This window comes from Nonomuraea sp. NPDC049141, assembly GCF_040648415.1.
GTDB lineage: Bacteria > Actinomycetota > Actinomycetes > Streptosporangiales > Streptosporangiaceae > Nonomuraea.
Window position 1 is genome coordinate 1 of sequence record NZ_JBEZDR010000015.1, and the last position, 55,998, is coordinate 55,998.

Annotated in this window: 52 protein-coding genes (1 of these 52 only partly in view); 23 read left to right on the plus strand and 29 right to left on the minus strand. The window is 70.7% G+C overall.

What is annotated here, in order from left to right; translation table 11 throughout:
- Window positions 1-206: serine hydrolase (locus AB0B91_RS38490; RefSeq protein ID WP_358330668.1), on the minus strand; the 206-nt coding region annotated here is incomplete at its 3' end.
- A gap of 142 nt (window positions 207-348) precedes the next feature.
- Between AB0B91_RS38490 and AB0B91_RS38495 the strand changes: the two genes are divergently transcribed.
- Complete coding sequence (locus AB0B91_RS38495) at window positions 349-2,442, plus strand: LuxR family transcriptional regulator (RefSeq protein ID WP_358330671.1); 2,094 nt, start codon at window positions 349-351, stop codon at window positions 2,440-2,442.
- Here the strand turns inward: AB0B91_RS38495 and AB0B91_RS38500 are convergent.
- Window positions 2,420-2,989 carry an ATP-binding protein gene (locus AB0B91_RS38500; protein WP_358330674.1) on the minus strand — a complete coding sequence of 190 codons (570 nt, stop codon included), beginning with the start codon at window positions 2,987-2,989 and terminating at the stop codon, window positions 2,420-2,422. The two genes, AB0B91_RS38495 and AB0B91_RS38500, sit on opposite strands and share 23 nt — an antisense overlap.
- Window positions 2,986-3,180 (minus strand): DUF5999 family protein, encoded by a 195-nt coding sequence (locus AB0B91_RS38505; RefSeq protein ID WP_358330678.1) that lies wholly within the window; start codon window positions 3,178-3,180, stop codon window positions 2,986-2,988. Before AB0B91_RS38505 ends, AB0B91_RS38500 begins: the two co-directional genes overlap by 4 nt.
- A gap of 343 nt (window positions 3,181-3,523) precedes the next feature.
- Here AB0B91_RS38505 and AB0B91_RS38510 point away from each other — a divergent pair, with 343 nt between their 5' ends.
- The 5 genes from AB0B91_RS38510 to AB0B91_RS38530 are packed head-to-tail and all read left to right on the plus strand — an operon-like array spanning window position 3,524 to window position 9,695.
- Window positions 3,524-5,734 (plus strand): LuxR C-terminal-related transcriptional regulator, encoded by a 2,211-nt coding sequence (locus AB0B91_RS38510; RefSeq protein ID WP_358330680.1) that lies wholly within the window; start codon window positions 3,524-3,526, stop codon window positions 5,732-5,734.
- Between the two features lie 53 nt (window positions 5,735-5,787).
- Entirely contained in the window at window positions 5,788-7,257 is a 1,470-nt protein-coding gene (locus AB0B91_RS38515; protein ID WP_358330683.1) for a sugar ABC transporter ATP-binding protein, read from the plus strand.
- Window positions 7,254-8,357, plus strand: coding sequence for an ABC transporter permease (locus tag AB0B91_RS38520; RefSeq protein ID WP_358330686.1), 1,104 nt, complete (start codon window positions 7,254-7,256; stop codon window positions 8,355-8,357). Before AB0B91_RS38515 ends, AB0B91_RS38520 begins: the two co-directional genes overlap by 4 nt.
- 10 nt (window positions 8,358-8,367) lie before the next feature.
- The gene (locus AB0B91_RS38525; RefSeq protein ID WP_358330689.1) at window positions 8,368-9,516 is read left to right on the plus strand and encodes a substrate-binding domain-containing protein; all 1,149 of its coding nucleotides are present in this window, start codon (window positions 8,368-8,370) and stop codon (window positions 9,514-9,516) included.
- Window positions 9,517-9,545: 29 nt separating this feature from the next.
- Complete coding sequence (locus AB0B91_RS38530) at window positions 9,546-9,695, plus strand: hypothetical protein (protein WP_358330692.1); 150 nt, start codon at window positions 9,546-9,548, stop codon at window positions 9,693-9,695.
- Between the two features lie 7 nt (window positions 9,696-9,702).
- On the opposite strand, the gene AB0B91_RS38535 is transcribed toward AB0B91_RS38530, so the two are convergent.
- From AB0B91_RS38535 to AB0B91_RS38565, 7 genes are all read right to left on the minus strand, one after another.
- Complete coding sequence (locus AB0B91_RS38535; RefSeq protein WP_358330695.1) at window positions 9,703-11,403, minus strand: ABC transporter family substrate-binding protein; 1,701 nt, start codon at window positions 11,401-11,403, stop codon at window positions 9,703-9,705.
- Between the two features lie 17 nt (window positions 11,404-11,420).
- Complete coding sequence (locus AB0B91_RS38540; RefSeq protein WP_358330697.1) at window positions 11,421-13,445, minus strand: ABC transporter ATP-binding protein; 2,025 nt, start codon at window positions 13,443-13,445, stop codon at window positions 11,421-11,423.
- Complete coding sequence (locus AB0B91_RS38545) at window positions 13,442-14,317, minus strand: ABC transporter permease (protein WP_219532257.1); 876 nt, start codon at window positions 14,315-14,317, stop codon at window positions 13,442-13,444. Before AB0B91_RS38545 ends, AB0B91_RS38540 begins: the two co-directional genes overlap by 4 nt.
- Window positions 14,314-15,297 (minus strand): ABC transporter permease, encoded by a 984-nt coding sequence (locus tag AB0B91_RS38550; protein WP_358330698.1) that lies wholly within the window; start codon window positions 15,295-15,297, stop codon window positions 14,314-14,316. The genes AB0B91_RS38545 and AB0B91_RS38550 overlap by 4 nt, the downstream gene beginning before the upstream one ends.
- 89 nt (window positions 15,298-15,386) lie before the next feature.
- Window positions 15,387-17,729 (minus strand): AAA family ATPase, encoded by a 2,343-nt coding sequence (locus AB0B91_RS38555; RefSeq protein ID WP_358330700.1) that lies wholly within the window; start codon window positions 17,727-17,729, stop codon window positions 15,387-15,389.
- A gap of 64 nt (window positions 17,730-17,793) precedes the next feature.
- Entirely contained in the window at window positions 17,794-18,690 is an 897-nt protein-coding gene (locus AB0B91_RS38560) for a haloalkane dehalogenase (RefSeq protein ID WP_358330702.1), read from the minus strand.
- Window positions 18,691-18,705: 15 nt separating this feature from the next.
- Entirely contained in the window at window positions 18,706-20,460 is a 1,755-nt protein-coding gene (locus tag AB0B91_RS38565; RefSeq protein ID WP_358330704.1) for a hypothetical protein, read from the minus strand.
- Window positions 20,461-20,645: 185 nt separating this feature from the next.
- Here AB0B91_RS38565 and AB0B91_RS38570 point away from each other — a divergent pair, with 185 nt between their 5' ends.
- The gene (locus AB0B91_RS38570; RefSeq protein WP_358330706.1) at window positions 20,646-22,175 is read left to right on the plus strand and encodes an MFS transporter; all 1,530 of its coding nucleotides are present in this window, start codon (window positions 20,646-20,648) and stop codon (window positions 22,173-22,175) included.
- Window positions 22,176-22,210: 35 nt separating this feature from the next.
- The gene (locus AB0B91_RS38575; RefSeq protein WP_358330708.1) at window positions 22,211-22,999 is read left to right on the plus strand and encodes a DoxX family protein; all 789 of its coding nucleotides are present in this window, start codon (window positions 22,211-22,213) and stop codon (window positions 22,997-22,999) included.
- 58 nt (window positions 23,000-23,057) lie between these two features.
- Here the strand turns inward: AB0B91_RS38575 and sthA are convergent, their stop codons facing one another.
- From sthA to AB0B91_RS38595, 4 genes are all read right to left on the minus strand, one after another.
- Complete coding sequence (gene sthA / locus AB0B91_RS38580; protein ID WP_358330710.1) at window positions 23,058-24,470, minus strand: Si-specific NAD(P)(+) transhydrogenase; 1,413 nt, start codon at window positions 24,468-24,470, stop codon at window positions 23,058-23,060.
- A complete protein-coding gene (locus tag AB0B91_RS38585) occupies window positions 24,463-24,597 on the minus strand; it encodes an FAD-dependent oxidoreductase (RefSeq protein ID WP_358330713.1) in 135 nt (44 codons plus the stop codon). The genes sthA and AB0B91_RS38585 overlap by 8 nt, the downstream gene beginning before the upstream one ends.
- A 15-nt stretch (window positions 24,598-24,612) precedes the next feature.
- Complete coding sequence (locus AB0B91_RS38590) at window positions 24,613-24,864, minus strand: hypothetical protein (protein WP_358330716.1); 252 nt, start codon at window positions 24,862-24,864, stop codon at window positions 24,613-24,615.
- A gap of 92 nt (window positions 24,865-24,956) precedes the next feature.
- Window positions 24,957-26,072, minus strand: a complete 1,116-nt coding sequence (locus AB0B91_RS38595; RefSeq protein ID WP_358330719.1) for an MFS transporter — start codon at window positions 26,070-26,072, stop codon at window positions 24,957-24,959.
- Between the two features lie 80 nt (window positions 26,073-26,152).
- On the opposite strand from AB0B91_RS38595, the gene AB0B91_RS38600 reads away from it, so the two are divergent.
- Window positions 26,153-26,638 carry a hypothetical protein gene (locus AB0B91_RS38600; RefSeq protein ID WP_358330722.1) on the plus strand — a complete coding sequence of 162 codons (486 nt, stop codon included), beginning with the start codon at window positions 26,153-26,155 and terminating at the stop codon, window positions 26,636-26,638.
- Window positions 26,639-26,702: 64 nt separating this feature from the next.
- Here AB0B91_RS38600 and AB0B91_RS38605 read toward each other — a convergent pair whose 3' ends face one another.
- On the minus strand, window positions 26,703-30,200 hold the full coding sequence (locus tag AB0B91_RS38605; RefSeq protein WP_358330725.1) for a WD40 repeat domain-containing serine/threonine-protein kinase: 3,498 nt from the start codon (window positions 30,198-30,200) through the stop codon (window positions 26,703-26,705).
- Between the two features lie 361 nt (window positions 30,201-30,561).
- On the opposite strand from AB0B91_RS38605, the gene AB0B91_RS38610 reads away from it, so the two are divergent.
- A complete protein-coding gene (locus AB0B91_RS38610; RefSeq protein WP_358330727.1) occupies window positions 30,562-30,732 on the plus strand; it encodes a hypothetical protein in 171 nt (56 codons plus the stop codon).
- 11 nt (window positions 30,733-30,743) lie between these two features.
- Here AB0B91_RS38610 and AB0B91_RS38615 read toward each other — a convergent pair whose 3' ends face one another.
- Window positions 30,744-31,364: a pyridoxamine 5'-phosphate oxidase family protein gene (locus AB0B91_RS38615; protein WP_358330730.1), complete on the minus strand. Its 621-nt coding sequence runs from the start codon at window positions 31,362-31,364 to the stop codon at window positions 30,744-30,746.
- A 33-nt stretch (window positions 31,365-31,397) separates the two neighbouring features.
- Window positions 31,398-31,916 carry a helix-turn-helix domain-containing protein gene (locus AB0B91_RS38620; RefSeq protein WP_358330733.1) on the minus strand — a complete coding sequence of 173 codons (519 nt, stop codon included), beginning with the start codon at window positions 31,914-31,916 and terminating at the stop codon, window positions 31,398-31,400.
- Between the two features lie 46 nt (window positions 31,917-31,962).
- On the opposite strand from AB0B91_RS38620, the gene AB0B91_RS38625 reads away from it, so the two are divergent.
- Complete coding sequence (locus AB0B91_RS38625; protein ID WP_358330736.1) at window positions 31,963-33,315, plus strand: MFS transporter; 1,353 nt, start codon at window positions 31,963-31,965, stop codon at window positions 33,313-33,315.
- A 60-nt stretch (window positions 33,316-33,375) separates the two neighbouring features.
- Here AB0B91_RS38625 and AB0B91_RS38630 read toward each other — a convergent pair whose 3' ends face one another.
- A complete protein-coding gene (locus AB0B91_RS38630) occupies window positions 33,376-33,927 on the minus strand; it encodes an ABATE domain-containing protein (RefSeq protein ID WP_358330739.1) in 552 nt (183 codons plus the stop codon).
- A gap of 51 nt (window positions 33,928-33,978) precedes the next feature.
- Between AB0B91_RS38630 and AB0B91_RS38635 the strand changes: the two genes are divergently transcribed.
- A complete protein-coding gene (locus AB0B91_RS38635; RefSeq protein ID WP_358330742.1) occupies window positions 33,979-34,830 on the plus strand; it encodes an alpha/beta hydrolase in 852 nt (283 codons plus the stop codon).
- Between the two features lie 103 nt (window positions 34,831-34,933).
- Here the strand turns inward: AB0B91_RS38635 and AB0B91_RS38640 are convergent, their stop codons facing one another.
- Window positions 34,934-36,028, minus strand: a complete 1,095-nt coding sequence (locus tag AB0B91_RS38640; RefSeq protein ID WP_358330745.1) for a PrsW family intramembrane metalloprotease — start codon at window positions 36,026-36,028, stop codon at window positions 34,934-34,936.
- Between the two features lie 80 nt (window positions 36,029-36,108).
- Window positions 36,109-37,305, minus strand: coding sequence for an amidohydrolase (locus tag AB0B91_RS38645; protein ID WP_358330748.1), 1,197 nt, complete (start codon window positions 37,303-37,305; stop codon window positions 36,109-36,111).
- Window positions 37,306-37,411: 106 nt separating this feature from the next.
- On the opposite strand from AB0B91_RS38645, the gene AB0B91_RS38650 reads away from it, so the two are divergent.
- Window positions 37,412-37,906 (plus strand): TIGR03618 family F420-dependent PPOX class oxidoreductase, encoded by a 495-nt coding sequence (locus AB0B91_RS38650; protein ID WP_358330751.1) that lies wholly within the window; start codon window positions 37,412-37,414, stop codon window positions 37,904-37,906.
- Here AB0B91_RS38650 and AB0B91_RS38655 read toward each other — a convergent pair.
- Complete coding sequence (locus AB0B91_RS38655) at window positions 37,848-39,260, minus strand: MFS transporter (protein WP_358330754.1); 1,413 nt, start codon at window positions 39,258-39,260, stop codon at window positions 37,848-37,850. The genes AB0B91_RS38650 and AB0B91_RS38655 overlap by 59 nt on opposite strands.
- Before the next feature lie 60 nt (window positions 39,261-39,320).
- Between AB0B91_RS38655 and AB0B91_RS38660 the strand changes: the two genes are divergently transcribed.
- On the plus strand, window positions 39,321-40,169 hold the full coding sequence (locus AB0B91_RS38660; protein ID WP_358330756.1) for a maleylpyruvate isomerase family mycothiol-dependent enzyme: 849 nt from the start codon (window positions 39,321-39,323) through the stop codon (window positions 40,167-40,169).
- Between the two features lie 4 nt (window positions 40,170-40,173).
- On the opposite strand, the gene AB0B91_RS38665 is transcribed toward AB0B91_RS38660, so the two are convergent.
- Window positions 40,174-40,671, minus strand: coding sequence for a MarR family transcriptional regulator (locus AB0B91_RS38665; RefSeq protein WP_358330759.1), 498 nt, complete (start codon window positions 40,669-40,671; stop codon window positions 40,174-40,176).
- Window positions 40,672-40,745: 74 nt separating this feature from the next.
- On the opposite strand from AB0B91_RS38665, the gene AB0B91_RS38670 reads away from it, so the two are divergent.
- Window positions 40,746-41,633, plus strand: a complete 888-nt coding sequence (locus tag AB0B91_RS38670; RefSeq protein WP_358330762.1) for an EamA family transporter — start codon at window positions 40,746-40,748, stop codon at window positions 41,631-41,633.
- A gap of 25 nt (window positions 41,634-41,658) precedes the next feature.
- Window positions 41,659-42,300 carry an NAD(P)H-binding protein gene (locus AB0B91_RS38675; protein WP_358330765.1) on the plus strand — a complete coding sequence of 214 codons (642 nt, stop codon included), beginning with the start codon at window positions 41,659-41,661 and terminating at the stop codon, window positions 42,298-42,300.
- A 2-nt stretch (window positions 42,301-42,302) separates the two neighbouring features.
- On the opposite strand, the gene AB0B91_RS38680 is transcribed toward AB0B91_RS38675, so the two are convergent.
- The 4 genes from AB0B91_RS38680 to AB0B91_RS38695 form a co-directional block, all read right to left on the minus strand.
- Window positions 42,303-42,857: a dihydrofolate reductase family protein gene (locus AB0B91_RS38680; protein ID WP_358330768.1), complete on the minus strand. Its 555-nt coding sequence runs from the start codon at window positions 42,855-42,857 to the stop codon at window positions 42,303-42,305.
- A gap of 24 nt (window positions 42,858-42,881) precedes the next feature.
- Window positions 42,882-43,661 carry a helix-turn-helix transcriptional regulator gene (locus tag AB0B91_RS38685; RefSeq protein WP_358330770.1) on the minus strand — a complete coding sequence of 260 codons (780 nt, stop codon included), beginning with the start codon at window positions 43,659-43,661 and terminating at the stop codon, window positions 42,882-42,884.
- 65 nt (window positions 43,662-43,726) lie between these two features.
- On the minus strand, window positions 43,727-43,969 hold the full coding sequence (locus AB0B91_RS38690; RefSeq protein WP_358330773.1) for a LuxR C-terminal-related transcriptional regulator: 243 nt from the start codon (window positions 43,967-43,969) through the stop codon (window positions 43,727-43,729).
- A gap of 112 nt (window positions 43,970-44,081) precedes the next feature.
- Complete coding sequence (locus AB0B91_RS38695; protein ID WP_358330776.1) at window positions 44,082-45,935, minus strand: BTAD domain-containing putative transcriptional regulator; 1,854 nt, start codon at window positions 45,933-45,935, stop codon at window positions 44,082-44,084.
- Window positions 45,936-46,167: 232 nt separating this feature from the next.
- Between AB0B91_RS38695 and AB0B91_RS38700 the strand changes: the two genes are divergently transcribed.
- The 7 genes from AB0B91_RS38700 (at window position 46,168) to AB0B91_RS38730 (ending at window position 53,529) form a co-directional block, all read left to right on the plus strand.
- A complete protein-coding gene (locus tag AB0B91_RS38700; protein WP_358330779.1) occupies window positions 46,168-47,109 on the plus strand; it encodes an ABC transporter ATP-binding protein in 942 nt (313 codons plus the stop codon).
- 18 nt (window positions 47,110-47,127) lie between these two features.
- Entirely contained in the window at window positions 47,128-47,940 is an 813-nt protein-coding gene (locus AB0B91_RS38705) for an ABC transporter permease (RefSeq protein WP_358330782.1), read from the plus strand.
- A 21-nt stretch (window positions 47,941-47,961) separates the two neighbouring features.
- On the plus strand, window positions 47,962-49,110 hold the full coding sequence (locus AB0B91_RS38710; RefSeq protein WP_358330786.1) for a YcaO-like family protein: 1,149 nt from the start codon (window positions 47,962-47,964) through the stop codon (window positions 49,108-49,110).
- Window positions 49,110-50,423 carry a TfuA-like protein gene (locus AB0B91_RS38715; protein ID WP_358330789.1) on the plus strand — a complete coding sequence of 438 codons (1,314 nt, stop codon included), beginning with the start codon at window positions 49,110-49,112 and terminating at the stop codon, window positions 50,421-50,423. Before AB0B91_RS38710 ends, AB0B91_RS38715 begins: the two co-directional genes overlap by 1 nt.
- The gene (locus AB0B91_RS38720) at window positions 50,420-51,631 is read left to right on the plus strand and encodes a cytochrome P450 (protein ID WP_358330792.1); all 1,212 of its coding nucleotides are present in this window, start codon (window positions 50,420-50,422) and stop codon (window positions 51,629-51,631) included. The genes AB0B91_RS38715 and AB0B91_RS38720 overlap by 4 nt, the downstream gene beginning before the upstream one ends.
- Complete coding sequence (locus tag AB0B91_RS38725; RefSeq protein WP_358330795.1) at window positions 51,628-52,644, plus strand: methyltransferase; 1,017 nt, start codon at window positions 51,628-51,630, stop codon at window positions 52,642-52,644. The genes AB0B91_RS38720 and AB0B91_RS38725 overlap by 4 nt, the downstream gene beginning before the upstream one ends.
- 177 nt (window positions 52,645-52,821) lie before the next feature.
- Window positions 52,822-53,529 carry a response regulator transcription factor gene (locus AB0B91_RS38730; RefSeq protein WP_358330798.1) on the plus strand — a complete coding sequence of 236 codons (708 nt, stop codon included), beginning with the start codon at window positions 52,822-52,824 and terminating at the stop codon, window positions 53,527-53,529.
- Here the strand turns inward: AB0B91_RS38730 and AB0B91_RS38735 are convergent.
- The 3 genes in view from AB0B91_RS38735 to stsB are tightly spaced (at most 12 nt apart) and all read right to left on the minus strand, a layout consistent with a single transcriptional unit that may run on beyond the window.
- Window positions 53,489-54,880 carry an FAD-dependent monooxygenase gene (locus AB0B91_RS38735; RefSeq protein WP_358330801.1) on the minus strand — a complete coding sequence of 464 codons (1,392 nt, stop codon included), beginning with the start codon at window positions 54,878-54,880 and terminating at the stop codon, window positions 53,489-53,491. The two genes, AB0B91_RS38730 and AB0B91_RS38735, sit on opposite strands and share 41 nt — an antisense overlap.
- A 7-nt stretch (window positions 54,881-54,887) precedes the next feature.
- Entirely contained in the window at window positions 54,888-55,166 is a 279-nt protein-coding gene (locus AB0B91_RS38740) for a PqqD family protein (protein WP_358330804.1), read from the minus strand.
- Window positions 55,167-55,178: 12 nt separating this feature from the next.
- Window positions 55,179-55,998 carry the 3' portion of a StsB family radical SAM/SPASM domain sactipeptide maturase gene (gene stsB / locus AB0B91_RS38745; RefSeq protein WP_358330807.1) on the minus strand. 623 nt of this gene lie beyond the right edge of the window, so 820 of the gene's 1,443 nt are visible here — the last part of the coding sequence; its start codon lies off the right edge, out of view — the gene reads right to left on this strand; the stop codon is at window positions 55,179-55,181.

Genomic DNA, 55,998 nt, shown 5'->3' on the forward strand with positions numbered 1-55,998 from the left:
GTGGCGGTGTAGACCTTGGCGATCGACCCCGAATGGAAGATGGAGTCCGGCGTCACCTCCACCCCGGTCCCCCGGTGCAGCAGCCCGCTGGCCAGCTCGTGGACCTGCCCGTCGACCAGCACGGCCAGCGCCGCGCCCGGCACGTGGTGGACGGCGCGCAGCTCGTCCAGCCGGGCCTGCCAGCGGGCGGTCACGTTCGTCGACATCTGGATCCTCCTCGATAGTGCGTACACGGTGCCCTTGCTGCGAACACTGTACGCATAGAGGTTCGATGTACGCAACTGGGCCGGGATAGTGTGGTTACGTCGGCTCGGTTCTGCCTCGAGAGCCTGAGCCGGTGGAGCAGTCATGACTCGGGTGGCATCGCAGGCTTACGAGCGTTCCGTGAACCGGGCTCGTCCTCACCTGGACGGGTCCAGCTTCGTCGGGCGCAGGCACGAGCTGGCCGCGGCCAGGAGGGGACTGTCGCAGGCCCGGTTGCTGACCTTGACCGGCACGGGCGGTGTCGGCAAGAGCCGGCTGGCGCTCAGGATCGCGGAGGTCCTGCGGGACACCTACAAGGACGGCGTGGAGGTCATCGAACTGGCCACCCTTGAGGCCGGTGACCTGCTGGAACCGATCGTCGCCGGGGCGCTGGGCCTGCGCGAGGCGGGATCCGACCCCATGACCGTGCTGGTGGACCATCTGTCGGACAAGCGGATGCTGCTGGTCCTGGACAACTGCGAGCATCTGCTCGACGACTGCGCCCGTTTCGTGGACCAGCTCCTGCGCGGCGCTCCCCGGCTGCGGATCCTGGCCACCAGCAGACAGACGCTGGGGGTGTACGGCGAGCAGGTGCTGCCGGTTCCGTCGCTGTCCGTGCCGGACCCCGGCCATCCGCTCCGCCGCATCGCCCGGCACGATTCGGTGCGCCTGTTCGTGGAGCGGGCGGCGAGCGTGTCGCCCGGTTTCTCCCTGGACACGCGTAACGCGGCCTGCGTGGCGCGGCTGGCCCGGCGCCTGGAGGGGATCCCGCTGGCGATCGAGCTGGCCGCCGTGCAACTGCGGGCCCTGCCCTTGGAACAGCTGACGCGCGAGCTGGACGAGCGCTTCGAGGTGCTGGCGGCGGGGAGCCCCGCCGCGACGCCACGCCATCAGACGCTGCGCGCGACCATGGACTGGAGCTTCCGTCTGTGCTCACCGGCGGAGCAGCGGTTGTGGGCCCGGCTGTCGATGTTCTCCGGCGGGGTCGACCTGGACACCGCCGAGGCGGTGTGCTCCGGCGCGGGGATCGCCCCTGCCGAGATGATCGATCTGGTGACCGGGTTGGTGGACAAGTCGGTCCTGGTCGGCGAGCGGTGGGAGAGCGGGCTCAGGTATCGCATGCTGGAGAGCATCCGCGCGTACGGGTGCGAGCAGCTGACGCCCTCCGAAGAGCGGGCACTGCGCCGACGTTATGTCGACCACTACCGGGACCTGGTCGACCGGCACCGGATCGACGCGATCGTCCACGACCAGCTTGAGCGGTACCTGCTCCTGCAACGAGAACTTCCCAACCTCCGCGTCGCGCTCGAGCTGTGCCTGAGTGACCCGGCCCTGGCGCTCGTGGGGCTCGAGACGGCGTCGGCGATGTGGTCCTTCTGGCTCCTCGCCGGCGCCCTCACCGAGGGCCGCTACTGGCTGGAGCGCACCCTGAAGCCGGTACGGGCGGCGAGCGGCGCTCGGGCGACGGCGCTCTGGGTGGACAGCATGCTCGCCCTCCGGCAGGGCGACCTGGCGAAAGCCATGCCGAGACTTGAGGAATGCCGCCGCATCGCACAGCGGCCGGGGAACGAGGATGTCCTGCCGTTCGCCATCCGGACCTCCGGTGTCGCGGCGTGCTCCATCGGGGACGCCCGGCGTGGCCTCGCGCTCCTGGAGGAGTCGCTCGCCCTCTTCCGGGCCGCCGGAGACGTCGACGGTGTCATGTTCAGCCTGTACTACGCGGCCGTGTACGGTTCGATCGAGGATCCCGGCCGGGCCGCCCGATTCGGCGCGGAGGCCTTGGCGATCTGCGAGGCTCATCATGCGCAGGTGTCGCGCGGATACGCCCAGCTGGCGCTCGGCATGGCCGTGTGGAACCTGGGCGACTACCAGCGGGCCGACGCGCTGGTGAGGGAGGCCGCCGAGTTCACTGGGGAGATCAACGACCGGTGGTGCCTGACGCAGTGCCTGGAGGTGCTGGCGTGGATCGCCGGTGCGCGCCAGGAGCATGAGAAAGCCGCCCGCATGCTGGGGGCGGCGCACGCGTTGTGGCAGGCGGTGGACGCCTCACCCACGCGGCTGTCGTACCACGCGAGATGGCACGAGCGCTGCGTGGAACAGGCCCGCGACACCCTGGGGGATCGGGTGTTCGCGGCGAGCTTCCGAGACGGGGCGAGTCTCGGCCTCGAACGCGTGCTCACCTGTGAGATCGATGGCTGACCCCGGCCGTCCGCGTGGGGAGTTCGAACCAGACGATCTTTCCCTCAGGGGTGGATTCGCTGCCCCAGCAGCAGGCCAGCAGGTCGATCAGGTCCAGGCCGCGGCCTCGCTCGTCGCCCGGCTGGGCGTGGTGGACGTGGAGCGGCGCGGCGCCCGCGTCCTCGACCTCACCGCGCAGCAGGCCGTCGGTGGCATAGAGAGTCAGCCGGTACGGTCCTGGCGCATGGCGTAGCGCATTGGTGACGATCTCACTGACCAGCAGCTCGGCGACCTCGACCTGTTCGTCGAGGCCCCATGCGGCCAGCCGGGCACGGGTGAGACGTCGCACCCGCGGCACTGTGGACATAGTTGGCGATAGCCACCAAGAGACGACCTGCTCGCCGGGCACCTGGTCGGAGCCGGTGGCGTACCCTCCCAGGCGCCGGACGCCGGCCTTGAGCCGGGTCCAGAGCGAGGTGTGACCGTTCCAGGGCATGGCCGCGTCCCGCGAGTCGCTCTGCGGGGGCGCGCTCACGTCCATGACCGCGTATCCGGAGTAATGGTTCATGCCGCCCGCCCGTAGTAGTCGTGGTGGGCTGCGACGCAGCGCCCGTCGGGCAGGATCTCGCCGTTGTCCTCGAAGACCACGACGCCGTTGCACAGCAGGCCCCACCCTTGTTCCGGGTGGAACGCCACCAGGCGGGCTGCCTCATGGTCGAAGGCGTATGCGGATGGGCACCGGGGCTGGTGCTGGCACATGATCGTTCCTTTATATCCTCGCCGGTGTCCCGGCGTTTCTTTCTGACGGAACCATCATGCGCAGGCAAACGGCGGGTGCAGGACGGGATAAATGCCTATACGAACACCCACTTCTACCTACGTAGGTAGGTAGACGCAGCCTCCACCCCAGGTCAAGAGGGCATGAGGTGAGCGGCTGTCCACAAGGGCTCAGCGAACTCACCGGGCCGAGATGAGCTAGCCTGAAATTGTCATGGGGGCAATGACACGGCGGCATGCGGGGAACCTGCCAGCCGAATTGACGAGTTTCGTTGGTCGTCGGCATGAGCTGGCCGAGACCAAGCGTCTGCTTGCCGCTGGGCGGATGGTGACGCTGACCGGTGTCGGCGGAGTGGGCAAGACGCGGCTGGCGATGCGGGTCGCGGCGGAGATGTCCCGGGCCTTCCCTGACGGGATGTGGCTGATCGACCTGGCTTCGCTCACTGCCGAAGAGCTGCTCACGGAGACGATCTCCGAGACGATCGGCTGCCACCACCCGGATGTGGCCGCTCTCTCCGAACACCTGTCGGGCAAGCGGCTGCTCCTGGTCCTGGACAACTGCGAGCACCTGGTGATCGAGTGCGCCATCCTGACCGGCAAGCTGCTCTCCGCGGCGCCCGAGCTGCGCATTCTCGCGACCAGCCGGCAGTCGCTGCAGGTGCAGAGCGAACACCTGCTGGAGGTGCCGCCGTTGACGGTGCCCGGGGTGGACGAGACGGTGCTCGCGGATGCCGAAGCGCGCTACGAGGCGGTGCGACTGTTCGCGGACCGGGTGGCGGCCGTCGTACCGGGGTTCACCGTCAACGAGGCCAACAGCGTGGCGGTGACGCAACTGTGCCGGCGGCTGGACGGGATTCCGCTGGCCATCGAGCTCGCCGCGGTGCGCATGCGGGCCTTGTCCGTGGAACAGATCCTCGAGCGGCTGAACGACCGGTTCCAGTTGCTGTCGAGGGGACACATGGTCGCGGTGCCACGGCAGAGGACGTTGCAGACGCTGGTGGACTGGAGTCACCACCTGTGCTCCCCTGAGGAGCGGACGCTGTGGGAACGGTTGTCGGTCTTCTCCGGCGGTTGCGATCTCGAAGCGGTCGAAGAGGTGTGCTCGGGCGACGGGATCGCCCGCGAGGACATCCCCCATGTGCTGGCCGAACTGGTCGACAAGTCGATCCTGCGGCGGAAGGCGCAAGGCTCCGGGATGCGCTACGAGATGCTGGAGACGCTCCGCCAGTACGGCTGGGAACGGATCGCCGGCCCCCGGCAGAAGACGGCGCTTCGGCTGCGGCATCGCGACTGGTGCCGCGACCTGGCCGCGCGGGCGGAGGCCGAGTGGTTCGGCGAGCATCAGATGGAGTGGCTCGTCCGGATCCGCCAGGAGCAGGCCAACGTACGGGCGGCACTGGAGTTCTGCTCGAGCGAGCCGGGCCAGGCCTGGGCCGGCCTGGAGATCGCCGCCGCGATGTGGAGCCACCGGCTCTCGTGGAGCTCCCCCAGCGAAGGCCACCACTGGCTGGAGCGGGCACTGGCGCAGGAGCCCGGCCCCAGCGCCGAGCGGGCCAAGGCCCTGTGGGTCGATGCCTGGCTCGTCCTGCTGCAAGGCGACCCCAAGGCCGCGCGACCACTGTTGCAGGAGTCGCGCGCGCTGGCCGAGCGGCTGGGCGATGAGGCGCAACTCGCCGGCACGGTCCACATCACCGGCTTCGCCGCGCTGCTGGCCGGAGACTTCGCGCGAGCGTTCACCCTGCTGGAGGAGGCGGTGACCCGCCGCCGCGCCCTGGGCCACCCAGGCCACGCATGGGTCGCCCTCTTCCAGCTGAGCATCGCCGCCGTCCTCATGGGCGACGCCCGCTCAACGGCGCTCTGCCAGGAGACCTTGGAGATATCCCGGCGCGTGAACGCGGACTGGTCGGTCTCCTACGGGTTGTGGGTCACGGCCCTGGACCGGTGGCGGCGGGGCGATCCCGGCACCGCCCTCCCCATGATGCGCGACGCGCTGAGACTCAAGCTGCGGTGCAACGACCATCTCGGCATCGCCCAATGCCTTGAGGGACTCGCCTGGATCGTGGCCGATCAGCAGCGGGACAAACGCGCCGCCCAGTTGCTGGGCGCCGCGCAGATGGTCTGGCGGTCGATCGAGACGTCGCTGTCCGGACTCGGGCACCTGGCCGGTCTGCACAGCCGATGCGAGGCCCTGCTGCGGGAGAGCCTCAGGGACGAAGCGTTCACCGCGGCCTTCACATATGGCTCGGAGCTAACGCTCGACCAGGCCGTCGCCCTTGCGCTGGAGGAGAAGCCGTCGCGAGAGGCGGGAAGCGCCCAGCCGGAATCCGACGTCGCGTCCGTCCTGACCCGCAGGGAACGCGAGATCGCCGAGCTCGTCGCACAGGGGCTGAGCAACAAGCAAATCGCGGAGACCCTGGTGATCGCCCAGCGCACCGCCGAAGGCCATGTCGAGAACATCCTGCGCAAGCTGAGCTTCACCTCCAGGTCGCAGGTCGCCAAAGCCTGGAGCTCGCGACAGCGGGCCGGCAGACAGTGATTCCGAGCCAAGCATCGCCGACCACCTCCGAACCGCTTGTCCGCATCCGCGGAGTGAGCAAGCGGTTCGGCGGCACTTCCGCGCTGGAGGGGGTGGATCTCGACATCCACCGCGGAGGCGTCCTCGGTCTGCTCGGGCAGAACGGCGCCGGCAAGTCCACGCTGATCAAGGTCCTGGCCGGGATCTATCGCGCCGACGAGGGCGAGGTGGTGGTGGCCGGCCATCCGCTGGGCAGCCAGGCCGCCGCCCGCCGCATGTCCTTCATCCACCAGGACCTCGGCCTCGTCGAGTGGATGACCGTCGCCGAGAACATCGCCCTCGGCACCGGCTACCGCCGGCGTGGCGGTCTCATCTCCTGGCATCAGGTGCGCGACCGCTGCGCGGACGCCCTCCGGCTCCTCGCGATCCCCCTCGACCCCGGTGAGCGGATCTCCAACCTCACGCGCGCCGAGCGGTCACTCGTCGCCATCACCCGCGCGCTGGCCGCCGAGGCCGAGCTCATCGTGCTGGACGAGCCGACCGCGAGCCTGCCCACGCCCGACTGCGCCCGCCTGTTCGAGGTGCTGCGCGCGCTCCGCGACCGGGGTCACGGCATCGTGTACGTGAGCCACCGGCTCGACGAGGTGCGTGCGATCGCCGACAGGGTCGCGGTCCTGCGCAATGGGCGGCTCGTCAGCCAGGGACCCCTCACCGGCGGCTATCGCGCCCGCCTCGTGCGCGACATCGTCGGGCACGAACCGACGCCCCACGAGCGCCCGAGTCGCGACGCGGGACCGGTCGTGCTGAGCCTCGCCGACGTGCGGACCGAGCAGGCCGGCCCGATCAGCCTCGACCTGCGGGCCGGCGAGGCGATCGGTCTGGTCGGTCTCACGGGCGCCGGTCATGCGGATCTCGGCCGTGCTCTGGCCGGCTCGCACCCCATTCTCGCCGGCCGCGTACTGCTTGACGGGCGTCCGTATCAGCCCAGGTCGGTGTCCGCGGCTGTCGGCGCGGGGGTCGGTCTCGTGACGAGCGACCGGCAGGAGGACGGCATCGCCCCGGACCTCAGCGTCCGGGAGAACTTCCTGGCGAACGCCAAGGCGCACGGCCGGTCACCGCTGAGCTGGATCCGGCCGCACCGGGAGCGCGCCGAAGCGGCGGCGCTCGTCGCGTGCTTCGGCGTCCGCCCCGCGGACACCGAGGCGCCGCTCGCCACCCTGTCGGGCGGAAACCAGCAGAAGGTCGTCCTCGGCCGTTGGCTCGGGACCAACCGTCACCTCCTGATCCTGGAGGAGCCGACGGCCAGTGTCGACGTCGGCGCCAAACCCGAGATCTACCGGCTCCTCGACGACGCCGTGGCCGCCGGCCTGGCCCTGCTCCTCAGCTCCGCCGACTTCGAGGAGGTCGTGAACGTGTGTGATCGCGCCCTCGTCTTCGTCCGGGGGACGGTGACCGCCGAACTGGCCGGTGACGCCCTCACGGTCACCGCGCTCACCCGGGCCGCGTCGGCCGCGCCCGCCGCCACCGGGACGACCCGCCGATGACCACGGGGCTCCCGCACCGGCGACGGCCCACCGCCGGCCACCTCATCGGCAGCTACGGACTGCTCGCGCTGGCGATCGTCCTGTTCATCGTGTTCGCGCTCGTCCTGCCGGACACCTTTCCCACCATGGCCAACCTGAGGTCGATCCTGTCGACTCATTCGATCACCGCGATCCTGGCACTGGGCGCGATGATCCCCATCGTCACGGGGAAGTTCGACCTGTCCATCGGCTACGGCCTCGGGCTCTGGCACGTCCTGACCCTGCAACTCATCATCGCCGCCGGCTGGCCATGGCCGTTGGCCTGCCTCGGCGTGCTCGTCGGCGGAGCGCTCACCGGCGTGGTCAACGGTCTGCTCGTCGAGTTCGCGCGGATCGACTCGTTCATCGCCACCCTGGGCACCGGCAGCGTCATGTACGCCATCACGGGCTGGGTGACCAAGGGCGCCCGGATCGTTCCCGGCTCCGAAGGCCTGCCCACGGACTTCATCGGCATCTCCGACGCGAAGTTCCTGGGCCTGCCGGCGCCCGCGTTCTACGTCCTCCTCCTCGCCGCGGTGCTCTGGATCGTGCTCGAGCGCCTCCCCCTCGGCCGCTACCTCTACGTCATCGGCGCGAACCCGCGCGCCGCCGACCTGATCGGCATCCCGACCCGCCGGTACGTCGTCTACGCCTTCACGGGCTCCGGGCTGGTCACCGGCTCCGCGGGCGTCCTGCTCGCCGCGCAGCAGCAGATCGGCAATCCGAGCGTCGGGCTCGACTACCTGCTGCCGGCGTTCGTCGCCGCCCTGCTCGGCTCCACCGCGATCAGAGCCGGGCGGCCCAACCCGCTCGGTACCGTCGTCGCCGTCGCCATCCTCGCGATCGGCCTGTCGGGCATCAGCCAACTGGGGGCGGACTTCTGGGTGACGCCGCTGTTCAACGGCATCACCCTGCTCATCGCGGTCGGGCTGGTCGGCTACACGACCCGGCGCCGGCTGCGCAAGGGGCCGGGCGCGCCGCGCCGTACGCCACCACCTCCGTCAGGGGAGACCACGGCCGAGTCCACCGCCGCGGCGGCCGGCGGCCCGCCGCCGCCATGGACCGTTCCACCTGCCGAGTGAGGAGCCGAGCGTGAACCGCACCCGTAACCGCTTCTCGCGCACCGCGTCAGCGCTGGCGGTGGCCGCCGCGCTCGCCGGCGGCTGCTCACGCGCCTCGTCCAGCCCGGATCCCACCCCCGACCCCGTGCGGTCGGCGAGCACCTGCCCCGGTGTCCTGAACGCGGCCAAGCAGGCCGTCGCGCGGGCCGAGGGCATCGACGCCTGGGACGGCCCCACGAGCGGGCCCAGCGCGGTCCGGGGCAAGAGCATCGTGTTCGTCGCGGAGACCATGATCAATCCCGGTGTCGCAGGGGTGGCCAAAGGGGTGGAGGAAGCCGGGCGGTCCGTCGGCTGGAACGTCCGGGTGATCGACGGTCAGGGCACTCCCACCGGCGTACGGGCGGCCTTCGGCCAGGCCATCGCCCTGCGCCCTGCGGGGATCGTCATCGGCGGCTTCGACCCCAACTCCACGGCCGAGCAGGTCGAGCAGGCCAATGACGCGCGCATCCCGCTGATCGGGTGGCATGCGACGAGCCGGCCCGGGCCCAGCCGGAACCCGAAACTCTTCACCAACATCACCACCCGGGTGGAGGACGTGGCGCGGATCAGCGCGTACTGGATCATCGCCCGGTCGAACGGGACCGCCGGAGTCGTCATCTTCACCGACTCCTCGATCCCCTTCGCGGAGAACAAGTCACAACTGATCAAGAAGACTCTGCTGAGCTGTTCCAGTGTCAAGCTGCTCTCGTACCAGAACATCCCGCTTCCTGACACGGGCAGCCGCACGCCTCAGGCGGTCTCCGCGCTCGTGTCGCGCTTGGGTGATCGATGGACCTACTCGGCCGCCATCAACGACCTCTATTTCGCCGACGCGGCGGCGGCCCTGCGCGCCGCGGGCAAGGCGGGCGACGGGGCCCCCTTCTCGATCGGCGCGGGTGACGGCGACCCGTCGGCGTTCCAGCGCATCCGGGACCGGCAGTTCCAGGCGGCGACCGTTCCCGAGCCGTTGAACGCGCAGGGCAGCCAGATCGTCGACGAGTTCAACCGCGCGTTCGCCGGTCAGCCCCCGAGCGGCTACGTCGCGCCCGTGCACCTGACCACGACACAGAACGTCGACGACACCGCGTCGTGGGACCCCCCGGGCTATCGCGCCGCCTACGAACGGATCTGGAACGGCTGAGGCCGGCCTGCCTGGGTAGGGGAACGCGCATGGCAACCCTCATGGATCGGGTGCGCGCGTACCTGCGCAGCCCCAAAGGCCGGCAGAACATCGAGAAGGCCAAGCGCATGGCCAGTGACCCGAACAACCAGCGCAAGGCCCGCCAGTTCCTGGACCGGTTGCGCTCGAAGCGGCACTGAGGCCCGGTCAGCGGGTGAAGCCGATGTCCTGGTAGCGGAGGTCGTAGAAGCCGCGGGCCCCCACGTTGGCCAGCGTCGCCCGAGCCGCCACGTTCTGCGGCCGCTGGTACAACGGCAGCACGTTGACCTCCTGCCAGATCAGCTTGTCGGCCGCGTTCGTGTCCGCGTGGGCCTGCTTCAGGTCCAGGTTCTGGCCGGCTCTGTTCATCGCCGCGTCGATCTCGGGCGACCCCACGCGGCCGAAATTGGCGTTCCAGGTCTGCCCGTTCGGCGAATTCGCGTAGATCCCATAACTACTCGAAACTGGAAAAGGCGTGCCAATGTACGCGAACGGGGTGATGTCAAAGTTCCCCGGGATGACGTACTTGGTGAAGAAGTCGTCGCTGGGCACGGCCTGAATGGTGAGCTTGACGCCGATCTGCGTGAGCATGTTCTGGGCCAGTTCGCCCTCCGACTTGCTGATCTGTATGCCCGACGGGACCACGAAGCGCAGGTCGAGCGGCTTGCCGTCCTTCTGGCGGATGCCGCCGGCCGCCACCCGCCAGCCCGCCGCGTCGAGCAGTCGCTTGGCCTGGGCGGGGTCGTAGGCGCCCGCGGCGCCGGCGTTGTCCTGGTAGCCCTCCTGGGTGTTCATGAAGAAGTGGTTGTTCAGCAGCGTGATCGGCCAGTCGAGGCCCTGCAGGTCGGACTGGGCGATCGCCTGGCGGTTGATGCCGAGCTGGATGGCCTGCCTGACCCGCTGGTCCTTCAGCAGGTCGCTGGAGCCGTTGAAGGTGAAGTGGCGGAAGTCGGGGCCCGCCGCCTGGCGTACGGCCGCGCCCGGGGTGGACTTGGCGCGCGCGTAGTCGGGCGCCGACGGGCCGACGTCGGTGATGTCGAGTTCGCCGTTGCTGAACGCGCCGACCAGCGAGTCCTGCTCGGAGGCGCGGTAGATGATCTGGTCGAGCTTGGGCCGGTCGCCCCACCAGCTGTCGTCGCGGACGATCGTGATCGTCTTCGCCGTCTGGTCGAAGGCCTTGAACTTGAACGGCCCCGCGGTCACCGGGATCTTGTTCAGCCAGGCGGTGTTGTAGGCCTCGGGCGTCCCGTTGGTGGAGGCCGGCAGCAGCGGGCCGAACAGCGACTTCCAGTCGCCGAAGGGCCGGGAGAAGGTCACCACGACCGAATAGTCGTCGCGGCCCCGCCGTACGTCGGAGATGTCCTGGTAGCCGGTGGACGAGACGATGTGGAAGGCGGGATTCGTCCCGTTGAGCGCCTTCCACTGGGCCTGGTAGTCGACCCAGGTGATCGGCTTGCCGTCGGACCACTTGGCCTTGGGGTTGAGCGTGTAGGTGACGACCTGCTGCGGGTCGCGATCGGTGACCTCGGCGCCGAGCAGGTAGTTGGGGTCGGGGGTGATGTCCGCCTTCTCGTCGGACCTGAACGGCGCGGGCAGCAGCGCGTTGCTGACCAGCGCGGCCACCGCGAGGTTGCCGTCGACGTGGTTGCGGTTCCACTGGGTGGGGAACTCGTTGATGCCCCAGCGCAGCGTGCCGCCGTCCTTGACCTTGTCACGCGGTTGCGGGTTGATGTCGTACGCCTTGAAGCCCATCTCGTCCCCCCGCGAGCCGCCGGCGCCGCCGCCGTAGCCCCCGGGACCGCCGCCGCAGCCCGCCACGCACAGCGACCCGGCCAGGGCGGCGGCCGTGATCAGACGTGATGCTTTCATCGAGCGAATCCTCCCGCTTAAGTGACTTCGAGCTTTTCGGCGTAGTGACAGGCCGCGCCCTGGTCCGCATCGAGCAGGCGCACCGAGGGCTCGACGGTCACGCACAAGACGCGTTCGTCGTCCGTCAGCGCGGCCCTGAACTTCGGGCACCGGGTACGGAAGCGGCAGCCCGACGGGGGATGGGCCGGGCTGGGGAGATCGCCTTCGAGCAGGATCCGCCGGCGTGAGCGCTCGCGGACCGGGTCGGGCAGCGGGATCGCCGAGAGCAGCGCCTGCGTGTACGGGTGCGCGGGGGCACCGTAGACGGCGTCGACCTGCCCGATCTCGGCGATCCTGCCGAGGTACATGACGGCCACCCGGTCGGCGATGTAGCGCACCACGGCCAGGTCGTGCGCGACGAACAGGTAGGACAGCCCGAGCTCGGTCTTCAGCGCGTCGAGCAGGTTGATCACGCCTGCCTGGATCGACACGTCGAGCGCGGAGACCGGCTCGTCGAGCGCCAGGAGCCTGGGTTCGAGCGCGAGCGCGCGGGCGATGCCGATGCGCTGCCGCTGCCCGCCGGAGAAGTCCTGGGGGTAGCGGGCGGCGTGGGTGGCGTCGAGCCCGACCAGGTCGAGCAGCTCGGCCACCCGCATGCCCGGATTGCCCCTGCTGTGGGCGCGCAGCGGCTCGGCCAGGATGTCGTAGACGGTCATGCGCGGGTCGAGGGAGGCGAGCGGGTCCTGGAAGACGACCTGCATGTCGCGTCTGATCGCCATCCGCTCCGAGCCGCCGAGCCGCGCGGTGTCGTGCCCGAGCACGACGATGCGGCCTTCCTGCGGCTCGGCCAACTCCAGGATCTCCATCAGCGTCGTGGTCTTGCCGCAGCCCGACTCGCCGACGAGCCCGAGCGTCTCGCCCTCACGTATGTCGAAGCTGACGCCCGCCACCGCGTGGACGGTGCCGACCCTGCGCTTGAACACCGATCCCCGCAGCAGTGGGTACTGCTTGACCAGCCCGTCGACCTCCAGCACCGTCTGCCGGTCCTGGCGCGGCCGGCTCTCGCCGGGGTGGACGGGGACCGCGTGCTTGGCCGCGGTGCGTGGGCGTACCTCTTCCCAGCGGATGCACGCGGCCCGGTGCGCCGGCCCGACGTCGAACAGCGGCGGCTCGGCCGCGTCGCAGGCGTCGAGGCGCATCGGGCAGCGCGGCGCGAACGGGCAGCCCGGCGGCAGCGCGGCGGGCGACGGCGGCGCGCCCTCGATGGGCACGAGCGGCTGCCGTCCGTCCCTGTCGACGCGCGGGATCGAGCTGAGCAGCCCCACGGTGTAGGGCATGCGCGGCGCGTAGTAGATGTCGTCCACGTCGCCCACCTCGACCGGTCGGCCCGCGTACATCACCAGCACCCGGTCGGCGAACCCGGCCACCACCCCGAGATCGTGCGTGATCATGACGATCGCGGCGCCGGTCTCCCGCTGCGCCTTCTTCAGCACTTCGAGCACCTGCGCCTGGATGGTGACGTCGAGCGCGGTGGTGGGCTCGTCGCAGATGATCACGTCGGGGTCGTTGGCGATGGCCATCGCGATCACCGCGCGCTGCCGCATGCCGCCGGAGAACTCGTGCGGGAAGGCCAGGGCCCGCTCCGCCGGGTTGGGGATGCCGACCAGGTCGAGGAGTTCGACGGCCTTGACCGCGGCCTGCTCCTTGGTCACCTTCTGGTGGATGCGCACGGCCTCGGCGATCTGGTCGCCCACCCGGTAGACGGGGGTCAGCGCGGACAGCGGGTCCTGGAAGACCATCGACATGGTCTTGCCGCGGAAGGCGGTCAGCTCCCGCTGCCGGGCGCCGATCAGCTCCCTGCCGTGCAGTCGCACCGAGCCGGTGACCTTGGCGCCCGGCGGCAGCAGGCCCATGACCGCGGCCGCGGTGACGGACTTGCCGGAGCCCGACTCGCCGACGATGCCGAGCACCTCGCCCTGGCCTACCGAATAGCCGACACCGCGTACGGCGAGCACGTCGCCGAAGGAGACGTTGAGGTCGGTGACCTCCAGGACGGGGGTCACCGCGGCCTCTGGGAGGCGGGGTCGAACGCGTCACGCAGCGCGTCGCCGATGAGGTTGACCGCGAGCACGGTGATCACCAGCAGCCCGGCGACGAACCAGAACGTCCACGGCGCGTAGATGGCGGTCCTGGAGCCGTCGGCGATGAGCGTGCCGAAGGAGACGTCGGGTGGCTGGATGCCGAAGCCGAAGTAGGACAGGGAGGTCTCGGTGAGGATGGCCGCGCTGACGTTGAGGGTGGCGTCGACGATCAGCAGCGACGACAGGTTGGGGATGATGTGCCGGAAGATGATGCGCACCGGCGAGACGCCCATGAACCGGGCGGCCTGGATGAACTCCCGCTGCTTCAGCGAGATCGTCATCCCTCTGACGATCTTCGAGGTGACCATCCAGAGGAACAGCGCCAGCATGATCACGAACAGCACCCACTGCCCCGCCCCGAACAGCGGCGACATGACGGCCAGGACCAGGAACGCGGGCAGCACCAGGAGCAGGTCGGTGCCCCAGGTGAGCAGCCGGTCGGGCCAGCCGGGGAAGTAACCGGCGAACGCCCCCACGACGGCGGCCAGCGCGGTGGAGATGAGCGCGGCCAGCAGTCCGACGATCAGCGACTTGCGCATGCCGCGCAGCGTCACCGCGTAGACGTCGGCGCCGGTCTGCAGCGTGCCGAACCAGTGCTCGGCCGACGGCGGGCTGAGGAAGGCCGTGAAGTCCTTGTCGGTGTAGGACCACAGGCTGAAGCCCGGCCCGGCGAAGGCCAGCAGGAACAGCAGCACGAGCACGGCGAAGCCGATCCGCCCCTGCGCGGACTGGAAGAACCGCCAGGCGACCACCCGCAGCCGTGAAGGCGCCCTGCTGGCGGTGAGCAGCGTCATCCGGCCCTCACCCGTGGGTCGAGGGCGGCGTGCAGCAGGTCGGCCGCCAGCGACGCGCACAGCACCGCGATGGCGGCGATGCAGGCGATGGCCGCCACGGTGTTGACGTCGTTCGTGAAGATGGAGTTGATCAGTTGCTCGCCCAGCCCGTGCCAGCCGAAGATCTTCTCGGTGAACGTCGCGCCGGTCAGCAGCGCGCCGAACGTGAACGCGAAGTAGGTCGCGACGGGGATCAGCGCGGTGCGCAGGGCGTGGTGGATGAGCGCCTGGCTCCTGCTCAGCCCCTTGGCCATGGCGGTGCGGACGAAGTCGGCGCCGAGCACGTCGAGCATGGTGTTGCGCTGGTAGCGGCTGAAGATCGCGATGAGCCCCAGCGACAATGAGATCGTCGGCAGGATCAGGTGTTTCAGCCGGTCCCCCACCGTCCCCCAGAAACCGGTGTCGAGCCCGTCACTGTATTCGCCGCTGACCAGGAAGAGCCGGTGGCCGAGCCGCTCGTTGACCACGGTGCCGAGCAGGATCAGCACGTTGGCCAGCACGACCACGGGCATCGCGAGCACCAGGAACGACAGCCCGGTCGACAGCCGGTCGAACCACCCGTACTGCTTGACCGCGGCGGCGGCTCCCACGACCACCCCGAGCAGGCTGCCGCAGATGAGCCCGAGCAGCACGAGCCGGAAGGTGACGCCCATGCGCCGTTTGAGGTCCTCGTTGACCGGCGCGCCGGTCACCGTACGGCCGAAGTCGCCCTGCACCACACCGCCCGCCCACGTCGCGTAGCGCTGGATCAGGGGCGTCCGGTCGTTGAGGTTGAGCTCGGTGAGCTGCGCGTCGACGACGGCCGGCGGCGGCTTGGGCGTCCGGTCGGCGTAGTTGGAGCGCGGATCGAGGGCACTCGCCGCGAGCATGTAGGCGAGGCTGGCTGCGACGGCGACTAGCACCAGATAGTTGAGCAGCCTGCGGGCCAGGAACCCCGCCATCGCCCTCCCCTTCGGCGCGCACGATGTGTAGTCATATTGCTACACCATGCGAGCATCGGGGCGCACGGAACTGCCAAACTGGAGTCTGGTTAACGTCCGGAAAGTTCGTCCACGGCCATGCGGACATCGTCGCTGGTGATAGTCGTCAGCTCGGCCGAGCTGGCCGACCCGCCGCCGCCCGCCAGCGCGGCGAGCCGTACGTCACGGCGCATCGCCGCGCGCTCGAACAGCGACCTGGCGAAACGCCCGTTGCCCAGCCCGTCGATCAGCCGCTCGTCGCAGACCCAGGCGAAGACCTCGTCGAGGTCGCGCAGCGCCTCCTCGTCGAAGCGGTCGCCCGATTTGTCGGCCAAAAGCACGGCGATCTCGGACAGCTCCCGCGCGGAGTAGCTCGGGAAGGCGACCCGCTGGCTGAACCGGCTGGCCAGGCCGGGGTTGGTGGACAGGAACGCGTCCATCTCGCGCTGGTAGCCGGCCAGCACGACGACGAGCCGGTCACGGTCGTCCTCGGCGCGTTTGAGCAGCGTCTGCACGGCCTCGGCGCCGAACGCGTCACCGCCGGAGTAGCCGGTGTTGACCAGGCTGTAGGCCTCGTCGATGAACAGCACACCGCCCAGCGCCCGGTCGACCAGCTCGTTGGTCTTGATCGCCGTCGCGCCGAGGTGCTGGCCGACCAGGTCGGCTCGCTGGGCCTCGACCACGTCGGGCCTGGCCAGCAGGCCGAGCGCGGCGAAGATGCGGCCGATGACCCTGGCCACCGTGGTCTTGCCGGTGCCCGGTGGGCCGGCGAACACGAAGTGCCGCATCTGCGGCGGCGTGGGCAGCCCGCGCTCCTGCCGCATCCGGGCGACCTGGAGCTGGGCGGCGATGGCGTGCACCTGCCGCTTGACCGGCTCGAGCCCGGCCATCCTGTCGAGGTCGGCCAGCGCCTCCTCGATCGTGGGGGTGTCCTCGTAACCGCGGAAACGGGCGGTCAGCTCGTCGAACGCCTTGGTCACGTCGGCGGTCGTGGTGGTCACCAGGTCCTCGGTGGTCGGCGTGCCGCCCGCGCCCACGACGCGTACGTCCCGGGCCGTCGCCGCGGCCTCGACGAGGCTGCGGACGAACCGGGCGTTGCCCAGCTCGTCGACGAGCCCGCGCCGCTGGACGTCCTCGAACAGGCCGAGCAGCGCGGCCCGCGCGTCGGGCGCCATCGTGTCTCCCCGGTGCCGCTGGAGCACCTCGGTGATCTCCGCCAGCTCACCGGGCGAGTAGCTCGGGAAGCGCACCCGGGTGGCGAACCTGCTGGCCAGACCGGGGTTGGTGGACAGGAACGAGGTCATCTCCTGCTCGTAGCCGGCCAGGATGATGATCAGCCGGTCACGGTCGTCCTCGGCCCGTTTGAGCAGCGTCTGCACGGCCTCGGCGCCGAACCTGTCGGGCTGGCCGTCGGCGGAGTTGATCAGGCCGTAGGCCTCGTCGATGAACAGCACGCCGCCCAGCGCCCGGTCGACCAGCTCGTTGGTCTTGATCGCGGTCGCGCCGAGGAACTCGCCGACCAGGTCGGCCCGCTGCGCCTCGACCACGTAGGGGGTGTCGAGCAGGCCGAACGCGTAGAAGATCTTCGCCACCGTCCGGGCCACGCTGGTCTTGCCCGTGCCGGGCGGGCCGAGGAAGACGAAGTGCCTGGTCGGGCGCCCCGCCTTGTAGCCGGCCTCGGCCCGCAGCCGGGACGCCTCGATGGAGGCGGCGATCGAGCGGACCTGCTCCTTGACGGGGACGAGCCCGATCATGTTCTCCAGCTCGGCTAGCGCGTCCTCGACCGAGATGTCGGGCAGCCCGCCGGCCTTCTCGGCGGGCGGCTCCGGCCTGCCCTCGCGGGCTCTGACCCGGACCTGCTCCTCGGCTGTCAGCGCGCCCTTGGCCCGGCGGGCGGCGATGAAGCGGTGGACGAGGACCGCGGTGGCGGCGGCGTAGGCGACCCAGACCGCGACGGAGCCGGAGACCGGCGAGACGGCCGCGGCCAGCGCCCCGGCGGGGACGAGCGCCATCAGCACGGTCAGCCACGGCGTCACCCAGCGGATCAGGTGCGCGGCGGCGGCGACGGGCACGGCCAGCAGCGTCAGCAGCGTGGGGGTCATCGAGGGCGGCGGGAAGAGCGCGTAGAACACCGGCAGCAGCGCGCACCAGCCCGCGAGCACCAGCACGGTCGCGGCCGCGCGCGGGAAGCGCAGCGTCAGCGCGAGGAACGCGAGCACCAGCAGGGTGATGAGGAAGGTCTTGAACAGATCCCAGCCGAGCGCGGCGGCCACGCCGACGGTGGCGATGAGCACCACCACGTGCATCACCCGGCGCACCGCCGGAGGAAGCTGGAAATAGCGCAGCCGCACCTGTTCAAACAGATCCCGCGCCGCGGTCCGCCCTGCGGCCTGGGCCCTGCCGGACTCACGCATCACGCCTCCCCGGTCCGCCCCTGGTTATACCGCACCAGACCGACGATTGGGCGGACCTGACACGCTAGGTGGCGGTGACGAACTCCGCGATGTGGCGGCCGAGTTCGCCGCCCGCGTCCTCCTGGAGGAAGTGACCGGCGCCGGTGATCACTGGATGTGATCGTCCCGCCGCACCCGGCATCGACTTGATCAGGATCGGCGCCATACCTCCGGTTATGGGATCTCCGTCGGAGAACGCCACCAGAAAAGGGCGATCGAGCGTGGTGAGGACCTGCCAGGCGGCGCGGTTGTCGGGCGCGGCGGGGTCGTCGGGCGTGATCGGGACGAGCCCCGGCAGCGCCTTCGCGGCGACCTTGTACGACTCGTCCGGGAAGGGGGCGTCATAGGCGGCGCGCACCGCCGCTGGGAGTTCGGTCTTGCAGCCCGCCTGGACGAATCTGGCGATATCCAGCGCGGGAGCATTCATCACCGCGGCTCTGAAGCGATGCCACACGTCGGGCATGGGAATGTCACCGGTCGGCAAGCCCGTGTTGGCCGCGACGATCATGGCGACGCGCTCCGGGTGCTCGGCGGCGATCCGCAGCCCGATCAGGCCTCCCCAGTCCTGCCCGACCATGGTGATGCCGCTCAGCCCGAGCGCGTCGAACAGCAGCGCGCGCGTCCACTCGACCTGCCTTGCGTAGGTGTGGTCGGCCCGTTCGGCCGGTTTGTCGGAGCGGCCGAACCCCACCAGGTCGACGGCGATGGCCCGCAGCCCGGCCGCCGCCAGCTCGCGCATGACGTGGCGGTAGAGGAACGACCAGGTCGGCTCGCCGTGCAGCAGCACCACCGGCGCCCCGTCCGCCCGGCCCGCCTCGACGTAGGCCATGCGCAGGCCGTCCGCCACTTCGGCGTAGCGCGGCTCGTACGGGAAGTCGGGCAGGTCGGCGAAACGCTCTTCGGGGGTACGGAGAGTCCGCATAGAACGATATTCTAGCTAGCGCCGCTGGTGCCGCCCAGGAAATTCCCCCATGAGCACCTGCTTGGGAGTGACCCGCAGCAGGTCCGCATCGGCCACGGCGATGCCGCGCACCTCCACCCAGAACCTCCGCTGCAACGGATCGGCGGCGAACACCGCCACCCGGGGATCCGCCGCGACGGCCGCGCGGGCCTGCGGCTCGGGGACCAGCCGGAGCTCTCCCGACGGGGTGACGGTCGCCGCCGTGCCCACGACGCGCGGGCCGAGGGAGTCGCCGAAGGACAGGACGACGCTTCTGGCGTACGCGAACGCCTGCCGTATCTCCGGAGTGACCGCGACCGACGGCGCGTCACCGGTGGGCAGGTCGCACATGATCAGTGACGCGCGCCAGGGGCCGGGCCCGCCGCGCCACCAGGCGCGCGCGGCACGCAGCGCGAACACCACCACCGCAGCGCAGAGCGCGCCGAGCCCGGCCCGCCACGCCCAGACGAGCCCCAGCAGGCCGCCCGCGGCGCAGGCCACGGACGCCAGCACGACCAGGCCGGTCGCGACCGTCAGCCACGTGTCCTCGCCGTAGCGGGTCCGCCGGTAAGAGGCCAGCATCGGGTACGGCACCGCCACCGCGAGCACGGCGGCCCGCGGCTCCACGGCCAGCGCCCCGCACACCAGGGCCACCAGCACCGACCACGTCCGGCCGAGCACGATCCAGAGCGTGACTCCCCCGTTCCGCCTGGCCGTGCGCTCGGCGGGCACCCGGGCGAACTGGGCCAGGGCCCGCAGCGGACTGCCGCGCCACAACTCGGCCAGCGCGCGGACGGCCGCCGTCACCGGCCAGCCGAGCACCACGATGCCCGCCAGGGCCGCCCACAACGGGTCGAACGCCGACGACATGCCCGGCGGAGCAGCCCAGAACGCCGACGGCATGGCCGGCAGCGCGCCCAGCGTCAGCCAGGCCGCGAACGCGGCCACCGACACGGCCGCCGACGCCAGGGCGGCGCCGAGCCAGGGATCGCGGCCGAGCATGGCGGGCACGTAGGACCACACCCCGACCCGGCGCGCCTGCCTGAGCGTGATCGGGACGAGCAGGACCAGCACCAGGAGGCCGCCGAGCCGGCCCTCGCGACCCCGGTCGAAGGCGAGGGCGGCCACGACGACGGCGATCGTCGCGAGCGCGACCAGCAGGCGGGACTGGCGCGACCAGACCTCCAGCGCCCGCCTGGCCCGCCCGCTCTCGCGCGCGTCGATCGGCCAGGCGGGGTCGCGGTGGGCCGGGAAGCGGTCCCAGCGCAGCAGCGTCAGCCCGAGGTTGACACGGGCCTGCGGATGCGCGGGATCCCGGTCGAGCGCGGTCAGGTAGGCACGCTCTGCGGGGGCGTGCTCGGCGCGGAGCAGCGCCTGGTCGCCGTGCAGCACGTGAGGGTCGGCCTCCTCGGGGGCGTACCTGCGGGCCAGCGCCGCCTGCTCGACGGCCTCGGCCCAGCGGCCGGGGACGCGGCGCAGCGCGGTGCCCAGCCGCAGCCGCGCTGGCCAGGACCCCCGGGCGAGGCTCACCGCGTGCTCCGCGGGGGCGACCGCGTCGGCGTCGCGGCCCTGGCGCTCCAGCGCGAGGCTGATCAGGCGGTAGGCCCACTCGTTGGCCGGCTCCAGGTCGGCGGCCAGTTGAGCGGCCTCCAGCGCGGTGTCGGGATGTCCCGTTCTCAGCCTGGCAACCGCCTCTTCGCACCATTCGCGGGGAGATCTGGCGGTCCTGTCGGCACTTTCCGCGGTCCCCACGATGTCCATGATCGGCGGACCGGACAGAGTTGGATAGGCCGGGACATATGGCTGTGTCTCTCTAGAGAGGTGGCTCAGGCCGTGGATCACCCGATACCGCTGTCCGGATCGCATGGCATGGCCTAAGCTGCCACGCAAGTTCATGTGGGCCTTGCGTGAGATCGGATCGGCCTGCAAGGAGGCCCATGACCGTCACTCAGGCCGCACCGGCTCTCCGGCGTGCGGTTCAGGAACATCGGGACAACCGCTGGTCCATCCTGGTGCTGCTCTGCCTGAGCCTGCTCCTGATCACCGTCGACGCGACCGTCCTGCACATCGCCGTTCCCACGCTGACCGCGGCGCTGGAGCCGACGGCGGTGCAACTGCTCTGGATCATCGACGTCTACTCGCTGGTCGTGGCGCCGCTGCTGGTCCTGTTCGGCACGCTCGGCGACCGCTACGGGCGCAAACGGCTGGTGCTCGCGGGTTTCGTGCTGTTCGGGGTGGCCTCGGCCATCGCCGCCTTCTCCCCCACGGCCCTGGTCCTGATCCTGGCCAGGGCACTGCTCGGGGTGGGCGGCGCGATGATCATGCCGGCCACGCTGTCACTGATCCGCCAGGTCTTCCCCGACCGGCGCGAGCGGGCCATCGCACTGGGCATCTGGAGCGCGGTCGCCGCCGCGGGAGCCGCCGTGGGACCGCTGATCGGCGGGGTGCTCGTCGGCATCTGGTGGGGCGCGGTCTTCCTGATCAACGTGCCCATCCTGCTCGTGCTACTGCCCGCCGCCGCCCGGCTGCTGCCGGAGTCGCGGGAGCGCAGCGGGCAGCCGTGGGACGGTCTCAGCGCCGCGCTCTCCGTGGTGGGCCTCCTGGCGCTGGCGTTCGGGCTGAAGGAGGCCGGGGCGGGCAGCCTGATCCCGTTCGGGGCCTCCGTCCTGGTCTTCCTCGCCGGAGTGGCGCTGCTGGTCTGGTTCGTACGGCGGCAGGCCCGGCTGGCGTCGCCGCTGCTGGAGGTCAGGCTGTTCCGGCGGCGCGAGTTCGCCACCGGCGTCGCCGGAGTGCTCCTGGGCGTGTTCGCGCTGGTGGGGCTCCAGCTCATGCTGGCGCAATACCTGCAGCTCGTGCTCGGCGACAGCCCGCTGCACGCGGCCATCAGGATGCTGCCGCTGGTGATCTCGGCGATCTCCGGCGGGCTGGCCGCGGCGCACATCCTGCCCAAGATCGGCATGCGCGCCACCATGAGCGGCGGGCTCGGCCTCGTCGCGCTCGCGCTCACCCCCACGCTCACCTGGGGCGTCGAGGCGCACCCCGTGCTGCTGGCGATCTGCTTCGTGGGCATCGGGTTCGGCGTGCAGGTGGCGCTGCTCGCCGCGTCCGACACGATCATGTCCTCGGCCCCCGAGTCCCAGGCGGGCGGAGCGGCGGCCATCGAGGAGACCGCCTACGAGCTCGGCGCCGGGCTCGGAGTCGCCGTGCTCGGCACGATCACCACCATCGCGTACGCGCCCGCGCTCCCCGCCGTCCCCGGAGTGTCCGACGGCGGCATGGACGAGGCCAGGCAGTCTCTCGCCAGCGCCGCGCACGTGGCCGACGAGATCGGCGGTGGCGCCGGCGGCGCGCTGCTCGACGCCGCCCGGTGGGCCTTCGTCCATGCCCTGCACACGACCGTCGTCGTGAGCGTCGTCCTGCTCAGCCTGACCGCCGTCGCCGTGGCCACGCTGCTCCGCCGTGATTGAGGTGTGTGATGTCCCGCTTAGGGCAGACAACAACCGTGAAACAGGCCTTTCGTGATCTTGCTTCGCTGGTCGCCCGCCTCGGCGTGGGCGGAATCTTCTTCGCGAACGGCTGGACCAAGCTCGAGGACGGCCTGAACGCCACGGGGGCGAAGTTCCTCGCGCAGGGCGCGCCCGCGCCACGCGCCTGGGCCACGGTCACCATGCTGACCGAGCTGATCGGCGGGGCGTTATTGATCGCCGGGCTGATCGTGTCGGTGATGGGACTGATCCTCTTCGCCGAGGCCCTCGCCGTCTTCCTGATCGCGCCGCCGCTCAATCCGATCAGCACGAACGAGCTGATCCTGCTGGGCGTGGCCGCGCTGCTGCTGGCCGTGGTGGGGGCCGGGCGGATATCGGTGGACCACCTGGTGGTGATCCGCCGCAGGGAATCGGCGGCGGCGAACGAGTTCGCCGCCGAGACGGAGGCCGACGAGGTCATCGCGGCACTGCGCGACCCCGACTCCCCTGGGTTCCGCGCGCCTGCCCGGCCCAAGGGCGGCTCCTCGGGCTCCGCGAGTTCTGGTGGTTCGGGTTCTTCGGGCGGTTCGGGCGGTTCTTCGGGTGGCAAGCCGTCGGGAGGCCGGTCATCGGGCTCGCGCTCCGGCTCGTCCGAGGGTGAGCCGGACGGGCCCGGGCTGGAGGACACGGCCCCGCATGTACGGCCGCGCCGGTCGGGGACAGAGCCGACGGACGAGCCGACCCCCTCGGCCGCACCGGGCGACACGCTGGTGGCCGGGCGCAAGAAGCCACCCGCCCGCGGCCGCCGCACGACCCCCGACGAGTGACCCCTTCCGAGGGATCGCCCCAGCCACCGCCGAGATCGCGGGGTGGCGATCACCCGGGTCACAGCTCGGCTGTCAGCCGGGCGATCACCCGCATCTTGTTCATCGCGTCCAGGGCGGCGACCTTGTAGGACTCGGCGAGCGTCGGATAGTTGAACACGGCGTTGACCAGGTAGTCGACAGTGCCGCCACAGCCCATGACAGTCTGCCCGATGTGGACGAGCTCGGTGGCGCCCGTGCCGAACACGTGGACGCCGAGCAGCCGCCGGTCCTCGGAGGAGACGAGGAGCTTGAGCATCCCGTACGAGTCGCCGATGATCTGTCCCCGGGCCAGTTCGCGGTAACGCGAGATGCCCACCTCGAAGGGGATCTTGTCACGGGTCAGGTCGTCCTCGGACTTACCGACGAAGCTGATCTCCGGGATGGTGTAGATGCCGATCGGCGGCAGTCCCTGCATCTCCGCGACCGGTTCGCCGCACGCGTGCTGGGCGGCCAGCCGGCCCTGCTCCATCGAGGTGGCGGCCAGCGCGGGGAAGCCGATCACGTCGCCGACGGCGTAGATGTGCGGGACGGTCGTGGCGTAGTTCTCGTCCACCGTGATCCGGCCCCGGTCGTCGGCGGCGAGCCCGGCCGCTTCCAGGCACAGCTCGTTCGTCTTCCCCTGACGTCCGGCCGAGTACATGACGCAGTCGGCGGGGATCTTCTTCCCGCTCTCCAGCACGGTCAGCGCCCCGCGGGGGCGCCGCTCGACCGCCGCGACGTTCTCCCCGAACCTGAAGGTGACGGCGAGGTCCCGCAGGTGGTACTTCAGCGCCTCCACGATCTCCAGATCACAGAACTCCAGCATCCGGTCCCGCCGTTCGACCACGGTGACCTTGGTGCCCAGCGCCGCGAACATCGAGGCGTACTCGATGCCGATGACCCCGGCCCCGACGACGACGAGCGTCTCGGGCACCTGGTCTAGGTGCAGGATCGCGTCGGAGTCGATGACCGTCTTGTCGTCGAACTCGACACTGGACGGACGGGCCGGTGAGGTGCCCGTGGCGATCACGATCTTCTCGGCCGTGACCTTCTTCTCCTCCTTCTCCTCGTCGGCGGCGATCCCGATGGTGTGCGGGTCGAGGAAGCGCCCGGTTCCCTGCAGGACCGACACGTGGTTCCGGCCGAGCTGGCTGCGGATCACCTGGATCTCGCGGCCGATCACGTGCTGGGTACGCATGCCGAGGTCGGCGACCGTGATCTCTTCCTTCACCCGGTAGCTCGCCCCGTACAGCTCCCGCTGGTTGAGGCCCGTGAGATAGAGGACCGCTTCGCGCAGCGTCTTGGAGGGGATCGTCCCGGTGTTGATGCACACGCCGCCGAGCATGTGGGTCTTCTCCACGACCGCGACCCGCCGGCCGAGCTTCGCCGCGGCGATCGCCGCCTTCTGCCCGCCGGGACCGCTGCCGAGCACGAGGACATCGAAGTCATACATGAGTGCCGCCGCCCATCAGGTGAGGGCGTGCGAGGACGGCGACCCGGTTGCCGGGCTGTGCGGCCGCGATGGCCGCCTTCTGCCCGCCGGGTCCTGAACCTACGACGAGAACGTCAAAATCGGCCACACATCAAGTGTCCACCTATCCGGACATCCCCGCCATGACACGATCGACGATTCCCTGGGTGCCCTCTTGGCGGGCGCAGTGGGCACAGCAGTACCAGTGCTCGCCCGACTGGACGCCGTGCCCGATCACCTTGGTACCGCAGTGCTCGCAGATCGGCGCCATGGACTGGATCGCGCACTGGAAAGAGTCGAACGTGTGCACCGCGCCCTGGGCGTGCACCTCGAAGGACATGTCGTAATCGTTGCCACACGCTTCGCAGACGGCCATGGCCCGGGGATACCCGGATGCCGGTCCTCGTTGTCTCATGGGACGGCCATTTCCGATGAAAATCCGTCACCCTCATCAGCTGGCAACCCGGGTCAGTCCGGTGAAGGCCGTTCCGCGAGATAGCGGCCCACCAGGGGTACGGCCAGGAGCCCCAGGGCGGCCAGGGCGCCCGGCAGGCCGAGCCGGCTCGTCAGGGCGGCCACGAGCAGCGGGCTGATGACGAAGCCCGTGTAGGAGATCGCGGAGACCGTGGACACCAGCACCCCGCTCGCGTCGTCGGCCGCCGCGCGGCTGAGCACGGCCGGCACCAGCGGTCCGAGTGCGAGCCCGGCCAGTGCGAACCCCGCCATCGACGCCAGGACCGAGCCGCCGAGCCCCGCCAGCGCCATCCCCGCGAGTCCGCCCACCCCGCCCACCAGGTAGAACGTCCGCAGCGTGAGCCGGGGCAGCGCCTGCGCGGCGATCCGCCCCACCGTGAGCGCCGCCATGTAGACGGCCGGGGCCGCGCTCGACACCAACGCCGAGGCCCCGCGGTGGTCTTCGAGGAGCAGTACCGACCACTGTTCGATCGAGTTCTCGATGATCAGCGCGCACGCGGTCAGCGCGCCGATCACGATCGCGGCCGTCCAGCGCCGCCTGCTGCCCGCTCCCCCGGTGGCGGGCAGGCCCCGGCCCAGGCGCAGGGCCGGCAGTGACGCCGACGAGGCGAGCACCAGGGCCGCGGCCACCACCAGCACCGTGCCGGCGCCCACGCCGAGCGAGCGGGCCAGCCCGGTGGCGGGGGCCGCGACGATCACCGCGAAAGGGAAGGCGGCGTGCACCTGCTGGAACAGCCTGCGCTCGTGCTCCCGCTCGGCCCGCCCGGTGGTCATGTTCAGCGCTACGTCGAGCGCGCCGCTGGTCATGCCGACCAGGAGCAGCGTCAGCCCGAGCGCCATCGGCGAGCCCACGGGCGCGATGGCCACGACACTCAGCGCGAAGGCCACGGTGACGGCGATCAACGCCGTACGTTCCCTGCCCCTGGTCAGCCGCCCGGCCACCGCCATGGCCGGAATCGCCCCCACCGGCACCGCGCTCAGCGCCAGCCCCAGCTCGGCGGGGGACGCGCCGAGCTGGTCCTTGATCACCGGCAGCAGCGCCGACCACGAGCCCCAGAACCCGCCCCAGGCCGCGCTGACCGCGATCAGCGGTATGCCGCGTTCCCCCACCAGTCCCCCTTGTCATGCATTACGGTTATGCCCAGTAAAGATCTTTAACGTCCTTAATATCCCCAATCGAAGGAATTCTTGTGCTCACGCGAACGGCCATCGCGGCCGGCTTGGCCGCCGCCGGGATCGCCGCCACCCCCGCCGCCGCCACTGCCACCCCCACCATCGCGACTTCCGCCGCCTCGTCCGTGACGGCCGCGCCCTACACGCCGGAGCGGGTCTGCGGGCCCGGCTTCCGCAGGGTCAGGGACGGTCACCGGGCGATGCGGACGCGCGAGGGCGCGGTGTTCGGGCACGTGTACCTGATGTACAGCAAGCGCTCCGGCAAGAACTGCGTGGCCGCGATCAAGACGGCCTACCTCGGCACCAAGACCATCACGGGTGCCAGCATCGTGGTGCGGGGTGGCGGCCGGTCGGAGGACTCACAGAAGTACCGCTTCTATGCCGAGACCGGGCACGTCGACGGCAGCTGGAAGTGCGTGAAGTTCTGGGGCTGGACCCGCGACCCCAGCGGCCGCGTCGAGGCCGGCGGCGGCCGCAACTCCTGGGGCAACTGCGCCGGCTGACCCGACCAGGCCGCCCGTGCGGACGGGCCGGGAGTACGGACGCCTGTACGTGCGGGCCGGGTGTCTACTGCGGGCAGACGTCGAGATATGGGACGTCCTTGAAAGCGGCGTCCCACTCCGCGGCGGAGAGCGTGCGTCCGGCACGCCGGCACACGGCGGCGGCCACTCGCCCGGGGTCGACGGGGGTCTCGAAGACGGTCCCCTCGATCGCCGCGTACAGCGTGCCGCCGTCGGCGCTGAACCCGAGGTCGCCCACGTTGATGTCGTGCAGGTTGAACGCACCGCCGAGCCGCTGCCTGGCCGCCACGTCCCAGAGCTGGAGCATGCCGTTCGTGGTGTACGTGGCCAGCAACCCGCCGTCAGGGGAGAAGTCGAGCCCGCCGACCTCCCCTGCGGCACGCGGAAGGGCGGGCTGCCGCGCCGTGGACCCGCGAGCGTCCCACAGGGCGATGCGGCCGGTCGTGTCCTCGCTCCTCGCCATCAGCCCCCGGCTGCTGATCACCGCTCCGGCGTTGGTCGCATACGACCAGTCGTACCCGGGACCGACCGGCTTGCCGGTGGCGATGTCGATGAACCGGCCGCCCCTGGCGACCAGTTCCTTCCCGTCCGGTGTGAACGGCCCTCCGTCGCCGAGGGTCGGAAGCAGGTACCGGGTGCGGCCGGTCGCGGTGTCGAAGACGAGCAGCCAGAACGGGCCGGTCTGGCCCGAGGGCGAGAGGGTCACCGCGATGGTCCGGCCGTCGGGACTGAATTCGGCGGCGTATACCGGATTCGTGTCCTTCCGTGGCGCGGGGATGCTCCAGAGCCGCTTGCGCGTCACCAGATCCCAGAGCTGGATCTTGCCGAAGTCTCCCCCCATGAGCAGCCGCGTGCCCGCGCGGTCGAAGGCTCGCACGGTATCGGCGTTGGGATCGGCGGCGAACCGGGCGACCACTCGATGCAGGCGCAGGTCCCAGAGTTCGGTTTGCTTGGCCTCGGAGCCACCGAGCACCGCCCACTGCCCCTCGGGGCTGAACTCGGCATCCCCCTTGACCCGGGTGGAGGCGAGCCGCGGGGCCAGGTCGACGCTGACGACCTGGTCGTCCATCAGGTAGCGCAGGGTCCTGCCGTCGGGGTCGAGCGCGGCATCGGTCAGATCGGCCTCCGCCCGGTAGGTGAGGATCTCCTGGCGGGTGGAGACCTTCCATACACGGATGTCACGGCCCTCGAAGGCCATCAACAGGTCGGCGCCGGGCCCGAAGCGCAGTCGTGTATAGCCCCTGGTACAGATGTCGCAGTCCCAGCCGTCCTCCCGCCGGTCGAACTCGCGCCCCGTCGCCGCGTGTACCAGCACGATGTCGCTGTCGGCGCAGGCCAGCGTCTTCCCGTCAGGGGTGAACGCCGCCGTGGACGGGTGCTTGTGGCACGCCGGGTAACGCCGCTCCGTAGTCCAACCGGGCAGGGCCCGCTCGTCGAACCGCTCGCCGGTCAGCAGCAGGTGCCTGCCCGTGGGGTCGACGAGCGGGGTCTGGGCCAGGTCCATGGTGCCGTACAGGCCTTTGCCGAACATCTTTCCGGTTTTGACGTCCAGCAGGCGGTAGATGTCGTCCGCGAACTTGAGCGTCAGGACGGAGTCGTTCGCGCCGAACACCGGGTACAGGCCGCCGTTGCCGGCCTGGGGCAGCGGCTTCCGTAGCAACTGCCGGCCCGAGGCGAGGTCCCAGACGCCGACCTCGTCACCTGTCGTCTGGGCCAGCAGACTGCCCGACCTGTTCAGCACCGGGTCCTGGAGGATCTCGCCCTTCAGTCCGAGCGGGCTCCAGCCGCCGGTACGCCTGCCGGTGCGCACGTCGAAGACGTTCACACCGGCCTCGCTCACGCTCACCAGCGTGCGCCCGTCGCCGCTCAAGGCGCGGTTGGCGATGCCGATCACCGGTGGGTCGCGGAAGGCGGCCGTCTCCTGCTGCTGCAGCGACGACATCAGGCTCGACCTGGCCGCGGTCCCCGGTGACACCCGCCAGGCCGCCACGCTCAGCAGCATCGCCTTGACCGGGTCGGTGGTGCGCATCCGGTCGGCCCCGCCCGCCACCTGCTCGGCGAGGAGGACGTCCCGCTGCCCCGCCGCCTGCTGGCGCTGGTAGGCGGCCAGGCCGCCCGCCGCGAGCGCCACCGCCAGCAGCGCGGCGAGCGCGACCGTGGTCATCGTCCGGCGTCTGGCCCGCCGCCGGGTCAGCGCGGAGCCCGCGCGCAGGAAGTCGCGCTCGCGCGGGGTGAGCGTCACGTGCCGGCGCCCGGTGGCGGCCCAGCTCAGCGCGCGTTCCAGGCGACTGCCCTGCAGCAGGTCGCCGTCGTGCCTGCCGTTGCCGGCCCAGTGGCCGGCCGCGCTGGTGATCTGGGCCAGTACGGTCAGGCCGTCGCGGTCCGCGTCGAGCCACGTCCGCAGCCTCGGCCAGGCCCGCAGCAGGCCGGGACGCGACAGCGTGACCGCGGTCTCGGTGCTGGTCACCACGTAGGAGAACGCGCGCAGGACGCGCCGGATCGCCTCCACCTCGGGTTCGGGACGGCCGCCGAACAGTTCGTCGTGCGGGACCCACCTGGCGGTCTCGTGGCCGTCGTCGCCGATGGCGACCATCCGCAGGAACAGTTCGGCGGCCAGGTCGCGTTCCTCCGGCGCGAGCGCGCCGTAGGCGTCCTCGGCGATCGTGCCCAGCGCGGGATCGCCCTGGGCGGCGGCCCGCACGCCCAAGGCGGCGCGGCTGCCCGCGGCGAGCAGCCCGCCGGTGTCCGTACCGTTGCCGCTGACCAGGGCGAGGAGCAGGTCACGGGCCGCCGGGCGGGCGGCGGGGTCCTTCTCCATCGCGGCCGACACCAGCGACGCCAGCCGGGACGGCAGGCCGTCCAGGTCGGGGCGGGCGGACAGCACCCGGTGCATCACGCCGCCCAGGTTGTCGGCGGCGAACGGGTCCTGGCCGGTGGCCGCGAACACCATGACCGCGCCCCACGCGAACACGTCGGCGGCCGGCCCGGCCCGCTGCCCCGTGAACACCTCGGGCGCCATGTAGCTGGGCGTCCCCGCCACCTCGCCGGTCTTGGTCAGCGACATGTCGAGCGTACGGGCGATGCCGAAGTCGATCACCCGCGGACCGTCGGGGCCGAGCAGTACGTTGTCGGGCTTGAGGTCGCGGTGGATGACACCCGCGTCGTGGATCGCGGTCAGCGCGGTCGCGACGGCCGTGGCCAGCCGGTGCAGGTCGTCCCCGGCGAACCGGCGGCCGCCCTCGACGGCCTGGCGCAGGCTCTGCCCCGGTACGTACTCCGAGACGATGTACGGCTTGGCGGCTTCGAGATCGGTGGCGAGCACCCGGGCGGTGCAGAACGACGCCACCCGGCCCGCGGCGGTCGCCTCCTTGGCGAACCGGTCGCGTCCGCCCCCTTCACGCGAGGGGTGCAGCACCTTGACCGCCACCCGGTTGCCTTCGGTGTCGTACGCCTCGTAGACGACGCCCTGCCCGCCGGCGCCGAGGCGGCCGGCCAGCCAGTAGTCGCCGATGTGCTGCGGGTCCCCCGCGCTCAGCCCTTCCACAGAGGATGAGATGACAGCTGATCGTCCGAAGTTTTCACCTATCGGCGGCTGGCCACTCACCCGGTAGAAATGCGTGGAACGACCGGACGTCCTCCGGTTAGGTTGTGGCGCATGGCGGCTGCAACTCGCCGCCAAGCCACTGTCAAGCGGTGGCGCGCACAGTACAGGTACAAGAGAGGGGGCAGATCATGAGACGCGTGCGGATCGTCAAGCCGGCGAAGCGGCGACAGGATCGCAACACGGGCCTGGACCTGCGTACCCCATCGGGCCGTCGGCTACCTTACTGAAACGATACTTACATCGAACTTACCGGGGTACCTGTAGATAACATAGGTAACAAGAACGTCACGGGGGGCTCACGATGAAGAGACTAGTGGTGGTGCCGCCACACGTCGCCCGGCACAAGATCCGCGATATCCGGTCGGGAGACCGCCGCAAGCCCGTCGCGCACGACCCCAAGGTCGTCGATCTCCGAGCCTACAGCGGCCGCAACGTGATCCGGTTCCCCGGAGGCCCTACCCCCGCCGCCTGACCGCCCGCAGGTCAGCCGTAGAGCTTCTTGGCGTACGTCTCACCATAGTAGTTCTCGAGTTGCTCGATGGTCTCTTCGACCTTCTGCACGTCCTTGACCAGGGTCGCGTGTGACGGCAGCGAATCCTCGGGCCAGCGGTCGGGCTTCCAGAGCGCGGAACGCAGGAAGGCCTTGGCGCAGTGGAAGAAGATCTGTTCGATCTCCACGACGAGCGCCAGCTGCGGGCGGTGGCCCTTGACGATCATGTCGTCGAAGAACGGCGCCTCGCGGATCAGCCGGGCGCGGCCGTTGAGCCTGAGGGTCTCGTTGCGGCCGGGGATCAAGTAGATCAACCCCACATGCGGATTTTTCAGGATATTGAGGAAACCGTCAGCCCGGCGATTGCCCGGCCGGTCGGGGATGGCGATCGTGGCGTCGTCGATGACGTACGTGAAGCCGGCCGGGTCACCCTTGGGCGAGACGTCGCAGTTGCCGTCGGCGTCGGAGGTGGCGATCAAGCAGAACGGCGAGTTCGCCAGCCATTCCCGGTCGCGCTCGTGCAGCCGCGGCCGGTCCTTGGTGGCCGCTCGCGGCATCACTTCACCCAGTAGTTCGCGTAGTTCCGTCTCCGAGTCGATCTCCGCCCAGCTCATGCCGTCTCCTCTCGGGGGTTACGCGCAATTCTGTCAGGGAATCGGATCGAGCATCCGGTGAGGGGTCCGCAATGCCTCGCTGACCGGATCGTCCCTGGTGCCTGCCAAGCCCGGACCGGGCCGCACCTCCGCCTCCCCGATCGGGACCTGGACGCCGCAGGTGGCACAGCGGGCGGCGCCGTCGATGCGGGTGCCGCAGGTCAGGTGGTGGAAGACGCGGCGCGGTCCGGTGCTGGTCAGATGCCGCTCACCCCACTCGGCCAGGGCCAGGACCGGTAGCCAGAGCTCATGGCCCATCGGGGTCAGGATGTACTCGTCGCGCGGCGGCGCGTCCCGGTAGCGCCGCTTGTCGAGGACCCCCGCCTCGACGAGCGCGGCCAGCCGCTGCGAGAGGACCGCCCGGGGGATGTCGAGGTGGGCGAGGAAGTCGCCGTAGCGCCGTACGCCGTACATCGCGTCGCGTACGACGAGGAGTGTCCAGCGCTCGCCGATCACCTCCAGGGCCTTGGCGAGCGAACAGTCCTGAGCGTCGTAGTTCTTGCCTAGCGCCATGCCACCCCCTTCAGTTCATTCATTGAACCATGGTAGCTTGCGCGGCATGAGTTCAATCACTGAACCGACTCGGCTCCTCGTGCCCGGTCGCCGAACGCTCGCCGTGGCGTCGATGGCGCCCTTGCTCGCGCTGACGAACTACACGGTGCCGATGGTCACGCTGCCCCAGACCGCTCGGGAGCTGGGCGCGGGTCCGACCGGGCCGGTGTGGATTCTGGGCTCGATCGCGCTCGGCCTGTCGGCGCTGCTGCTGGTCTCCGGTGGGCTGGCCGACGACTACGGCCGCAAGCGGGTGCTGGTGGCGGGCACGGCCGTGCTCGCGATCGCCAGCGTGGTGGCCGCGTTGAGCCCGGTTGTGGTGGTGTTCGTGGCGGCCCGGCTGGTGCAGGGCGGCGCGAGCGCGGCGATGCTGGCGGCGAGCCTCGGCATCGTGGGCCATGCCTTCCCCTCCGGGGTCGAGCGGGTGCGGGCCACCGGTCGTTACGGCGCGATGATCGGGCTGGGCACCGCCGTGGGGCCGCTGCTGTCCGGGGTGCTGGCGGAGGTGACCGGCTGGCGGGCGGCGTACTGGCTGATGGCGGTGTGCGCGCTGGCTCTGGCCGTGGTGTCGGCGCGCACGCTGGAGGAGTCGCGCTCGGCCGTGCCCCGGCGGTTCGACGTGCCCGGCGTGGTGCTGCTCAGCCTGGGCGTCGCCGCGCTGCTCGCGGGCGTGACCGAGGGCCGTCTCGGCTGGTCGCGGCCGGTGGTGCTGGTGGCGTTCGCGGCGGCGGTGGTGCTGGTGGCGGCGTTCGTGCTGGTCGAGCGGGGGCGGGCGGAGCCGCTGATCGACCTGGAGCTGTTCCGGCGGCCGGTGTTCCTGGTGGCGACGGGCGGGGCGCTGGTGGTCGGGGCGGCGGTGGTCGGGCTGATGAGTTACCTGCCGACCGTGCTGCAGACGGCGCACGGTCTGACGCCGCTCGCGACGGCGCTGCTGTTCATGCTGTGGTCCGGGCTGTCGTTCCTTTCCGCGCTGCTGTCCCGGCGGCTGCGGCTGGCCACGGCGGCGCGGCTGGCGCTCGGGCTGGCGCTGACCGCGCTGGGCTTCGGCGGACTGCTGGGGCTGGGCGGGACGTTCGTGCCCGTTCTCGTGGTCGGCGGGCTGGCGGTGAGCGGGGCCGGGGCGGGGCTGATCAACTCCTCGATCACGCACCTCGCGATCGAGAGCGTGCCGTCGCATCGGGTCAGCATGGGGTCGGGGGCGAACAACACCGCCCGCTACGTGGGCAGCTCGCTGGGGGCGGCCGGGGTGGCGGGGGTCATCGGGGGGTTCGGGGCGCAGCAGGGGGTGGTGATCGCGGTGGCGGCATGCATCGCACTGACGGGAGCCACGGCCGTGGCCGCCCTCGTCACCAGCCGCTGAGCAGCGGCGCCGTCAGTCGGCGCTGAGCGGCGGTCGCCACCTCTCGCCGAGCCGGGCCCGTCAGCCGTCCTTGAGGCGGGTGCGGTGGAGGCGGACCTTCTCGCGGTTGCCGCATCTGCGCATGGAGCACCACTGGCGCTTGCCCGCGTTGGACCGATCGGTGAAGCGCAGGCCGCAGGTGGGGCTGGCGCACACCCGGAGGTGGTGGCGGTCGTCGCCGCCGAGCAGCGTCACGGCGTCGTAGGCGATGTCGGCCAGCGCCCCGCCCGCCGGATCGAGTGGCGCCACCCGTACGAGGGAGAGGTCGGGAGCGAGCCGCACCACCGGCGCCCGGCGCCGCGCGGCCCAGGCGTTGACCACCTCCAGATCAACCGGATCCACGCCAGCGGCGCCCGCGAGGACGGCGTCCACGCACCGGCTGATCGCGTCCCGCAGGTCGCGAGCCTGGCGCAGGAGTCCCTCGTCCGCCCGCGCGCCCGCGTAGCCCGCCGCGTCGAGCCAGGCCGCCAGATCGGCGGGCTCGCGCAGCATCTCCCGGCCGCCGGTCTTCCTGTCGCGGTACGTGTTGATCAGATCGAGACTCGACCGGCCCCCGTCCCACACCCAGTCCATTCCCTAACTATATGATGCGGTTACCCCTGTAACCTCATCATGGAGTTACCAATGGCTGAATCAAGGATGGCCGAGCTCGACGGGCTCCGGATGCACTACCTGATCGAAGGCGACGGGCCGCTGCTCGTCCTGCTGCACGGCTGGCCCCAGACCAGCCACTGCTGGCGGCGGATCATGCCCGAACTGGCCGAGCGCTACACGGTGGTCGCACCCGACCTGCGCGGATACGGCCGGACGGACAAGCCGACCACCGGCTTCGACAAGCGGACCATGGCCGCCGACATCCGCGCCCTGGTCCGCTCGCTCGGCCACTCGACATTGACGCTGGCCGGCCACGACCGCGGCGCGCGGGTCGCGCACCGCTACGCGCTGGACCACCCCGGCGAGGTCGAGCGGCTGATCGTCATGGACATCATCCCCACCAGGGAGATGTGGCGCCGCTTCGACATGCGGTCGGGGATGGCGCTGGGCACCTGGCACTGGACCTTCCACCTGCAGCCCGACCTGCCGGAGCTGCTCGCGGGGGCGAACGTGGCGGCCTATCTGGGCTATTTCTTCGAGAAGTGGACAGTACGGCGGGCGGAGCTGGAGGTGGACGAGTACGTACGGGCCTTCTCCCAGCCCGGAGCGCTGCGGGCCGGGTTCGACGACTACCGGGCCTCCTTCCCGCACGACGCCGCCCACGACGACGCCGACTGGGACGCGGGCAGGCGTCTGGAGATGCCGGTGCTGGCCCTGTGGGGGTCGGCGGGGCTGCCGAGCCGGGTGCCGGTGCTCGACATCTGGCGTGAGTACGCCCGTGACGTGCGGGGCGCGGAGATCCCGGACTGCGGCCATTTCCTGGCCGAGGAACGCCCCGACATCGTGCTGTCACACCTGCGCGACTTCCTCACGTCCGGCTGACCCCGGCGCACCCGCGGGTGACGGGCTGGGCGGCGCGGATGACCTCCGGCCCGGCTGGTCAGGCGGCGGGCAGCTCGCGGGCGGCCCAGGCGATCGTGGCGACCTACCAGCGCCGGGCCTGGGCCATGACGTCGAGCAGGGCGTCGCGTTCGGCGGCGAAGGCCGGGTCCGCGCCTTCCCGTTCGGCCCGCAGGTGCAGCATGGTCAGCTCGGTCGCAGCCTGCTGGTAGTCGCCCATCGCCCGCCCGAGCCCCACGCCCTTGGCCCATTTGCGCGCGGCCCGGCGGCCGGACAGCGTGCTCAGCATGGTGACGTCCGGCGGGGTGACGTGCCCGGTTGCCTGGTAGGCGGGCAGGTAGCCGCCCATCTTGGCCAGCAGTTGCCTGCGCTCGCGTACGGTCACCAGAACGAGCCCGACGAGCGCCCCCATGATGACCAGATAGGCCAGCCCCAGCCAGCCGATCGACCGGAGCGAGGCGGCGCCGTTCCAGAGCCCGTGCAGGAGGACCGCGCCGAAGTAGCCGAGCGGGATGGCCGCGAACCGCGCGGGGCCGCGGCGGGTGAGCGCGTACGCGACGCCGAGCCCGGTCATCGCGGTGTACACGGGGTGGCCGAGCGGGTCGATCAGCCCTCTGATCACGAACAGTTGCATGGCGCCGCCCACGCCGTCCTCGGTGAACGCGCTCAGGTAGTAGCCGACGTTCTCCACGACCGCGAAGCCCAGTCCGGCCATCGAGCCGTACACGATGCCGTCGGTGAGCCCGTCGATCTCCCGCTTTCTGATCAGGAGCAGCAGCAGGGCCGAGCCCTTGAGCGCCTCCTCGATCACCGGGGCCAGGTAGACCGTGCCCACCTCCTGAACGGTCTGTGTGCCGTAGCCGGCCCTGGCGAACATGGCCTGGCCGGCGATGGTCAGCGCGACGCCCAGCACGATCGCCACGCCGGCGCCCCACGCGAACGCGAAGCTCAAGTGCAGCCGGGGCTCGGGCTCCAGCCGGTCGAGCGAGAGGACCGCCGCGAGCAGCAGGGGCAGGGGCGCCACCGCCAGCAGCATGGACAGGCCGAAACCGAGCGGGCCGCCCGACAGCAGCATGCCGGCCAGCACGAGCACCGCGAGGACGCTCGAGATCACCAGGCCGATCAGGAGCGCCTTGCTGGGCCGCCGCGGCAGCGAGGGAGGCCGGGGCCGTACGGTCATCGCCATACCTCTTTTCGGACAGAGTCCCACTATGGAGCGGACCCGTCGACAGACGCTTGACGATTACTTGACGGCCATGATCAACGCGCTTCCCGGTAGTAGGGGTCGGCCACCCCGCCCTCGTACGAGTACACCTCGCGGCCGTCGACGAAGACCCGCAGCGCCCGGCTCATGATGTCCAGCGGGTCGCCGGACCAGATCACCACGTCGCCGTCGAGTCCCGGACGCAGCGCGCCCACGCGGTCGTCGAGGCCCATGATGTGGGCCGGGTTGACGGTGATGGACCGCAGCGCCACGTCCCGGTCCAGCCCCTCCTTGACCGCCAGCGTCGCCTGGTGGACCAGGAAGTGGATCGGCACCACGGGGTGGTCGGTGGTGATCGCCAGCTCGACCCCGGCCCGCGCGAGGATGCCCGGATTGCGCAGCGAGCGGTGCCGGAGCTCGACCTTGGACCGGCTGGTGAACAGCGGCCCGATGATGACCGGGACACCGCGCTCGGCCAGCACGTCGGCGATCAGGTGCCCCTCCGTGCCATGGTTGATCACCACCCGGTAGCCGAACTCGTCCGCCAGCCGCAGCGCGGTCGCGATGTCGTCGGCCCGGTGCGTGTGCTGGCACCAGGGCAGCTCGCCGTCGAGCACGCGGACGAGGATCTCCTGCGTGGCGTCGCGATCGAACGGCTTGCCCTCGTCGTAGGCGACCGACCGCCTGGCCTTGTAGTCCTGCGCCTTCATGAACGCGTCGCGGATCACCGCCGCCACGCCCTGGCGGGTGGACGGCAGCTTCTTCTGGTCGCCGTAGACGCGCTTGGGGTTCTCGCCGAGGGCGCTCTTCACGCTCACCGGCTCGCGGATCAGCATCTCGTCGACGGTCCGGCCCCAGCACTTGACCGCCACCGTCTGGCCGCCGATGGGGTTGGCGGATCCCGGCTTGATCACCGCGGTGGTGACGCCGCCGGACAGCGCGTCGGCGAAGCCCAGGTCGGCGGGGTTGATGGCGTCGAGGGCGCGCAGGCGGGCCCCGTTGGGGTCGGTCGTCTCGTTGGTGTCCTGGCCGGCCCAACCCTCGGCCTCCTCGTACACGCCCAGATGGCCGTGGGCCTCGACGAAGCCCGGCAGCACCCAGCCGCCGGCCGCGTCGACGACGGGGGTTCCGGGAGGTATCTCGACATCGCGGCCGACCGCGGCGATCTTCCCATCCTGGATCAGCACGGTGCCGCCCTCGATGGGATCGCCGTCGACCGGGACGACATATCCGCTGGTGATCGCAAGATTCATGTCAGCAACCTACATTGGATGATATTTCGGCATAGGGCGGACACGGCGCTTCGCTCCTCCCCCTTCCCTTCGGTAAGGTTCCGACAACAGGGCAAAGGAGGATGAATTGGCCGAGGACCAGGCCGCCTACGGTCCCGGCGCGGGGCTCGGCCCCAGCGGCCTGCCGGACGAGGACCTGTCACACCTGCTCAGCCGCCAACGCTTCGGCGCGCTGGCCACGCGGGGCGGCAACGGCCACCCGCACGTGTCCACCGTCGTGTACGCCTGGGACCCCGCCCAGCGGGTGGTCCGCGTCGCGACGGTCGACGGCCGGCCGAAGGTGCGCCAGTTGCACAAGGATCCACGCGCCGCACTGTACGTGGCCAGCGACGACTTCTGGTCGTACGCCGTGGCCGAGGGCCTGGCCGAGTTGTCACCGGTGAGCGTCGAACCCGGCGACGAGGTCGGCCGGGAGCTGCTGGCCATGCAGTCGGGGGGCTACGCCGACCCGGGCGCCGAGGCCGCGTTCCTGGGCCAGGTGGTCGCGGACAAACGGCTGGTGATCAGGCTCCGGGTGTCCCGGTTGTACGGGACGTCGCTGCCCGCTCCGTCCGCCGGATAGCGCGCCGCCTGTTGTAGTCGACCACCGCGACCACGGCGACGATGAGCGCCAGGTCGATGGCGGCCGACGAGCGTATCGCGCCGACGTGATCGCCGCCCGCCACGGCCGCGAAGTAGACCGCGCCGATCACGGCGACCCCGCCCGAGCCCCCGAACTGCTGGGCCGTACTGAGGAATCCCGAGCCGATGCCCGCCTGGTGCGGCGCGACCTCCACCAGCGCCGCCCCGATGAGCTGCGGGATCACCAGGCCGTTGCCGAGTCCCACGAGCACCAGCGAGGCGATGATCCACGGCAGCCCGGCCGCCGCCGTGCACAGCAGCAGCGTCAGGCCGGACGCGGTCACGGCTCCGCCGATCATCACGACCTTCAGGCCGTACCTCCTGACCAGGCGGGTGCCCAGCAGCGAGCTGATCGTGAACAGCACGCCCATCGGCGCGAACGCCAGCCCGGCCTGGAACGCGGTGAGTCGCAGCCCGCCCTGGAGCAGCAGCGTGAGCGTGAACATGAACGACGCGAAGTACGCCATGAACGCGGTGATCGCGCCGACGCCCGCCAGATAGGAGTGCACCTTCAGCAGGGCCAGGTCCAGCACCGGCTGCCCGCCGCGCCCGCCGAGCACGTACTGCCAGCGACCCGTGAGAACGAGGACGGGCACACTCGCGCCCATGCAGATCCACGTCCACACGGGCCAGCCCGCGCTGTTGCCGAGGCCCAGCGGCACCAGGATCAGCGCCAGACCGACCGCCAGCCCGGCGGCGCCGAGCAGGTCCAGCCGCGACCGCCTGGCCGGCTCGACCCTGGGCAGCAGCCAGGCGGCCAGCGGGACCACGACCAGGCCGACGGGCAGGTTGATCAGGAAGATCACCCGCCAGCCGAGCCCGAACAGGTCGGCCGACAGCAGCAGCCCGCCCAGCACCTGCCCGGCGATCGAACCGAGCCCGCCGGTCGCGCCGTACCAGCCCACGGCGCGGCGCCGCTCCTCCGGCGGGAAGACCGCGGAGATCATGGCGAGCACCTGCGGCACCATCGCCGCGCCGGCCAATCCCTGCAGCAGCCGGGCAGCCACGAGCTGGGCGGGGTTCAGCGCGATCCCGCAGAGTAAGGACGCGATCGTGAACGCGATCACGCCCCCGATGAACATCCGCCGGTAGCCGTACCGGTCGCCGAGCCGCCCGCCGGTGATCATGCCCGCCGCGTAGGTGAAGGCGTAGCCGCCCACGATGAGCTCCAGCGCCGCGGGGCTCGCGTGCAGCTCGCGCTCGAACGACGGAGCCGCCACGTTGACCACGAAGAAGTCGAACTGGGCCATGAACCACGCCGACAGAAGCACCGCCAGCGTCCCGCCGAATCTCATTCTGACCAGGCTAGGCCCTCAGAACCGGCGGCGGCCGAGCGGGGCTGGCAGAGTGAGGGCATGGATCATCTCTCCCACTTCAGCCGCGAGATCCGCGCGTTCGAGGCGGCGGTCCGTACCGCGGGATCCGGTCTGGTGCCGTCCTGCCCGGGCTGGGGCGTGCCCGATCTCGTCATGCATCTGGGCGGTGTGCACCGCTACCTCGCGTGGGTCATCGGCGAGCGTCTCACCGAGCAGCCGGACGCGTCGGACCTGTCCTTCCTCGGCCTGCCGGCCGAGCCGGCCGGCTGGCCGGATCCGGCGCACGCACCGGCGACCGGGCCGCTGCCGGACGGCCTGGTCGACTGGTTCGCGGAGGGGGCCGCCGAGCTGGAATCCCTGTTCGCCGCCACCGATCCGGACGTGCCGGTGTGGACGTGGTCGGGCGAGCAGAGCGTCAGGTTCTGGGTGCGCATGCAGAGCATCGAGGCGGCCGTTCACCGCTGGGACGCCGAGGGCGTGGCGGGGGCGGCCGGGCCGATGGACGCCGAGCTGGCGGCCGACGCGGTGGGGCAGACGTTCGAGGTGATGGCCCCAGCTCGGCGGGCCTGGACCGCGGCGCCGCCCGGAGCGGGCGAGTCGTACGGTTTCCGGCAGACCGACGGGCCGGGACGGTGGACGGTCCGCTTCGACGGACCGGCCGTGAAGGTGACCCAGGAGGCCAAGGAGGACGGCCGCGACGTCGAGATGACCGACGCGGACACCGGCGGCCGTGACGCCGAGGTGGCCGGCGGTTGCGACGTCGAGGTGGCCGGGAGCGCGTCGGATCTCATGCTGTTCCTCTGGCAGCGCGTCCCGGCCGAGCGGCTGGACGTGCGCGGCGACCGGGCCGTGCTCGACCGTTACTTCACCCTCGTCCCGCCTGTCTGACCTGTTAGGCAGGGTCCACGGTGTCGCCCAGCGACTCCAGGAGCTCCCGGAGTTCGTGGGCCAGGGCGGCCTGACGGTTCTCGGAGAGCGCGGCGAGCAGCCGGCGCTCGGTCTCGACGTGGTCGGGCAGCACCCGGTCGATCAGCTCCCGCCCTTCGTCGGTGAGGGCGACGTGCACCACGCGCCCGTCCTTCTCGCTGGGTGTACGGGACACCAGGCCGCGGGCCTGGAGGCGGTCGAGGCGCTGGGTGATGGCCCCCGAGGTGACCATGGCCGACTTCATGAGCTCGGCCGGGGTCAATGATCGTCCATTGCGCCGCAGCGTGGCGAGCACGTCGAACGACGCCGAGTCGAGCCCGTGGGCGCTGAACGTACGGCCCAGCTCCACGCCGATCAGCCGCGACAGGCGGGACAGCCGCCCGATCACCGCCATCGGCGACACCTCGACGTCAGGGCGCTGCGCGGCCCACTGCTCCAGCACGCGGTCAACATGATCTGCCACCCATTCATCTTAGCGGTGAGACAAATACCTTAGCGATGAGATACATTGTCTTAGTGCTAAGAAATCGACTTGCCATGATCCTGGTGACCGCGCTGGCCCCGGCCATCTGGGGGACCACCTACCTCGTCACCACCGAACTCCTGCCACCCGGCCGCCCGCTGCTGGCGGCGGTCGTCCGCGCCCTCCCCGCCGGGCTGCTGCTCGTCGTGCTCACCCGGCGACCGCCGAAGGGGGTGTGGTGGTGGCGCGCCCTCGTGCTCGGCGCGCTCAACATCGGGGTGTTCTTCGCGTTGCTCTTCATCGGCGCCTACCGGCTGCCCGGCGGGGTCGCCGCGACCATCGGCGCGGTGCAGCCCCTGCTGGTCGCCGGTCTGTCCGCCGGCCTGCTCGGCGAGCGTTTCTCCGCGCGTACGGCGATCGCCGCCGTGGCGGGTGTGGCCGGGGTCAGCCTGCTGGTCCTGCGGGCCGACGCCCGGCTGGACGCCATCGGCGTCGCCGCGGCCGCCGGGGGCGCGGTCGTCATGGCCACCGGCGTGGTGCTCAGCAAGCGGTGGACCTCACCCGCGCCCCTGCTCGCGACCACCGGCTGGCAGCTCGTGGCCGGCGGCCTGCTGCTGCTCCCGGTGGCGCTCCTCGTCGAGGGGCCGCCGCCCGCGACGCTGACCTCGGCGAACCTGACCGGGTACGCCTACCTCGCCATCATCGGCTCGGCCATCGCCTATGCCCTGTGGTTCCGCGGCATCCGCGCCCTGTCCCCCACGCACGTCACCTTCCTCGGCCTGCTCAGCCCGCTGGTCGCCACCGCGCTGGGCTGGCTCGCCCTCGGCCAGTCGCTCAGCGTGGCTCAGATCGTGGGCGGCCTCGTCGTCGTGGCGGCCCTCATCACGGCCCAGACCCAGCGCCGCCCGGCCAAGCAGACGCGCCCGCTCGCCGACCGCCTGATCCCCGCCGACCAGCACTGATCCCTCTGTCTCTCAAGGAGAACCCATGCGCATCACCGTGTTCGGAGCGGCGGGCAGCGTCGGCGCTCGTGTGGTCGCCGAGGCGTTGTCCCGCGGCCACGAGGTCACCGCCGTCGTACGCGACCCGGCCCGCTTTCCCGCCCTGCACCCCGGCACCCATCCCCAGGTCGGCGACGCCGCTCAGGTCGAGGACGTGACCAGGCTCAGCACCGGTCAGGACCTCGTGATCAGCGCGACCCGCCCGGCCACCGGCCACGAGCACGACCTGGTCACGACCGCCAAGGCGCTGCTGGCCGGGCTCGCGGGGACCGGCGTCCGGCTGCTACTCGTCGGCGGGGCGGCCGGCCTGACAGTACCCGGCTCCGGTGGCCGTACCGTGCTCGACGACCCGCGCTTCATGTCCGACGCCTACCGCGACATCGCGCTGGCCTGTAACGGCCAGCTCGAAGCCTGCCGCGCGGAGACCGGCGTGGACTGGGCGTACCTCAGCCCGGCCGCGCTGCTGGCGCCGGGCGAGCGTACCGGCGCCTACCGGCTGGGCACCGACGAGCTGCTCGTGGACGCCGGCGGCAACTCGGCGATCTCCCTGGAGGACCTCGCGGTGGTGCTGCTGGACGAGGCGGAACGGCCCAGGCACCACCGGGTCAGGTTCACCGCCGCGTACTGACGTCAGCCGCCCTCGCGGACACGGTCGTAGAACAGGGCCAGGGCGCCGCTCCCCGTGGTCGCGACCTCGCCGGCGAGGCGCCAGCTCGACCCCGGCAGCCCGTCCTCGAACAGGCGCGCACCCCCGCCGACCAGCTCGGGGGCCAGGATGATGCTCAGCCGGTCCAGCTCGTCGGCCCGTAGCAGGTCCTTGATGACGCTGCCGCTGGCGAGCACGACGATGTCGCCGCCCTCCTGCCGACGCAGGTCCTTGACGACCTCGGCAGGGGCGGCGTCGACGATGCGACTGTTCGCCCATGGCGCCTCCTTGAGCGTCGAGGAGAACACCACCTTCTCCACGGCGTTGAGCCACTCGGAGAAGGACCGGTCCCGGGGGTCGGCCGCGTCGTCCTTGGCGACCGCCGGCCAGCAGCCGCCGAATCCCTCGTAGTTCTTGCGTCCGAGCAGGACTGTGGTGGCCGTCGCGGTGATGCGGGCGACGTGCTCCCTGGCGCCTTCGCTGATCGCGTGCGGCACGATCCACCCCATGTCGTACTCGCCCGCCGTGCCCGACAACATCGGCCAGGTGGCCGATCTGCGGCATCAGCGGCGAAGATCCCCGATCAGCCGCGTGGTCTCCTCGTCGGCGGGAAAGTACGCCTCGACGGCGACCCCTTCGAGCGTGATGTCGAACGCCGCGCCGAACGTCGTGATCGTACTGAAGAAGCAGAGCTCGTCCCCCCGGTACGTGATCCGCACGGGCAACGCGATGTCGGCGGGGTCGGGCAGTGGCGCATCCCCGTCGTCTCCATAGGCCAGCAGTTCCTCGTAGAGCGAGCTCAGCTCCGGATCCCCCGTAGCGGCGACCTGCCTGGCGAGGCGCGGCAGCAAGAACGCGCGGACCTGCGCCAGGTTCCGCACACGCGGCGCGAACCCGTCCGGATGCAGCCCCAGCCGCATCATGTTCACCGGCGGCTCCAGGAGGGCCGGGTCCACGTCGTCGAGGAAGACGTTCATGGCGTCGTTGGCCAGCAACAGGTTCCAATGGCGGTCCAGGGCCAGCGCCGGATACGGCTCGTGCCCGCGCAGGATCTGCTGGAGCGCCTGGTACGCCTTGCCCAGGTCGGGATCGTCAAGCGGCCGCTCGGGATAGATGGGCGCGTACCCGGCCTCGATCAGCAGCCGGTTGCGCGCGCGCAGCGGGACGTCGAGCTGCTCGGCCAGCCGCAGCACCATGGACCGGCTGGGAATCGTCCGCCCGGTCTCGACGAAGCTGACGTGCCGCGCGGACACGTCGGCCTGGAGGGCCAGGTCGAGCTGGGTGAGCCCGCGCCGCTGCCGCCAGTCCCGCAGCGACTCCCCGACCGGTTGATCCATGTGCATACGGCCGGTTCTACCTGGTCTGACGGAATAGTTCCATTACCTGGCATGTAAGCGACGAACGGAAGTCAACCGGAGGCGCCAGGCGGCCAGATGCCGACGTCCAGGAGCTTGTGGGCATAGGAGTACGCGACGAGCTGGCTCCGGTTGCTGCAGGCGAATCGGTCGAGGAGCTTGCTGATCCGCTCCGCCACCGTGTATCTGCTGAGGTTCATCTCCCGGGCGATTCTTGTGGTCGTATATCCCCTGGCCAGCAGGACGATCAGCCACGTGTCGCGATCATTTGTCAGATCGCCGACGACAAAATCCATAGCAAGTCCCGGTTCGGATCGCTTTGGCCGGAGACGCCCCTGGTGGAAGCGTCTCTGTGTGCAACCTAGAAGCGTCTGCTTAATCAGCGGTATGGCCGGACCATGCGACCGGTTATGGATCGGCTCTGGCGAGCTGGCCGTGGAAGATCTCCTCATAGAGATTCCTGAGTACGGGGCTGGGGTCGATGCCGAGTTCGGCCACGAGCTGCCGGCGTACGGTCTCGAACTGCGAGAGCGCCTCCGGCGCACGGCCGCAGCCGGCGAGAGCGGTCATCCTCGCCGCCACGAGCCGCTCACGCGCGGGGAAGAAGGGCACCAGGTCGTCGAGCCTGTTCAGCACCTCGATGTGGCTGCCCCGCTCGATCTCGAGTTCCGCCCAGTCCTCATTGACCGTGAGGTACAGATCGGTGAATCTGCCGACCGCCTCATCGACCAGGGCGACACCCGAGAACTCCGCGAGCGGCTGACCGCCCCACAGGCGCAGGGCGTCATCGAGCACGGTCACCGCGGCATCGGGGGCGCCTCTGCGCCGCATGTCCCGGCCGGCGCCGGCCAGCCGGCGGAACTCGAGGAGATCGAGTTCGTCCGGCCCGGCGTCGAGACGGTATCCCCAGCCTTGGTAGGAGATCCGATCTCCGACTCTCCTCCGCAGCACCGAGACATAGACCTGCAGGTTCTTGCGTGCCGTGGGGGGTGGCCGTTCTCCCCACAAGGAATCGATCAGTTGGTCCGTCGGGACCACCTGGTTCGGGCGGGAGAGCAGGATCGCGGCCAGCAGCCGCGCCTTCCTGGCGCTGACGTGCACGATCGTGCCGTCCACCCGCACTTCGAGCGCGCCGAGCACGCGGGCGTCCAAGCGCGGGGTCACGACTTTCGCCCGCTCGATCCGGTCGGTGCCCAGTGCCAGGAATCCGGCCAGATCGATCGTCGCCGACCCCGCCCTGGCCACCTGGCGGTGGAGTGTGCGCACCGTGGACAGCGTGGCGATGGAGACATCGTCGACACCGGCCTTCGTCTCGAACCATCGCCAGTCGCCGTCGCGATTGACCTCGAGGAAGACCGGTCCTTGCCTGGTCAGCAGGAAGTCGAAGGCGCCGTAGCGCAGGCCCCAGATCCCGGCGAGCCGGTGCACCGCCTCCACCACGGCCTCCGGCGCCACCGCCGGGGAGACCGTGACCGACGCCGTGTCGCGCCAGATCGCCTCTGGTGATGGTTTGCCGACACGGAAGGCCCGGATCTCGCCGTCCACGAAGTAGACGCGCAGCTCCGCCCAGTGGTCCACGTACTCCTGGACGATCATGGGCGCGTCCCGCGCGGGCAGGCTTCTGGCCACGACGCCGTCCACGATCTCCGGGAAGATCCCATGCAGGGTGCCCGGTTCGGGCTCGACGAAATGCCGGTCGAGGGCCTTGACGATGATCCGGTCGCTGGCCAGCGCCGCGCTCGCCGCCCCCACGTCGGTCGTGGCGATCGTTCGTGGGGTACGGATCCCTGCCTGTGCCGCGCCGTCGAGCTGAACCAGCCGCCCGAGATCGCTGCCGCCGGGCAGCCGGGCGGCCGACAGCGACGACAGCGACGACAGCTGGTCGATGAAAGCACCCCACGAGTCGGCCCGGAACAGGGACAGCGCCGAGCCGTTCCCTCCCTGCACGGCTCGCGGTGAGAAGTGCCGTACCCAGGTGACGGTGGGGATGATGCGGCGCCCGTTCACCGTCAGCGAGCCGTCGTCGAGCCGGGTGATGATCCGCAGGCCGCTGATCGAGCCGGCGTCGACCCGCACGCTCGGCACGCCGAGCGTGCGCAGCCCGCGCTGGAGCACCGCGAACTCGGCGAGCCCCGCACGATCCACGAGGACCACGCACGGCAGGGCGGCCGCGGGGTCGCTCTCCTCCGGGAGCTGCCAGGTCACGCCGGGACTGCCGGTGGGCATGCGCAGCGTGTACGGATCAGGTGGCTTGGCGTTCACTCGACTACGAAATGCGCGACTGAACCGGTCCATGTGCCGATGGTGATCACACTCGGCGTGATCGCACAACGCGCCCTCTGTCGTTCGGCATAACGTCCCGGCTAGCCCACGTTTGTGGGGTTGTGTCACCTGCTGATCGCCGGTCCATACTCAACCTGCAACACATCTCCAGCGCCAGCAGAAACCGCCGCCTGCACGTTCGGTGGAGCGAGTCGAGGTGAAGGGTGGTGCCGTGTCGAGCGATGTGGTGACGGCCGTGGGGCTGACCAAGCGCTATCGGCGCAGCGTGCGGCCGGCGGTGGACAATGTCTCGTTCGAGATCGCTCGGGGAGAGACCATCGGGCTCCTCGGGCCCAACGGTGCCGGGAAGACGACCCTGATCAAGATGATCTGCGGGGTCACCACTCCCACCTCCGGTCAGGTCCGTGTCTTCGACGCCGATCCGGTGCGTCAGCCGGTCGCCGCCAAGAGCGGCATCGGGGCGATGCACCAGTCAGGCCCGTTCGACATGATGCTGCCGGCGCTCGACAACCTGCGGATCGCGGCCCGGTTCCGCGGTCTGAAGTGGCGTGCCGTGCGGCCGTGGGCGCTCGAACTGGCGGACTTCCTCAGCTTGACGGAGGCCCTGCCGCGATTCTGCTTCCAGCTCTCGGGCGGTCAGCGGCAGCGGTTGCAGCTCGTACGGGCGCTGCTCACCATTCCGCGACTGCTGGTCCTCGACGAGCCTTCCGCGGGACTGGATGTGGTGGGGCGGCGCCACATCGAGCGCTTCGTGACCTGGCTGCGTGAGGAGCACGGCGTGACCGTGCTGTGGACCAGCCACCACATCGACGAACTGGAACGCAACAGCCAGCGTGTCCTGGTCATCGACAAGGGACGGGTGCTGCGCTTCGCCAAACCGCGCGAACTCGTCGAGGAGTTCGGCACCACCCACCTGCTGATAGCCCTCGATGATCCCGCGGCCGGTCTGGTGGTGACGGCTTGGGCGGAGGCGGCCGGGCTCATCGCCTCGGCCGAGGACGCCGGCGTACGGATCCACGGTGCGCGAGCACAGGAGGTGCTGCCGGAGCTGTCGCGGCACTGCCAGGACCACGCGGTCGCGATCTCCGGCGTCTCGACCGTCTCGGACTCGCTGGAGCAGGTGTTCCTCCGGATGACGGAGGCCGAGGACTGACTGGCAAAGGGGATAGATGTGGCCGCCAAGCTGGTATTCGACAACGCTCCTCCGACCGGGATCCCGAAGGCGGCCGACCTGACCGCGGTGCTCTACCGCGAGTACGCGCTGCTCGCCCGCAACCGGGTGTATCTCATCCTCGGACTGGCCCCGATGCTGATCTACCTGCTGCTCGTGAACACCTCGCTGGGCAACCTCCTCAAGGTCGTCGACTACAAGGGCGTCCAGGTGCCGTTCACGATCTTCCTGCTGCCCATGACACTGGCGATGTCGGTCGTCAGCGCGGCGGGAACCTCCGGCATGGCGGTGTTCCAGGAGGAGATGAGCGGCGCGGCCACCCAGTTGTGGTCCTACCCGTTACGCAGGTCGCGGTTCCTGCTCGGCAAGGTGATCGCGGGCGTGTCGCTCGTGCTGGGGCAGGCCCTGCTGGCGCTGGGCGTGGCGGTGTTCGTCTTCGAGTTGCCCTTCGACCTGCAAGCCTGGGCCGGTCTGCTGTCGGTGCTCACGGTGGCCGCCCTGGCCTTCAACGGACTGTATCTGGCGACGGCGATCCTGATCACCGACTACCAGGTCTTCATGCTGCTGTCGAACGTGTCGATCCCCGTTCTCGTCTTCAGTGCCCCGTCGCTCTACCCGATCGACAGCATGCCCACCGTGCTGCAGTGGGTGTCGGTGATCAACCCGCTGACGTACGCGATCGACGGTATGCGGAACGCCGCGTTCTTCGGTTTCGCCGACGCGTGGCAGGACCTCCTGGTGCTGGCCGTCCTGGCGGCCGTCAGCTACACCGTGGGCGGCCGCGCCTTGATCAACCGCGCTCGCAACATCTGATCTCGTCAAGGACAAGGGACGATGCGGACAGACAACTCCTCTCTCTCGTGGCTCCTCTCGCAGTCCGACCAGTCCAAGGTCCGGTTGCCGGGCACGGACCGAGCTCACGACCCGACGGCCACGCGGGAGATGGCCGACCGGGCGGCCCGGATGGTCGGGATCACCAGGGTCGCGGACATCACCCGGCTGGACACCATCGGAATCCCAACATTTCAGGCAATCCGGCCGACTGCCCGGACGCTCGCCGTGTCTCAGGGGAAAGGCATCACCCCCGAGCTGGCGCGGCTGTCCGCGATGATGGAAGCCATTGAGCTCTGGCATGCCGAGCAACCCATGACGCCGGTGACGACGGCGCCTTCTCGCGAGGTCATCGGGCACCTGGGCTATGACGTCCGCGACCTCCCACTCTCCCCACCGAGCCTGCTGCACGACGGGCTGCCGCTGGACTGGGTCGCCGGCCGGTCGCTGACCGACGGCTCGGAGACGCTGGTTCCCAAGGAATCGGTGGGATTCTCCCTCGTACGGAAGACCGGCTGGAACCCGCCGGTGTTCTTCTCGTCGACGAACGGCCTGGCCAGCGGGAACACGGCGACCGAGGCCGTCCTGCACGCGCTGTACGAGGTGATCGAGAGGGACGCCGTGACCACGGCGATGGCCGCCGGCGACAAGGGGGTCCTCGTCGACCCGGGGACTCTGGGGTCGCCGGTCGTCGACGAGTTGTGCGAGACGATGGCGCGGGCTCGGGTCCGTCTCGAGGTCAGGTCCTTGCCGTCGCCCACCGGGTTGCCGTGCTTCCTGGCCCGGATCTTCTGCGACGACTATCCCCCGGCGTTCATGGGATTCGGCTGCCACCTCGGCTCGGAGATAGCGCTCACCCGTGCCGTCACCGAGGCCGCGCAGGCCAGGCTCGGCTACATCTCAGGCGCGAGAGACGACCTCCACGACCTGGGCACGAGGCGTCGGCCCGCGCCCGCGGCGGGCACCGGCGAGGCGATCGCGAGACTGACGGCGCACCAGAGCCTGGTCGATGATCTGGAGGACGTGGTCAAGCGGGCCGCGGTCGCGTTCTCCGCCGCCCCTGTCGTCATCGATCTGACGAGGGACGAGATCGGCGTCCCCGTGGTCAGAGTGGTGGCGCCGGGAAGCCGCGTCACCCCGGAGGTGTTCTAGTGAGCCGCCAGAAGACGGTCGTCTACGCCGGACCGACGATCTCTCACGACGAGGTCCTCGCCGTGCTTCCGGAGGCGCGGACGCGGCCGCCCGTGGCCCGGGGCGATCTCCTCAGGGAGGAGTGGGGCCGCGACGACACCGCCGTCATCATCGACGGGTACTACCGGGAGCGGCTGTCCGTGGGCCACAAGGAGATTCTCTGGCTGCTCAACGAAGGCGTGAACGTCATCGGCGCGGCGAGCATGGGAGCGTTGCGGGCGGCGGAGCTGAGCCCGTACGGCATGCGTGGCGTCGGGTCCGTCTTCCGCATGTACGCCACCGGCGAGGTCGATGGGGATGACGAGGTGGCGGTCCTGCACGGACCCGCGGAACGGGGATACCCCACCGGCACCGTGGCCATGGTCAACCTCCGCTACGGCTGCCAGGAGGGAGCCAGGACCGGCCTCGTTCCGGCGGCGGCGGGCGAGCGGATCGTCGAAGCGGCCAAGTCCAGGCCCTTCGTCCACCGGACCTGGCCCGAGCTGGAAGAGGCCCTGGGCCCGGCGGCCGGCGACGCGCTGAGCACGCTGGAGCGGATGATCGGGACGGGTGAGTGGGATCTGAAGCGGCTGGACGCGGTGGCGGCCCTGAACGCCGTCGGCGGGCACCGAGCCGAAGCGCCCAGCGCGTGGGCGGCCGACGTGGCCCTGACGGGGATCACCCACTACGAGGCGCTGGCCTGGCGGTCGATGCGGGAGTACGCGCCGGGCAGGTGGATGTCCGATCTCGACGTCCTGGACGCGGCGCGGCTGTTCGGCCAGGACTACCCGCGGCTGCACGAGCAGGTTCTGACCGGCCTCCTGACGGACTTCGCCGACGCGCGGGGCCTGAGGCTGGAGGAGTACACGCGGGTCCGGCTCGGGGTCGATGATCGTGCCGACGTACCGCCCAGCCTCGCATCGTGGCTCTCCGAGGCCGAGCGGGCCACCCTGCCGGCCGCCGAGCAACTCCGGCTGGTCATGGTGCGGGTGTGGCCGGTCTGGCAGTCGGAGGATTGGCGGCCGATCATCCTGGAGCGGATCCGCCTGTCGAGCCACTGGCCCGAGTGGTCCGATCTCGTCGCCCGAGCCGATGAGGTCGCGGAACAGACGCGCGGCCGGGTGGTCGTCCCGGCACCGGCGATCTGCGGCAGGATCTTCTCCCGCCACTGGAACGGGCCCGGAACGTCGGCGGAGGTCGAGCTGGCGCGGCGCGGGTTTCTCGGCATGGCGGATCTTGGACAGACCGTCAGCAGGTTCTTCGCGCTGGATGTGCGGAAGGCCAAGGAGGGATGAGCGCGACCGGGCTTGAGCAGTCGTTCGACCCGACCGCCGCGGAGCATCGCCGCGACCCGCACCCGCTCTTCCACCGCATGCGCGAGCGGGCGCCGGTCTACCGCCATGCGAGCTCGGGGTCCTGGTTTCTGACCCGGCACGCCGACGTACAGCGCGCCCTCCATGACCCGGGCCTGGGGCGTCAACTCGACCGGCTGCCCGACGAGCTCGCCGCCTATCACCGCCGGCGGCAGAACGACCCACTGGCGATGGTGCGGCGGAACATGTTCAACCTCGATCCGCCCGACCACACCCGGCTGCGGCGGCTGATGGCGCCCGCGTTCGGCCCCCGGACGGTGGCGGAGCTCGAGCGGCGCGTTCATCAGGTCGTCGGCGAGCTGGTCGACGGCATGGCGGCCGCCGGCGACGGCGTCGACCTGATCGAGGCGCTGGCGCTGCCGCTGCCGATCCTGATCGTCGCCGAGCTGGTCGGCTTCCCGATCGACGACCGGGCCCGGCTCCGCGGGTGGAGCGACGACATGCTGCGCAGCCGGGACGCGGCACTGGTGCGCCGAGCCGGAATCGGGTTCGTCGCCTACGTCAACGAGAAGCTCGACGAGCGGCGGGCCCACCCGGGTGCGGACCTGCTGTCCCGGCTCGTCCGGTCGACGGAGCTCAGCCACGCCGAGCTGGTGTCCAGCGTGTTCCAGTTACTGCTGGCCGGAGACGAGACGACGGTCAACCTCATCGGCAACGGAGTGCTGGAACTCCTGCGCCACCCCGCCCAGCTCGAACGCCTGCGCGCCCGGCCCCGGCTGATCGACTCCGCGGTGGAGGAGGTGCTGCGGTTCAACGGCCCGGTCGGGCACTCCCGGCCACTGTTCGCGCTGGCCGACCTGGACCTCGGGGAATCCGTGATCCCCCGAGGTGACATCGTCGTACCGGTGCTGCTGGCCGCCAACCGCGACCCGGCGGTGTTCCACCAGCCGGATGTCTTCGACATCGGCCGCACCCCGAACCGGCACCTGGGCTTCGGCCACGGAATCCACTTCTGCCTTGGTGCGGCACTGGCCCGGCTGCAGGCCCGGGCGGCCATCGGCGCGCTGGTGCGCCGCTTCCCCGGCTTGGCCCTGGCCGTCGACCCCGCCGACCTGGAATGGACGCCGGACCTGTTCCTGCATGGTGTACGCCGCCTGCCGCTGCTGCTGGGGAAGGGTGCCAGCCTATGATCAAGGGCTACGGAGAGCTGTCCCGGATGGCGTTCGGCTACGCCACCTCGCAGATCCTGTACACGGCCGTCCGCTTGGGCGTTCCCGACGCCCTCGCCGCCGGGGCCGTGCCGGTCGACGAGCTGGCGCGCTCCATCGGGGCCGACCCGCGGGCGCTGGAGCGGCTGTCGCGGGCACTGGTGGTCCTGGGGGTGGTCGATGAGGTGGCGCCGGGACACCTCGCGCTGGCCGCGCTGGGTCAGCCGCTGCGTGCCGACCATCCATGGTCGATGCGCTCCAGCGTGCTGCTGCTCGGCGACCCCGCGACCTGGCAGGCGTGGGGGGCGTTGACCCACAGCGTGCGCACGGGTGAGGCCGCCTTCGATCACGTGCACGGCCAGCCGCTCTTCGACTACCTCGCCGGCCATCACGATCTTTCGAGGACTTTCAACACGGCCATGTGCGAGGGCACCGAGCGCGTCGCGCTCGAAGCCGCCAAGGCCTACGACTTCACCGGTGCCCGCACCGTCGTCGACATCGGGGGCGGCAACGGCACGCTGCTCGCCGCGATACTGGCGGCCACGCCCGGCGCCCGCGGCATCCTGTACGACACCGCCGACGGCGTGGCAGCCGCCGCCGGGACGTTCCAGAAGGCGGAGCTCTCCGATCGGTGTTCCGTCGAGGTGGGCGACTTCTTCGAGGCCGTGCCCGAAGGCGATCTCATGCTGCTGAAAGGCGTCCTGCACGATTGGGACGACCAGCGGTGCACCGCGTTGCTGCGAAACTGCCGCGCTTCGATCGCGACGGGCGGGCGCCTGCTGATTCTGGAACCGGTGCTGCCGTCCAGGCTCGACACGCCGGAGGCGGCCGGCGTCGTCATGAGCGACATCGCCATGCTCGTCTACACCGGTGGCTGGGAACGCGGCAGAGCCGACTTCCACGGCCTGCTCGCGGCCGGTGGGTTCGCCCTGGCCGACGTCACGCCGCCGCTGCGGAGTTCGGCGATCCGGATCCTTGTCGCGGATCCGTCCTGAGCGCCGATTCCGCGGTCGCCGTTCCGACAACCGCGGCCACAGGCAGTCATGGGTACCTCTCACATGCGGGTGGCGGGCTTGAGTAACCCCGCTGCTCTGGCTGTCCCCAGGGCGGACGCGCATAGTGTGCCGGAAGAGCAACCGCGCTCAAACTCGGGTGGTCAGGTGGCACAACCGATGGAGTCCACCCCCGCCGGCGAGCCCATGCCCGCTCTGCGGGTCGTCGTGGGCGAGCCGGACCGGATGGTGCGCGCCCAGCTCAGGAGCGTGCTCCACATGGGCAACGGCATCTACGTGGTAGGCGAGGCCGGCGCCGCCGACCGGCTGGGCGATCTGGTCGTCCGGCATCGGCCGAGGGTGGCGGTCGTGAACGCGGCGCTGCGGCAGGCGGACGGCGTGGCATTCACCCGTGTCGTCGCGGCGCAGGCGAGGAACCGGATGCGCGTGGTGGTGGTCTCAGAAGCGCTGGACGAGGAGCTGCTCGGGCGCGCGTTACTCGGGGGCGCGGGCGGTTTCGTGCACCGGGCGTCGCTGTTCGAGGAGATCGTGCCCGCGATCCGGCTGGTCGCCGCCGGGCACACCTTCATCTCCAGCGCGATGATCACGCGGCTACGTGATCGCATCGCCGCGGTGACCATCGGGGTCGATCACCGGCTCGCCGAACTCACCCGCCGCGAGGCCGAGGTGCTGGTTCTCGTCGCGGCCGGCCTGTCGAACGCCGGCATCGCCGAGAAGCTCGGCATCGGCACCGGAACGGTCCGTTCGCACCTGGCGCGCATCCTCACCAAGCTCTCGGCGGTGAACCGGGCGCACGCGGTCGGCATCGCGTACGAATCCGGCTTCATCACCGTCGGCTCAGCGCACCTCCGGCGCGGACACGGGTAGCCGAATTCCACCATTCGTACAGCGCGGGGTGCTGCTTGACGGCCTCCTCCGTGGTGAGAAGGGGATCCGGCTCCCCCGTCAGCGCCCGGACCACCGCCGAGGCGTCTTTCGGAGCCCGCGTGGACGTCAAGGTCTGCGCACCGAAGAATTCGGCGGCGAGCTGCGGGCTGCTCAGCAAAGCCCGCGTCCTGCGGGTGAGAATCTCGCGCTCGAACGCGGTCGCCTCCCGCCCGGCCGGTCCCCGGTCCTGCGCGACCGCCATCCGCCATGACGTATCCGCCTCCGCCGCCATGGCCGCCTGCAGCTCGAGGCGGGCGGACGGGCCGATCCCGCGCCGCGTCAGCTCCCTGTCCAGCCTGAGCGCGCTCAGCGCGGCGACCGACATCCCGTGCGAGTGGACGGGGTTCACCGCGACGACCGCGTCACCGATCGCGACGAAGCCGCCGGGCAGGCGTACGCGTTCGAAGAACCTTCGCCGGTTCGACGTATCGCGGTACGGCCGGATGCCGCCGAGCGGCGTGGCCGCCGCCATGAGCTCCGCCACGATCGGGTCGCGCAGCGAGCGCGCGAAGTCCGCGAAGCCCCGCTCGTCCACGGGCGGTTCGCCGCCCCGGGTGCCGGTCAGGGTGACGATCCACCGGTCGTCCTCGATCGGGAACAACGTCGCCCCCTGGCCAGGCCGCCCGCTCGCCGGACGCGGGTGGATCATGATGGCCGGAGTGTCGCCGGCGAGTTCGGGGGGCGCCTGATAGACCCGGGTGGAGTAGGCCAACCCGGAGGAGACGGTCACCTCCTCGATCTCCGCCACGCCGAGCTCGGCCAGCCACCGTGGCGCCTTCGATCTCCGCCCTGTCGCGTCGACGACCAGATCCGCCTCGATGGTCTCCGGCGGAGCGCCCTCGCGCCTGACCGCGACCCCGGTGACCCGGCTCGCGTCTCCCACCAGCCCGAGCGCCTGCGTGCCCGGCCAGGTCGAGACGGCGCCCAGCGCCCGCTGCCGCACCACCTGGTCCAGGAGTCCCCGGCTGCATGAGATGAGGTACGCCTCGGTGTCCAGCCGCCGGAACCAGCCGACCGCGGCGAGGATCAGCGCGTCGCCGGGAAGGCGCCGGCGATGCGCGCCGCGGGCGAAGAGCGCCTCAAGGGTCCCGGGAAGCAGCTCCTGCAGCGCCCGCGCGCCACCGGCCACGAGGACGTGGCTGTGACGCGACTGGGGCAGCCCCCGCCGAGCACGGGGATCGGCCGGATAATGATCGTTCTCGATCACGATCACGTCGTCCGCGTGCCTGGCGAGCACGGCGGCGGCCAGCACACCCGCGAAGCCCCCGCCGAGGACGACCGCTCTGGTCATGCAGGCCTCACGCCGGACGCTCTTCGATCAGACCCTGTTCGATCATGCTGCCGAGGAACTCCTGTACGTCCTTCAGGATGCGGATGCTCACCGCGACGTTGTCCCCGGCGAACTCGTGCGACAGCTTCGAGACGATCGGCTCCCGCTCCCCGTCGCTCGCGACGAGCGTCCATATCCGGGAGCCTGTCTCGTTCAAGGTGTGGAAAGCCCCGGTCTCGGCGTGGTAGAGCGAGATGCCCCCCGAGGTCTCCTGCCATATCACAGCGTCACTGATCTGGAGCGACACACTCCACCTCCTCTATACCGGTGTTATGGGAAGCAGCTCTCCGACCTTGACAGCGGCGGCCGAGGGGAGAACGTAGGTCTTCCAGTCGTCGAAGACCGGATGGATGTCGTCGTTGACGAGCAGGCGGGGCGTCTGCATCCCGGCGTCCGCGGCGAGCTCCGCGGGATCGACGCCGGACTCCAGCCAGAGCTGCGTGACGATACCGTGCCGCAGGATCCTGCACTGATGGCGGCTGTTCCGCCGCAGGTCCTTGGACTCGGCCATGTGAGCGGCGCGGCAGCCCCCGCCGCAGGACGACTTGATGTAGCACTTCGCGCAGTCGGCGTGGAAGTCGCCGCCGAACACGGAGCTGGTCCGCATGTCGTACAGGACCGGGCTGCCGAAGATCTCCGCCAGGGATTGCCGTCGCACGTTGCCCGCGAGGTGCGAGCGTCCCGTGACGAGCTTGCACGGGTAGACGTCGCCCAGCGAGTTGATGTAGATCTCGTTCCCGCCCATCCCGCAGTTGGCCTTCACGGCGCACAGCTGCAGGGTCTTGGGCCCGTCCGGCAGCAGCTTGCCGGCGACGGGTGAGGTCCAGGTGAGCTGCTGGATCCTCAGATGGTCCTCCCAGCCGAAGTCGTACTCGTCGCTCTCGCCCCGGCCCAGGTTGTTGTGGTACATCAGCCGGATGCTGTCGACCTCGATGCCCTCCATGAACGAGGCGAAGTCCTCGAGCTCGTCGACGTTCTCCGAGGTGACGATATGGTTGATCATCGGCGTTACGCCCACGTCGTTGAGCAGCCGCAGGGCTCGGTGGGTCTTGGCGAAGGAGCCTTCGCCCCGTGTGCGG

Bases quoted from the DNA above. Each gene is read 5' to 3' on its own strand.
- AB0B91_RS38560 (WP_358330702.1), bottom strand. From the start codon at position 18,690: ATGCGGACTCTCCGTACCCCCGAAGAGCGTTTCGCCGACCTGCCCGAC.
- AB0B91_RS38730 (WP_358330798.1), top strand. From the start codon at position 52,822: ATGGAGTCCACCCCCGCCGGCGAGCCCATGCCCGCTCTGCGGGTCGTC.
- AB0B91_RS38510 (WP_358330680.1), top strand. From the start codon at position 3,524: ATGGTGACGCTGACCGGTGTCGGCGGAGTGGGCAAGACGCGGCTGGCG.
- AB0B91_RS38615 (WP_358330730.1), bottom strand. From the start codon at position 31,364: ATGAGCTGGGCGGAGATCGACTCGGAGACGGAACTACGCGAACTACTG.
- AB0B91_RS38630 (WP_358330739.1), bottom strand. From the start codon at position 33,927: ATGGACTGGGTGTGGGACGGGGGCCGGTCGAGTCTCGATCTGATCAAC.
- AB0B91_RS38520 (WP_358330686.1), top strand. From the start codon at position 7,254: ATGACCACGGGGCTCCCGCACCGGCGACGGCCCACCGCCGGCCACCTC.
- AB0B91_RS38620 (WP_358330733.1), bottom strand. From the start codon at position 31,916: ATGGCGCTAGGCAAGAACTACGACGCTCAGGACTGTTCGCTCGCCAAG.
- AB0B91_RS38640 (WP_358330745.1), bottom strand. From the start codon at position 36,028: ATGACCGTACGGCCCCGGCCTCCCTCGCTGCCGCGGCGGCCCAGCAAG.
- AB0B91_RS38645 (WP_358330748.1), bottom strand. From the start codon at position 37,305: ATGAATCTTGCGATCACCAGCGGATATGTCGTCCCGGTCGACGGCGAT.
- AB0B91_RS38545 (WP_219532257.1), bottom strand. From the start codon at position 14,317: ATGACGCTGCTCACCGCCAGCAGGGCGCCTTCACGGCTGCGGGTGGTC.
- AB0B91_RS38590 (WP_358330716.1), bottom strand. From the start codon at position 24,864: ATGGCCGTCTGCGAAGCGTGTGGCAACGATTACGACATGTCCTTCGAG.
- AB0B91_RS38685 (WP_358330770.1), bottom strand. From the start codon at position 43,661: ATGCACATGGATCAACCGGTCGGGGAGTCGCTGCGGGACTGGCGGCAG.
- AB0B91_RS38535 (WP_358330695.1), bottom strand. From the start codon at position 11,403: ATGAAAGCATCACGTCTGATCACGGCCGCCGCCCTGGCCGGGTCGCTG.
- AB0B91_RS38680 (WP_358330768.1), bottom strand. From the start codon at position 42,857: ATGTTGTCGGGCACGGCGGGCGAGTACGACATGGGGTGGATCGTGCCG.
- AB0B91_RS38655 (WP_358330754.1), bottom strand. From the start codon at position 39,260: ATGAGATTCGGCGGGACGCTGGCGGTGCTTCTGTCGGCGTGGTTCATG.
- AB0B91_RS38495 (WP_358330671.1), top strand. From the start codon at position 349: ATGACTCGGGTGGCATCGCAGGCTTACGAGCGTTCCGTGAACCGGGCT.
- AB0B91_RS38720 (WP_358330792.1), top strand. From the start codon at position 50,420: ATGAGCGCGACCGGGCTTGAGCAGTCGTTCGACCCGACCGCCGCGGAG.
- AB0B91_RS38725 (WP_358330795.1), top strand. From the start codon at position 51,628: ATGATCAAGGGCTACGGAGAGCTGTCCCGGATGGCGTTCGGCTACGCC.
- AB0B91_RS38555 (WP_358330700.1), bottom strand. From the start codon at position 17,729: ATGCGTGAGTCCGGCAGGGCCCAGGCCGCAGGGCGGACCGCGGCGCGG.
- AB0B91_RS38690 (WP_358330773.1), bottom strand. From the start codon at position 43,969: ATGGATTTTGTCGTCGGCGATCTGACAAATGATCGCGACACGTGGCTG.
- sthA (WP_358330710.1), bottom strand. From the start codon at position 24,470: ATGTATGACTTCGATGTCCTCGTGCTCGGCAGCGGTCCCGGCGGGCAG.
- AB0B91_RS38675 (WP_358330765.1), top strand. From the start codon at position 41,659: ATGCGCATCACCGTGTTCGGAGCGGCGGGCAGCGTCGGCGCTCGTGTG.
- AB0B91_RS38670 (WP_358330762.1), top strand. From the start codon at position 40,746: ATGATCCTGGTGACCGCGCTGGCCCCGGCCATCTGGGGGACCACCTAC.
- AB0B91_RS38505 (WP_358330678.1), bottom strand. From the start codon at position 3,180: ATGTGCCAGCACCAGCCCCGGTGCCCATCCGCATACGCCTTCGACCAT.
- AB0B91_RS38570 (WP_358330706.1), top strand. From the start codon at position 20,646: ATGACCGTCACTCAGGCCGCACCGGCTCTCCGGCGTGCGGTTCAGGAA.
- AB0B91_RS38635 (WP_358330742.1), top strand. From the start codon at position 33,979: ATGGCTGAATCAAGGATGGCCGAGCTCGACGGGCTCCGGATGCACTAC.
- AB0B91_RS38530 (WP_358330692.1), top strand. From the start codon at position 9,546: ATGGCAACCCTCATGGATCGGGTGCGCGCGTACCTGCGCAGCCCCAAA.
- AB0B91_RS38500 (WP_358330674.1), bottom strand. From the start codon at position 2,989: ATGAACCATTACTCCGGATACGCGGTCATGGACGTGAGCGCGCCCCCG.
- AB0B91_RS38625 (WP_358330736.1), top strand. From the start codon at position 31,963: ATGAGTTCAATCACTGAACCGACTCGGCTCCTCGTGCCCGGTCGCCGA.
- AB0B91_RS38710 (WP_358330786.1), top strand. From the start codon at position 47,962: ATGCGGACAGACAACTCCTCTCTCTCGTGGCTCCTCTCGCAGTCCGAC.
- AB0B91_RS38610 (WP_358330727.1), top strand. From the start codon at position 30,562: ATGAAGAGACTAGTGGTGGTGCCGCCACACGTCGCCCGGCACAAGATC.
- AB0B91_RS38660 (WP_358330756.1), top strand. From the start codon at position 39,321: ATGGATCATCTCTCCCACTTCAGCCGCGAGATCCGCGCGTTCGAGGCG.
- AB0B91_RS38735 (WP_358330801.1), bottom strand. From the start codon at position 54,880: ATGACCAGAGCGGTCGTCCTCGGCGGGGGCTTCGCGGGTGTGCTGGCC.
- AB0B91_RS38550 (WP_358330698.1), bottom strand. From the start codon at position 15,297: ATGGCGGGGTTCCTGGCCCGCAGGCTGCTCAACTATCTGGTGCTAGTC.